The sequence below is a fragment of the Albidovulum sp. genome, assembly GCF_041919395.1.
In the GTDB taxonomy this organism is placed as follows: Bacteria; Pseudomonadota; Alphaproteobacteria; order Rhodobacterales; family Rhodobacteraceae; genus Albidovulum.
Map to the genome: position 1 here is coordinate 1 of NZ_JAYRTX010000008.1, position 54,890 is coordinate 54,890.

The window sequence follows — 54,890 nt, forward strand, 5'->3', positions numbered from 1 at the left end:
CCTTCCTCGCGATCCAGTGCCTCGAAAGCGCGCTCCCCTTCGGCGGCCGGATTCGCGTCAGCGCGGATGGCGGTCGCTGGCAGATCGGGGCGGAGGCGCCGCGGCTGAAGGTCGATCCGCCGCTCTGGGAGCGGCTCAGGGGTGCCGGAACGGCCGAGGTCACGGCCGCTCAGGTGCAGTTCGCGCTTCTGCCCATGGAGCTTGCACGGCAGCGCCGCAGCCTCGCGCTCCGGCTCGACGACACCGCCATCGCCCTGCATTACTGAGGGTCAGGCGCGGATAGTGCCGTCGCCGGTCACGAGATACTTGAAGCTCGTCAGCTGCTCGGCGCCCACCGGTCCGCGCGCGTGCAGCTTGCCGGTGGCGATGCCGATCTCGGCCCCCATGCCGAACTCGCCGCCGTCGGCGAACTGGGTCGATGCGTTGCGCATCAGGATCGCCGAATCGAGCCGCTGGAAGAAGCGTTCCGCCGTCGCGTCGTTCTCGGTGAGGATCGCCTCGGTGTGGTTCGACCCGTGGCGGCGGATGTGGGCGATGGCGGCATCGACATCATCGACGACCCTGGCCGCGATGATCATGTCGAGGAACTCGCGCCCGAAATCGCTCTCCGCGGCGGCCTTGGTCCCGACCAGTCCCTCGGCCCGCACCTCCACCCCCGCGGCCATGAGGTCGTCGACGAGCCGTTGTCCGAGCCCCGCCGCGATCTCGCGGTGGACAAGCAGGCATTCGGCCGCGCCACAGATGCCGGCGCGTCGGGTCTTGGCGTTCAGGACCACGCGCCGCGCCTTTTCGGGGTCCGCATCCTTGTCGACATAGACGTGACAGATGCCCTCGAGATGGGCGAAGACCGGCACCCGCGCCTCTGCCTGCACGAGGCCCACGAGGCCCTTGCCACCGCGCGGCACGATCACGTCGATATGCTCCACGGCGGCCAGCATCGCGCTGACGGCGGCACGGTCCCGGGTCGGCACCAGCTGGATGGCGGCCTCGGGCAGCCCGGCCGACTTCAGTCCGGCAACGAGGCAGGCGTGGATGGCGCGGGAGGAGTGGAAGCTTTCCGAGCCGCCGCGCAGGATCACCGCATTGCCGGACTTCAGGCACAGCGCCCCGGCGTCGGCCGTCACGTTCGGCCGGCTCTCGTAGATGACGCCGACGACGCCGAGGGGTGTGCGCACCCGCTCGATATGCAGCCCCGAGGGCATGTCCCAGGCGGCGATGACCTCGCCCACCGGGTCCTTCTGGGCGGCCACCGCCCTGAGCCCCGCCACGATGGCGCCGATACGCGCCTCGTCGAGAAGCAGCCGGTCCATCATTGCTGCCGACAGCCCCTTTTCGCGGCCATGGGCGAGGTCCTCGGCATTGGCCGCCATGACCTCCTCCCGCGCCGCACAGAGCGCGTCGGCGGCCGCCAGAAGGGCCGCCCGCTTGGCCTCGGCAGGTGCGAAGGCGAGCTCTGCCGCAGCCGCGCGCGCCGCCCGGCCGAGCCGGGCCATCATCGCAGGAACGTCACCCATTTCCTTCGTTTCCAAGACTTTCATCGTGGCGCAGCACCCCCTGCCAGAAGCATCCGCAGCGCGGGCCTAGCGCGCCATGTCATCGCGGTGCACCATCGGTCCGCGTCCCGCATAGCCCAGAACGCCCTCGATGTCACCCGACCGCCGGCCGGCTATGGCCCGAGCCTCGACGGCGGTGTAGCGCACCAGGCCCCTGGCCAGTGCCTCGCCGCCAGGGCCGAGGATGACCACCGGATCGCCGCGCCCGAACGCGCCCGAGACAGCCGTCACGCCTGCAGGCAGCAGCGACTTGCCCTGCGCCAGCGCGGTGACGGCGCCTGCATCGAGCCTGAGTTCCCCGCGCGGCTTCATCGCCGCGATCCAGCGCTTGCGGGCCACTTGCGGCGTACCCTCGGCGAGAAACCAGGTCGCGGCCGCCCCCACCGCGAGCGCCGCAAGCGGCCGCAGGACGGACCCTTCCATGATGACCATGGCGCAGCCTCCGGCGACCGCCGTCTTCGCCGCCATCAGCTTCGTCTTCATGCCGCCCTTCGAGAGACCGGAAACGGGATCGCCCGCCATTGCCTCGATCGCAGGCGTTATCCTGTCAATGACATCAAAGCGTTGCGCCGCGGGGTTCAGCTTCGGATTGTCCGAGTAGAACCCGTCCACGTCGCTCAGGAGCACGAGCTGGTCCGCCCCCACCGTGACCGCGATCTGCGCCGCAAGCCGGTCGTTGTCACCGAAGCGGATCTCGTCGGTCGCAACGGTGTCGTTCTCGTTGACGATCGGCACGACGCCGAGACCGAGGAGGGTCTCCATCGTCGCGCGGCTGTTGAGGTAACGGCGGCGGTCCTCGGTGTCCTCGAGCGTGACCAGCACCTGCCCGGCGGTCAGCCGGTGCGGCGCCAGCACCTCTTCGTAGGCGCGGGCGAGCCGGATCTGGCCCACGGCGGCGGCCGCCTGGCTCTGGTCGAGCGTGAGGGCGCCGGCGGGCAGACCCAGGACACGCCGGCCGAGCGCGATGGAACCGGAGGACACCAGGATCACGTCGGCGCCCCGGGCCTTGGCCTGCGCCACATCGGCGGCGAGCCCCTCGAGCCAGCCGCGCCGGAGACCGCCCGCCGGATCGACAAGGAGCGCGGAGCCGATCTTGACGACAAGCCGCCGCGCGGCCGCGATGTCCGGCGTCAGGGTCGCCATTCCCGCTCCTCGGGCGCGGCTTCGCGCCGGCCCTCGGCGATGATCGAGAGCAGCGCGCGCAGCACTTCCTGCACGCCTGCGCCGGAAACGCCGGAGATGAGGTGAACGGGGCCGCCGGCCACCTTTTCGAGACTGCGGCGCCGGTTCGCGAGGGTCTTCGCGTCGAGTGCGTCGACCTTGTTCAGCGCCGTGATCCGCGGCTTGGCCACGAGGTCCTCGGAATAGGCTTCGAGTTCCTGCAGGATCGTCCGGTAGTCCCTTGCGATCGTTGAGGAAGTTCCGTCAACGAGATGCAGGAGGACGGCGCAGCGTTCGACATGGCCCAGGAAGAGGTCGCCAAGGCCCCGCCCCTCCGACGCGCCCTCGATGAGGCCGGGGATGTCGGCCATGACGAATTCCTTGCCGTCGATCCCGACGACGCCGAGGTTCGGCACCAGCGTGGTGAAGGGATAGTCCGCGATCTTCGGCCGCGCATTCGAGACGGCGGCAAGCAAGGTGCTCTTCCCGGCATTCGGCAGCCCCACGAGCCCCGCATCGGCGATCAGCTTGAGCCTGAGCCAGATCGTGCGCTCCACCCCCGGCTGGCCGGGATTGGCGCGCGACGGAGCCCGGTTGGTCGAGGACTTGAAGCGCAGGTTGCCCCAGCCGCCGTTGCCGCCCTGCGCCAGAAGCACGCGCTGGCCGGACTCGGTGAGGTCGGCGATCAGCGTCTCCTCGTCCTCGTCGATGATCTCGGTGCCGACGGGCACCTTCAGCACGATGTCCTCGCCCGACTTGCCGGTCCGCTGGCTGCCCATGCCGGGCTGGCCGTTCTTGGCGAAGAAATGCTGCTGGTAGCGGAAGTCGATGAGCGTGTTCAGCCCCTCCACCGCCTCGGCCCAGACCGAGCCGCCATTGCCGCCGTCGCCGCCGTCCGGCCCGCCGAACTCGATGAACTTCTCCCGCCGGAAGCTTGAACAGCCCGCGCCGCCGCCGCCGGAACGGATATAGACCTTGGCGAGATCGAGAAACTTCATGGGCGGGCTTTCCTGCGGTCTGTCAGGCGATAGAGCCTGGCGCCGGATTCCGCAAGACCGGGGCGATTCTGCCCGCCGGGTGCCCGCGATGCGCGCCGAACGTGCAAATGCGGCGGCGAAGGGTCGCGCCGCGCCTTGGCGTCGAAACAAATCCCCGCGCCGGCCTCAATCTTGCCACAACCTGAAGTATAAATCGGTGTTGTTAACGTGCTGGAAAGAAATGCCCTCCAGTCTGGGCAGCGTCACCGGGCAGCCGACCGCCCTCAACCCATCCGAACCGGTCGGGGAGCCGGGCACTCACGGAGAACCTGAGATGAGCCTTTACGACATCGCCGGCGCCTACCAGAGCCAGTCGATCCAGCGCCCGTCCAGCCGCGGCTTGATCGCGTCGCTCTTCGCCGCCCTCCGCGGCTCGCACGATGCCGTCCCTTCCGTGATGGTCGAGGATCCGAACGAGGCGAAGCATCGCCGGCGCGAGCAGGGCTATCTCATGGACATCGGCATCTGAACCGACAGGCACCGGCGCAAGGCCGGTGCGACGCACCCGGTCCGCGGGCATCTCGGCCTCCGGACATGCAGGCTGGCGGCCCTTCGGGGCCGCTTTCGCTTTCCGGGGCCCGCGCGGTCCCTCCGCCTTTTCAATCGTCGTGCGGCGGACTACATCACGGGCGATGAGCGCAAGACTTCACATCGTCGGCGGCGGAATGGCCGGATCGGAGGCCGCCTGGCAGGCGGCCGCGATGGGTGTTCCCGTCACCCTTCACGAAATGCGGCCCCGTGTCGGCACCTTCGCCCACCGCACCGGCGACTTCGCCGAGATGGTCTGTTCCAACTCCTTCCGCTCGGACGACCACGAAAAGAACGCCGTGGGACTGCTCCACTGGGAGATGCGGGAGGCGGGCGGGCTCGTCATCGGAATGGCCGACCGCCACCGCCTGCCCGCGGGCGGGGCACTCGCCGTCGACCGTGACCCCTTCGCGGCGGCTGTAACGGCGGCACTGCGCGCTCATCCCCTGATCGAGGTCGCGGAGGGCGAGGTCACCGCACTTCCTGGCGACGGGCAGTGGATCATCGCCACCGGCCCCCTCACCTCCGGCGCGCTCGCCGCGGCGATCCGGGCCGAGACCGGCGCCGACAACCTCGCCTTTTTCGACGCCATCGCCCCCATCGTCCATGCCGGGACGGTCGACATGTCGGTTGCCTGGGCGCAGTCGCGCTATGACAAGGGCGAGACCGAGGCGGAGCGGCGCGCCTATCTCAACTGCCCGATGACCAAAGCGGAGTACGAGGCCTTCGTCGACGCGCTCCTCGCCGCCGACAAGACCGAGTTCCGCGAGGGCGAGACCGCCGGCTACTTCGACGGCTGCCTGCCGATCGAGGTCATGGCGAGCCGCGGCCGCGACACGCTGCGCTTCGGGCCGATGAAGCCCGTGGGACTGACCAACGCCCACCGGCCGGAGGTCAAGCCCTACGCCGTCGTCCAGCTCAGGCGCGACAACGCGATGGGTACGCTCTACAACATCGTCGGTTTCCAGACCAAGATGAAGTATGGCGCGCAGGTCGATGTTTTCAGGATGATTCCCGGCCTTCAGAACGCCGGTTTCGCGCGCCTTGGCGGCATCCACCGCAACACCTTCATCAACGCGCCGGCTCTGCTCGACGACCGGCTGCGGCTGAGATCGCGGCCCGGCATCCGCTTTGCCGGTCAGATCACCGGGGTCGAGGGCTATGTCGAAAGCGCCGCGATGGGGCTCCTCGCGGGCCGGATGGCGGCGGCCCAGATCCTCGGCCGAGACCTCGCGCCGCCGCCGCCCGAGACCGCCATGGGCGCGCTCGTCCACCACATCACCGGCGGCGCCGAGGTAAGGACCTTCCAGCCGATGAACGTCAACTTCGGCCTCTTCCCGCCGATCGACGCGAAGGGCGGCCGCAAGGGTCGGAAGGATCGCTACCGCGCCTATACCGACCGGGCAAAAACCGTTTTTGTGGAATGGCTTGCCGGGCAGGGTTGATGCGCACGCGCTTCGCACCCTCGCCGACCGGTCCGCTGCACCTCGGCCACGCCTTTTCCGCGATCCTCGCCCATGACATGGCGCGCGCGGCGGGCGGAGAATTCCTTCTCAGGATGGAGAACACCGATCTCGAGCGATCGCGACCTGAATGGGAGGCCCTGATCCTGGCAGACCTCGCCTGGCTCGGCCTCGACTGGGACGGCCCCGTGCACCGGCAGTCGGACCATCTCGCCGCGTACAATGCCCGGCTCGACTCCCTCGGCCCCCGTGGATTGATCTACCCCTGCTCCTGCAGCCGCGGCGACATCCGCGCCGTCCTCTCGGCCCCGCAGGAGGGCGTGGCCCATTCCCTCTATCCCGGCACGTGCCGCGGGCGGGAGATGGCGGGCCGCCAACCCGGCGATGCGCTGCGGCTCGACCTCGACCGCGCGCTCGCCGCGCTCGATCCCGAAACGCTCGTCTTCATCGAGACCGGCCCGGCCCACGCCGGCGTCCACCGGGTCGATCCCGAGGCCGCGCGCCGCACCTTCGGCGACGTGGTTCTCGGCCGGAAAGGGGACGGGATCGTCGCCTATTTCCTCGCCTCGGCCTTCGATGACGCCGACCAGGGCATCACGCATGTGATCCGCGGCGAGGATCTCTTCGCATTCACCCCGATCCAGGTGATTCTCCAGCGCCTTCTCGGCCTGCCGACCCCCGTCTACCACCACCACCGGCTGATCCGGGACGAGACTGGCAAGCGGCTCGCCAAGCGCGACGACGCGCGCGCGATCCGCAAGTACCGGGACGAGGGCGTTACGCCGGCCGAGATCCGCCGCCTGATCGGGCTCGCCTGACGCCGAATTCATTGTGGTCCAAATACTCCCGCCGGAGGCTCTCGCCGCCGCCGCTACGCCTCGGGGCGCAGGATCTCCACCTCGGCGCCGTCACGCACGGCGGTGTAGAAGCAGGACCGCCGGTTGGTGTGGCAGGCCGGCCCTTCCTGCTCGACCAGCACCAGGAGGCAGTCGCGGTCGCAGTCCACCCGCATCTCCGTCAGCCGCTGCACATGGCCCGAGGTCTCGCCCTTGACCCAGAAGGCCTGCCGCGACCGCGACCAGTAGGTGACGCGCCCGGTCCCAAGCGTCCGCGCCACCGCCCCGGCGTTCATCCAGGCCAGCATCAGGACCTCGCCCGAGGCATGATCCTGTGCGATCACCGGGATGAGGCCACGGGCATCGTAGACCAGTGTCGAAGGGTCGAAGGGCATCCGTCCGGCTTCCTTTCGCGCGGCTTTGCGCCTATCTAGACTCCAGACGCCGGCGGGGAAAGCCCCGGGGGGAGTGCCGATGAGCGACAGCGACCTCATTCACCTCTATTCCAAGCGCATCCTCGCGCTCGCAGCCGACATACCGCATCTTCGTCGGCTGGAGCATCCGACAGCGACGGTGCGCAAGCGCTCGCCGCTCTGCGGGTCCACCGTCACGGTCGATGTCGCGGTGACGGACGGCCGCATCGTCGAGTTCGGCCAGGACGTGAAGGCCTGCGCGCTCGGCCAGGCCTCGGCGGCGATCGCGGGGGCGCAGATGATCGGCCGGACGCGCGCCGAGGTCGAGCGCGCGCGCGACGAGCTTCGCGCCATGCTCAAGGAAGGCGGGCCCGTGCCGACGGCGCCCTTCGCCGGTTACGAGGTGCTGGAGCCCGCGCGCGACTACAAGAACCGGCACGCCTCGATCCTCCTTGTTCTCGAAGCGACGGCCGAGGCCATGGCCGCGGCCGAAGCGGCCGCCTGACACCCTTCCGGACAAGAAAAAACGCCGCCTTCCGGAGAAGGCGGCGAGGCAGGCGATTGCCGGGGGACCGGACGCGTGGCTCTGGCAGAGCCGGGGACTGGGGACAGGCGCGAAACCGGACGGCGAACCGCGAGGCAGAAGCGGACAGGTCAGAGAAACGACGGCAGGTGCAGTGCCACGAAAAGCATCGCGACGAGGGAGAGAACCCCGGCCGCATCCTGAACAAGCGTGCCGCGCGCGCGGATGAGGGCGGATTTCACTTCCCGTGCCATGAGCAACCTCCACAGATGTTATCTCTTTGTTCTCATGTTCGAAACGATTCGTAAAGAACTTTCAGAGAACATCCGCGAACGAAAACGGCTCATCCGATGGAAATGAGCCGGATCGCCCGATCCTGTTCCATCAGCCACAGCAGCACGCGCGCCGCCGCTCCGCGCGGCGTTGCAAGCCCGGGATCGTCGGCGAGAAGTTTGCGCGCGTCCCGTTGTGCCACCGCCATCAGTGCCGCCTGCCGCTCCAGATCGGCGATGCGGAACCTCGGCAGGCCAGACTGCGCGGTACCGATCAGGTCGCCCGCGCCGCGCATGGAGAGATCCTCCTCCGCGATGCGGAAGCCGTCGTCGGTTTCGCGCAGGATCTGCAGGCGCCGCTCGGCAGTCTCGCCCAGCGGCGGCTGGTACATCAGGAGGCAGGTCGATTCCGCCGCCCCGCGCCCCACCCGTCCGCGCAACTGGTGAAGCTGCGCGAGCCCGAATATCTCCGCCCGTTCGATCACCATGATCGAGGCGTCGGGGACGTTGACGCCGACCTCGATCACCGTCGTCGCCACCAGCACCTTGGTCCGCCCCGCAACGAAATCCGCCATCGCCGCGTCCTTCTCGGCCGGCGCCATCTGGCCGTGGACGAGGCCCACGACACCCTCGCCGAGCGCGGCCCTCAGCGCCCGGAACCGCTCTGCCGCCGCGGTCAGGTCCACCGCTTCCGATTCCTCGACAAGCGGACAGACCCAGTAGGCCTGCCGCCCCTCGGCGACGGCCTGCCGGAGGTGGCCCACCACCTCGTCATAGCGCCCGGCCGAGACGAGCGCGGTCCTGACCGGTTTCCGCCCCGGCGGCTTCTCGTCCAGCACCGAGACGTCCATGTCGCCATACTGGGCGAGGCTCAGGGATCGCGGGATCGGCGTCGCCGTCATCACCAGCATGTCGGCCGTCACGCCCTTGGCGGCCAGTTCCATCCGCTGCGCCACGCCGAACCGGTGCTGCTCGTCAACGATGGCAAGGCGGAGGTCGTGGAACTCCACGTCCTTCTGGAAGAGCGCGTGGGTGCCGACGAGCACCTGGATCGCGCCGCGGGCCAGCGCCGCGAGCTTGTCGGCCCGCTCGGCGCCCTTGTCGCGCCCCGTCAGGATGTCGAGGACGACGCCGGCCGCCTCGGCCAGGGGCCGAAGGCTGTCGAGGTGCTGGCGGGCGAGGATTTCCGTCGGCGCCATCATCGCCCCCTGCCCGCCCGCCTCGACCGCGACGAGAAGCGCCAGGAACGCCACCAGCGTCTTGCCCGCGCCGACGTCGCCCTGAAGGAGCCGGGTCATCCGGGTCTGCGAGGCCATGTCGGCAGCGATCTCGGCCAGCGCGCGGGTCTGCGCGCCGGTCATCCGGTAGGGCAGCGCCGCCAGCACCTTCGCCTGCAGCAGCCCGGTCCCGATGCTGGCCCGCCCCTTGCCGCGCCGGAGCGAGGCACGGGCGAGCGCCAGCGTCAGCTGATGCGCGAAAAGCTCGTCATAGGCGAGCCGCTGGCGCGCCGGCGCCTCGGCGGCGATGTCGCCGAGGTGAGCGGGCGCGTGGGCAGCCCTCAGCGCGTCGGCCCACCCCGGCCAGCCTTCGCGCGCCAGGAGGCCGGCGTCGATCCACTCCGCCAGCGCGGGCGCGCGACCGAGCGCCGCCGCGGCCGCCTTCTGCACGGTCTTCTGCCCGAGCCCGGCGGTCAGCGGATAGACCGGCTCGAACTCCGGCAGGTCGGCAGCCTCCTCGGGGCGGAGGATGTGGTCGGGATGGGCCATCTGCGCCAACCCGTCGAAAAGCTCGAGCCTGCCCGAGACGATCCGCCGCTGGCCGGTCGGGAGCTGACGCTGCAGCCAGTCGCCCTTCACGCTGAAGAAGACGAGTTGCCATTCCGTCTCGGCATCCCGGACGAAGACCCGCGCCGGCCCGCCCTTGCGGCGGGGCGGAACATGTGCGCCCACCGTGACCTCCACCGTCACCGTGCCGGGCAGCGCCGCGCCCCGGATCGTCGGACGGAGCCGGCGGTCGATCACCGCGTAGGGAAGTGTGAACACGAGGTCGCGCGGCCGCTCAACGCCCATCTGCGCGAAGAGCTTCGCCGTCTTCGGCCCGACGCCCTCCAGCGTCTCCAGCTCCGCAAAAAGCGGAAAGAGGATCGCCGGCCGGCTCATGCGCCGATGAGCCTCAGCCAGGCGTCCTCGTCTATCGTCTCGATGCCGAGGCGCTCGGCCTCCTTCGCCTTCGTGCCCGCGCCGGGGCCTGCGACGACGAGGTCGGTCTTCGCCGAGACCGAGCCCGCCACCTTCGCCCCGAGCGCCTCGGCCCGCGCCTTGGCCTCGGCCCGTGTCATCTTCTCGAGCGTCCCGGTGAAGACGAGCGTCTTGCCGGCGACGGGGCTGCCGGTCGTCACCGGCTGTGCGGCCGGCTCCACGTCGAGCATCGCCGCGAGCCGGTCGATGGAGGCGCGTTCGGCCGCCTGGTGGAAGGTGTTCACGACAGAGGCCGCGAGTACCCGGCCGACGCCGTCGATGGCCAGGAGCGCCTCCCACTCCGGCCCCTCGCCGACCGTCGCGGCGGTCATCGCCCGCTCGAACGCCTCCCAGGTGCCGTAGTGCCGGGCGAGAAGGTTCGCGGCACTTTCGCCGACATGACGGATCCCGAGCGCGAAGATCAGCCGATTGAGCGGGATTCTGCGTTTTTCCTCGATGGCCTGGAAGAGATTGCTCACCGACCTTTCGCCGAAGCCCTCGCGGTTCTTCAGCTTGGCGAGGTTCGCCGCATCCCGCGCGGACAGGGTGAAGATGTCGGCCGGTTCGCGGACGGGAAGCTGGTCGTCCTCGAAGAACATCTCGATCTGCCTTGGCCCCAGCCCCTCGATGTCGAAGGCGGCGCGCGAGACGAAGTGCTTCAGCTTCTCGACCGCCTGCGCCGGGCAGACGAGCCCGCCGGTGCAGCGACGCACGGCGTCGCCCTCCTCGCGCACGGCATCCGAGCCGCATTCGGGACATGTCGTCGGGAAGACGTAGGGCACCGCGTCCGCCGGCCGCCGCGACAGGTCCACGTCGGCCACCTTGGGGATGACGTCGCCCGCGCGGTAGACCTGCACCCAGTCGCCGGCGCGGATATCCTTGCCGCCGCGGATCGCCTCGCCCGAGGCGGAGCGGCCGGCGATGTAGTCCTCGTTGTGCAGCGTCGCGTTGGAAACGACGACGCCCCCCACGGTGACGGGCAGGAGGCGGGCGACGGGGGAAAGCGCGCCGGTGCGGCCGACCTGGATGTCGATCGCCTCCAGTCTTGTCCAGGCGAGCTCGGCCGGGAACTTGTGGGCGATGGCCCAGCGCGGCGTGGTGGAACGGTAGCCGAGCCGGTGCTGGAGAACGATGTCGTTCACCTTGTAGACCACGCCGTCGATGTCGTAGCCGAGCGTTGCACGCCGCGCCTCGATCTCGGCCCAGGCGGCGAGCAGCTCCTCCGGCCCGTCGCAGAGCCGCGTCAGCGGGTTGGTGGAAAACCCCAGCGCGGCGAGCCGCGCGATCGCGCCCATCTGGGTGTCGGCGAGCGGTTCGGAATGGGCGCCCCAGGCATAGGCGAAGAACCTGAGCGGCCGCGATGCGGTCACGCCCGCGTCAAGCTGGCGCAGCGACCCCGCCGCAGCGTTGCGGGGGTTCGCGAAGGTCTTTTCCCCCGCCTCGGCCGCGCGGGCGTTCAGGGCCGCGAAATCGTCGTGGCTCATGTAGACCTCGCCACGCACCTCGAGCACCTCGGGCGCCTCGGCGAGCCTCTCGGGGATGTCACGGACGGTGCGGGCGTTCGCCGTGACGTTTTCCCCCGTCTCGCCGTCGCCGCGCGTGGCCGCCTGCACGAGGCGCCCCCGCTCGTAGCGGAGCGACAGCGACAGACCGTCGATCTTGGGCTCGGCGGTGTAAAGAAGCGGCGCCCCGGCCGAGAGGTTCAGGTAGCGGCGGATGCGGTCGTCGAACTCGCCGATCTCGGATGGCTCGAAGGCGTTCTCGAGGCTGAGCATCCGCACGCCATGGCGCACCTTCGCGAAGGTCTCCGATGGCTCCGCCCCCACCGTCTGCGTCGGGCTTTCCGCGTGCCTGAGCACCGGAAAGCGCGCCTCGATCGCCATGAGCCGGCGTTTCAGCGCGTCGTAGTCGGCGTCCGAGATTTCGGGCTCATCGAGCGTATGGTAGGCGCGGTTCGCGCGCGCCATGGCGGCGGCGATCAGCCCCCACTCCCGCGCCGCTTCCTCCGCGGTGAGCGCATCGACCGTGCGACGCTCCAGCGCGGGCAAGGGATTGATGGCGGCAGGCCCGGCCTCCGACCCGCCTGCACGATCGCCGTCCTGCGCCCCGCCGTCGCCCGCCGTGTCGCCCGCCGCGCCGCCCTTGCCCCCGCCGGTCGTTCGTTTCGCCGCAGACATGGACGGACCTCCCCGATGCTGACCCGAAAGTGTTAGGGCGCGCATCGGTTGAGGTCCAGTCTCACCGTGGCCGGCTCAAGCGCCGGGCGGCGCCGCGCCCGGGCGGCGGTGGCGGCACCCCGCGACTGGCAGGTTCTCAGGCGCCGACGGCGATCTTGCGCGGCGCATCGGCCGAGGGCTCGCGCAGCACGTATCCGCGGCCCCAGACCGTCTCGATGTAGTTGTCACCGCCGGTCGCCTCGGAGAGCTTCTTTCTGAGCTTGCAGATGAAGACGTCGATGATCTTCAGTTCCGGCTCGTCCATGCCGCCGTAGAGATGGTTGAGGAACATCTCCTTGGTGAGGGTCGTGCCCTTCCTGAGGCTCAGAAGCTCCAGCATCTGGTACTCCTTGCCGGTCAGGTGCACCGGCGTGCCTTCCGCCTCCACCGTCTTGGCGTCGAGGTTGACGCTGATCTTGCCGGTGCGGATCACCGATTGCGAATGGCCCTTGGACCGGCGGATGATCGCATGGATGCGGGCGACGAGTTCCTCGCGGTGGAAGGGCTTCGTCATGTAGTCGTCGGCACCGAAGCCGAAGCTGCGGATCTTGTTTTCCGTATCGTCGGCGCCGGTGAGGATCAGGATCGGCGTATCGACCTTGGCGAGGCGAAGCTGGCGCAGCACGTCCTGCCCGTTCATGTCGGGCAGGTTGAGATCCAGAAGGATCAGGTCGTAATCGTAGAGCTTGGCGAGGTCGATCCCCTCCTCCCCGAGGTCGGTGCAGTAGACGTTCAGGTTGGCATGGGTGAGCATCAGCTCGATGCTGCGGGACGTGGTCGGGTCGTCCTCCACCAGCAGGATTCTCATCAGGCGTACTCCACGTTAATCCCTCGATCATCCCCACTCTGGCGCAGATTGGTTAACCACAAGTTACCGCTGTGATGCCGCCGCAAAGCTCAACTCATGGTTGACGGTATTTCTGGATCGCCGTGACTTTCAAGCCTTTTTCACCGTGCCGCGCCACCGCGTCGCGCCAAAGCCCGAACTCCTCCTCCGAGAGTTGGTACCGCTCCAGCGCCTCCTTGAGCGGCAAGAGCCCGTAGGCCACCGCCTTCACCACCCGCGCCTTGCGGCTGGCGACCCAGCGCCGGGTCTCGGCGGGCGGCAGGTCGGCGCGCGTCATGACGGTTCCGTCGGGCAAGGTAATCGCCCGCGGACCATCGATCTTTTTCAAGAACATGGTTCACCCCTTCGTCTTCTCCCGCCGGGAAGGCTGCATCGGCAGGTTTAAGGAGGGGTGAAACCCTGCCTTGTGACTGCGGAGGATTTTCATATATTCGTTCCGTTTCCCGGACCCGATGCGATGCTTGACGAAACCCGACTGAACTCCCTCGGCCTGCCGAAACCGCCGGCAGAAACCCGCGTCGTGGTGGCGATGTCGGGCGGCGTGGATTCGTCCGTCGTGGCCGCCATGCTGAAGGACGAGGGCTACGATGTCGTCGGCGTCACCCTGCAGCTTTACGACCACGGCGCGGCGCTGGCGAAAAAGGGCGCCTGCTGCGCCGGACAGGACATCCACGACGCCCGCCGCGTGGCCGAGGCGATGGGGTTCCCGCACTACGTCCTCGATTACGAGAACATGTTCCGCGAGGCCGTGATCGAGGAATTCGCCGACGCCTATCTGGCGGGCGCGACACCGGTCCCCTGCATCCGCTGCAACGAGAGGGTGAAGTTCAAGGACCTCCTGGCTACCGCGAAGGACCTCGACGCCGACTGCATGGCGACCGGGCACTACATCCGCCGCCTCGTCGGCCCGGCGGGGCCGGAACTGCATGCCGCCGCCGATCCGAACCGCGACCAGTCCTATTTCCTGTTCTCGACCACGCCGGAGCAGCTTACTTTCCTGCGCTTTCCGCTCGGCCATCTCGCCTCCAAGGCCGAAACCCGCGCGCTCGCGGCGAAATACGGCCTTTCCGTCGCCGACAAGCCCGACAGCCAGGACATCTGCTTCGTGCCGAATGGCGACTATGCGGCGGTGATCGAGAAGCTGCGCCCCGGCGCGGCCGATCCGGGCGAGATCGTGGACATGGCGGGCAATGTGCTCGGCGCGCACGGGGGCGTGATCCACTACACCATCGGCCAGCGCCGCGGGCTCGGCATCGGCGGGCTCGGCGGTCCGCTCTACGTCGTGAAGCTCGACCCCGAAACGCGCCGCGTCGTCGTCGGGCCGAAGGAGGCACTCGCCACCCGCACCGTCCCCCTGCGGGAGATCAACTGGCTGGGCGATGCGCCCTTCGACAGCCGGCCGGAATGGCATGTCTCGGTCCGCATCCGCTCCACCCGCCCGCCGCGGCCCGCCATCATCCGGCCGCTCTCCGCGACCACGGCCACGGTGGAGCTTCTTGACCCGGAAGCCGGCGTAAGCCCCGGGCAGGCTTGCGTGTTCTATGAGACCGGCGGTTCGCGCATCCTCGGCGGCGGCTGGATCTGGCGCGGCCACTGACTGCGGCCGCGACGCTTTGCCGGATTGCCGGCGGCACCTTCGCCGCCGACAAGGGCGCGGCCCCCGAAGGAGGTCCGCCATGCCCGCCATGCCCGCCAGGCCCCCGAACTCCCCGCCGCCCTGGGTGCTCGCCGCGCTCTACTTCCTTGCCGCGACCCTGCCCATCGCGCTCGCGCTGATGACGGTGGGGCGTGGCGCGGGGGCCTTCACGCGCGCCGGGATCGCCGCGGGCATCGCCGCCTTCGTCATGCTGCTTGCCCAGATGGTGACAAGCGGCCGGTTCGAGCGGCTCTCGGGCCGGCTCGGCATCGACGTGACGATGGGGTTCCACAAGTGGGCGGGTCCGGTGGCGCTGGCGTTTGCGCTGGCCCACCCCTTCCTTCTCGTCGGCCCGCCCGACCCCGACCGGCCGAACCGGCAGGCACGCCACCTCGCGGCCGTGCTCGAAGCGCCGGGGCTGGCCGATGCGCGCCTCGCGCTTCTCCTCCTCGCACTGCTGGTGGCGCTGGCGCTTCTGCGCGATCGGTTGCCGTTCCGGTATGAGGTCTGGCGGGCGAGCCACGGGCTCGCCGCGCTCGCCCTCGTGGCGGCGCTGCTCTGGCACGCCCTCAGCGACGGGAGGGCCGCCGGGAGCTGGGGGGCCGTCTTCTGGCCGGCCGCGGTCGCCCTCGCCACGGTGCCCGCGCTATGGGTCTACCTGCGCCGGCTCGCCGGGGCCGGAACCGGCTGGGTCGTGGAGGAGAACCGCCCCGTCGCCGAACGGCTCTGGCAGGTGACGCTGCGCCCGGCGGGGGCACGCCCGTTTGCCTTCCGCGCCGGCCAGTTCGCCTGGCTCGCCTTCGGGCGCTGCCGTGTGCCGCTCTGCGACCATCCCTTTTCCATCGCCTCGGCACCCGGTTCCGGCGACAGGCTGCGCTTCCTGGTCCAGGAGGCGGGGGATTTCACCGGCCGGATCGGCGCGATCCCTCCCGGCACATCCGTCGCGGTCGACGCCCCCCATGGGAGCTTCTCCCTCGACCGGGCCGACGCCGGCGGGCCGGTGCTGCTCGTCGCGGGCGGTGTCGGCATCGCACCGATTCTCGCGATCCTCGGCGCGCTGGCGGAGCGCGGCGAGAACCGCCCCGTGCGGCTCCTCTACGCCTGCCGCGACCCCGCCTTCATGGTGCCGGAGGCACTGTGGCGGGTGGATCTGGAGCGTCTTGGCGGGCGCGCGATCCTTCTCACCGACAGTGCCCCCGACGGACCGGGCGTCGAGCAGGGACCGATGACGCTGGATCATGTGCGCGCCGCGATGGCGGGGCTCGACCCGGCGCGGACGACCGCCTTTCTCTGCGGCCCCGGCGGCATGATGGCGCGCGCGGCCGACTGCCTCGAAGGTTGCGGCCTGCCCCCCCGGGCGATCCATTTCGAGCGCTTCCGCTACGATGCGCAGGGGCTGTCGCGCAAGGACTGGCGGCGCATGGGTGCCTGGGTCGCCCTCTTCGGCTCGGTTGCCGGGGCGATCACGCTCTTCGCCCTGGCATAGCGGGCAGAGGTTCGGGCGCGCAGTCCGCGCAAGGTCACCCTCCCGCCCCCCCCGGTGGGAAAGGGACGGGTGTGCAGAGGCCGTTCCCCGGGCGCCTCAGCGCGGGGCGGCCAGATAGGCGACGATGTCGGCCCGGCGCACCGGGTCGGGTGCGCGGTGGCGGGCGAGAAAGGCGTCGAGCGCGGCGGCCGGGTCGGCCGCCGCAGCGACAGTGGTCCGAAGCGCCGCCTCGTCGCGGTGGCAGCGCGCGCAATCGCGCGCATAGGCCACCGCGCCCGCAGCCGCGTCACCTGCCCGGGCGGGTGCGACGAGGACGCCCGCGATCAGGGCGGCGCAGACGAGGGCCATGGAACGATCACGGGGCATCGTCGCTTCACTCCTCCTTGCCGAGGCTCCGGAGCACCGAGCGCGCCGCGCGCAGGCCCGGCGCCTCGCCTCCGGCGCCGAGCCGCTCCATCGTCAGCGCCATCGCGTCGAGCTGGGCCGCGCGCGCATCCTCGTCGTCGATGAGCCGGACGAGCGCACGGGCGATCGGTTCGGGACGGCAGGCGGGGCCGAGGAATTCCGGCACGATGCGGCTTTCCGAGACGATGTTGACGAGCGTCACGGTGTCGATCAGGGCCGTGCGCTTCATCATCCACCAGGTGAGCCGGTTGAAGTCATGCGCGATGACCATGGGCACCCGGTTCGCGGCAAGCTCCAGACTGACCGTGCCCGAGGCCGCGAGCGCAAGATCGGCCGCGGCGAAGGCTGCGCGGCGGTCGCACTCCGCCTCCAGCACCTCGGGCACGACCGGCCAGCGGCCGGTGATCCCGCGCACGAGCCCGGCCACGCCGCGCACCGTCGGCACGACAACCCGCACTCCGGGCTCGCGGTCGCGGAACTCGGCGATCGCCTGCTCGAAGCGCGGGGCGAGGCGCGTCACCTCGCTCCGGCGCGACCCCGGCAGGCAGAGGAGGAGCGTGTCGTCCGGCCCGAGGCCGAGCCGATCGCGGAACGCGGATGCCTCGGCAGGCGTGGCGCGGGGCTGGGCCACGACCGGATGGCCGACGAAGTCGCAGGTCATGCCGGCGGCTTCCATGTAGGGCGGCTCGAACGGAAAGAGCGCAAGCACATGGTCGATGACCTCGGCCATCTTCGCCGCCCGCCCGGGCCGCCAGGCCCAGACGGTGGGGGCGACGTAGTGGATGGTCCCGAGGCCCGGTGCGACAGCACGGGCGGCGCGGGCGACGCGCAGGCAGAAATCGGGGCTGTCGATGGTGACGAGCGCATCGGGAGCGATCCGCACCGCCGCTGCCGCCGTCTCGGCGATCCGGCGCTTCAGATGGCGGTACTTCGGCAGTACCTCGACGAGGCCCATGACCGAAAGTTCCTCCATCGGGAAAAGGCTCGTCAGCCCCTCGGCCGTCATCAACGGCCCGCCGACGCCGTGGAACTCAACCCCCGGGGAGAGTAGCTTCAGCCCGGCCATCAGCGCCGCACCGAGGGCGTCGCCAGAGGCTTCGCCCGCGATGAGGAACAGCCTCATGGTTCCCGCGCCCAGAGAAAGAGGCCCGCGGCCGCGGCGGCCGCAACGACCGCCGCGCGGTCGAGCACGATCACGCCGCCCGCCTCCCAGGCGATGCCGCCGAGCCCGGCCGAGACCGCCCTCTCGACGGTCCGGAGCCCGAGTACGGGCAGATCGATGCGGCGGTCCTGACCGGGTTTCGGCGCCTTGAAGAGGACCCCTCGCGCGCCCTTCGGATCGGGGCGGAGCCGCGCCGCATGGGCCGCCACGAAGTCGAGCATCGCGTCGGTCCCGGGCAGCGTCTCCACCGCGAGGCAGAGGCCCTGCGCCACGACGGCGCCCTGCCCGATGTCGAGCCGGCCGATCTCGCCCACGATGGCGGCGGCCCGGGTGGCGTCGGCACGGTCGGCGTCGCTCGCGGTCCCGGTCAGGAACCCCGGCCCCGGCACCAACGCCGGGGCGAGCGCATCGGCGCCCACCACCTCGAACTCCCAGTCCTCGAAGATCGCGATGACCTCGCGCAGGAGCGCGTCGTCACCCGACCGGAAGGCCGCGGCCAGCCGCGGCACCAGCGTCGCGCTCCGCGCGTCGATCAGTTCGGGATCCAGCGCCGGGCGCCGGAGCCCGCCGGCGAAGGCGACACGGGCAACGCCGCGGTCGGCGAGCGCGTCGAGGAAGGGTACGAGCCGCTCCACCCGGAAGCGGATCGGGTCGGCATCCGGGATGGCGGAGGCGAAGCCCTCAAGCTCTGCCACGAGGAAGTCGGTAGCGCTCTCGCGCAGCGCGGCGGCCAGCGCCACCGGCAGTCCACCCTGCCCGGCGATGAGCGCCGTCCGCGTCATCGCGGCGTCAGGAACGAACGGTCGGAGGGACCGAGGATGAAGTCCAGCACCTCGCGCACCAGCGCGCTCTCTGGTCCCGCTTCGGACTGCACGCGGGCGCTCTCGCGGAACGAGCCGCGCGAAAGCGCGTCGATCAGGTCGCGCAGCGCCGCGATCTCGCCCCGCGCCGCGCCTCGCCGCTTCAGCCCGACGAGGTTCAGCCCGTCGAGCGTGCCGCGCGGCCCCTGGACGAGCCCGTGGGGGATCACGTCCGCCGTCACCATCGTGACCGCACCGATCATCGCGCCCCGGCCGATACGGACGAACTGGTGGACACCCGAAAGCCCGCCGACGATCACCTCGTCCTCGAGGATGCAGTGCCCGGCAAGGGCGGCGTTGTTCACGAGGATCACGCGGTTGCCGATCTGGCAGTCATGCGCGACATGCGAGCCGGCCATCAGCAGGCAGTCGTCGCCCACCCGCGTCACCCCGCCGCCGCCTTCTGTGCCGAGGTTGATGGTCACGTGTTCGCGGATGCGGTTTCGCGCGCCGATCACCAGCGCGCTCCTCTCGCCCCTGAACTTCAGGTCCTGCGGCACCTCGCCCACCGTGGCGAAGGGAAAGATCACCGTGCCCTCGCCCACCGCGGTGTCGCCGGTGACGACGGCATGGCTCTTGACCTCGACGCCCGGCCCGAGAGTGACCCCGGATCCGATCAGGCAGAAGGGGCCGATCCGGCAGCCCTCGCCCACCGCCGCCCCCGGCTCCACATGCGCGGACGGGTGGACCTCTGCGCTTGCAGCGATGGCCATCTCAGTCCCTGAGATCCATCATCGCGGCGATCTCGGCCTCGCAGCACATCTGTTCGCCGACCATGGCGCGGCCGTCGAACTTCCAGATCTTGCCGCCGCCGCGCTTCACGGTCATGTGCAGTTCCAGCCGGTCGCCCGGCACCACCATGCGGCGGAAGCGGCAGGCGTCGATGGAGAGGAAATAGGTCAGGAGGTCGCGCCCCACCACATCCATCGAGATGCCGACGAGCACCGCCGCAGCCTGCGCCATCGCCTCGACCACGAGCACGCCGGGCATGATCGGCTTGGCCGGGAAATGCCCGGTGAAGTGCGGCTCGTTGATGGTGACGTTCTTGATCCCGACGCAGCCCTTGTTCGGCACGATATCGACGACCTTGTCGATGAGAAGGAACGGGTAGCGGTGCGGAATGATCCGCTGGATCAGATCGAGATCGGCCTCGGTGATCGCCTCGGCAGCCATGCGCTCTCCTTCCCCCGGCTTGGGTCCTTGCCGCGTCTGCGTAACAAGTCGGCCAAGCCCTGACAAGAACCGAGGTCGTGCCCGGGTCCTTCAGTTGCCGGAACCCGGCAGGTCCGGGGCAGGCAGCGCCCGGGCTCCCGGCGCCGGTGCGGTCTCGCCGCCCTCCGCCTCCTCGGGCACCGCGACGTCGGCCCCCGGCCCCAGTTCCGCATCGATCCGGGCGATCATCTCGTCGGTCGCGTCGATGGCGTCGGCGGCAAGGAAGATCGCGCGGTTGTCGAGGACGGCGATCGCCCCGTGTCCCCGGAGCACCTCGGCCATGACCGGCAGGGCGGCCTGGAAGAACGCCTGCCGCTCGGCGTCGTGGATCCGCGCGATCGCGCGCGCCTTTCGGTCCTGGCTGTTCCGGAACTCGGTCACGCGGGCGTCGAAGCTGTCTGCGAGGCGGCGGAAGTCCTCGGGCGGAAGCGTCGGCCGCTTTTCGGTCAGGGCCTTTTCCTCGGCCGTAAGTTCCGCTTCGATCCGCCGGTTCTCCGCTGCGAGATCGGCCGAGGCGGCCTCGATCCTTGCCGCGACGCGCTTGCCCCAGAGGGTTCCGCCGAAGAGCTGGTCCTGGTCGATGGTCAGGATGGGCGTCTGAACGAGCCCGCCCTGCGCCGGTTCCGTCTCCTGCGCGAAGGCGGGAAATGCCACGCCGGCGGCGAAGGCCAGCGCCAGCACAAGCCTTTGCGGCGCACGCATCAGAACCGCGTCGAGACGGTCAGGTCGAAGTTCTGCTCGAGGTCGTAGGTTTCCTTGTTGATCGCCTTCGAGAAGTTGAACCGCAAGGGACCGAGCGCCGTGTTCCAGAAGATCGAGACGCCGACGGAGGAACGCAGGTTGAAGCTGTCGTCGATCGTGCCGCCGAGCGTGTTGTCGAGCCCCCAGACCGATCCGACATCGGCGAAGAGACCGCCGGTGATCCCGTATTCCTCGGGCAGGCCGAGCGGGAATTCCGCCTCGAGCCGCGCGACGGCAAAGTAGTTGCCGCCGACCGCATCCCGGTTGGCGACGGTAAGGTCGCGCGGGCCGATGCCGTTCGGCTCGAAGCCGCGGATCTTGCCGTTGCCGGTGAAGCGGTCGACCAGACGGCTGTCGCCGCCCGAGGTGACGAGGACGCCGCCCTCGATCTCGGCCCGGAGCGTCACCTCCTCGCGGAAGGCCTTGCGCTGGTAGGAGGCGAGCGCCGTGGAGTTGATCGAGGTGATGTCGCCGCCGACGCCTGCAAAGTCCTGACCGAACTTGAAGTAGACCGAACTGTTCGGATCACGGCCGCCGAGCCGCGTGTCGTAGCTGTAGGTGTAGCCGAGCGCCGAGGTGATCTCCGCCCCCCGCGCCGCTTCGTTCTTCAGAAGCTGCGAGGAATTCGTGTCTACCGCGTAAATCTCGTCCTGCGAGACCTTGTAGCGCAACTCGATGGCGCTGAACTCGCCCATCGGGAACTCGATGGACGGCGAGGCACCGATGCGCTTGGTCGAATAGTCGGAGTTCGAGTTCTCGCTGGTCGTGTAGTAGGCGCTGAACCGGAATTTCAGATCCCGGTCGAGGAAGGCCGGCTCGACGAAGGTGATCGAGCTGTTCTTGTCGTCGGTGCCGACCGCGATGTTCAGGCTGACGAACTGGCCGCGCCCGAGGAAGTTCGCCTCGCTGAGACCGACGTTGAAGCCGACGCCGTTGGCGACCGAATAGCTTGCCCCGAAGGTGAGCGAACCGGTCGGCTTTTCCTCCACGTTCACGTCGACGATCACCTGGTCCGCCGAGGTGCCCTGACGCGCGTTCACGTCCGCCGTCTCGAAGAAGCCGAGGGCGCGGATGCGCTCGGCCGCCTCGCGGATTTCGCGCGGATTGAAGGGATCGCCTTCGACCGACTTGAACTGCCGCCGCACGACGCGGTCGAGCGTTGTGGCGTTGCCCTCGATGTCGATCCGTTCCACGAAGACGCGCTGGCCCTTGGTCAGCGCGAAGACCACGTCCAGAGTCTGGCTTTCCGGATTGCGGGTGATGCGCGGCTCGATGTTGAGGAAGTTGACGCCCTGCTTCAGTGCGATCGCCTCCATCCGGCTGATCGTCGTGTCGATGGCGAGCGGCGAATAGAAGGCTCCCTCGCGGATGCGGATCGCCTCCTGGTAGGGCGCGACGTCGATGCCCTCGTACTCGCTGACGGCCGAGACTTTGGCGAACTTGTAGGCCAGGCCTTCGCGCACCGCGAAGGTCAGGAAGAAGCCGTCGCGTTCGCGCGAGAACTCGCGGCTGACGGAAAGCACCTGGAAGTCGATATAGCCGCGCGCCCGGTAGAAGTCGGTCAGCACCTGCTTGTCGAACTCGATCCGGTCGGGGATGAAGGTGTCGCGCTGGATGATGTTGCGCAGCAGACCGGCCTGCTTGGTGCCGAGCACCTGGCGCAGCCTGCGGTCGGAGTAGGCACGGTTGCCGGTGAAGCTGAGCCGCTCCACCTCCGTCACCCTGCCCTCGCGAATCTCGAAGGCGAGATCGACGCGGTTGTCGCCGCGGTCGATCACGCGCGGCTCGACCCGCGCCGCGAGACGATTCTGGGCGGCATAGGCCTCGGTGATCGCGGCGGCATCGGCCTCGGCCTGGGCGGCGGAATAGACGCGGCGCGACTGCGATTTCACGATCTTGGCGAGGTCCTCGTCCTTCAGCCGCTGGTTGCCCTCGAAGGTGACGACGTTGATCACCGGATTTTCCGTGACGCGGATCACCAGCGTCCCGCCCGAGGGTACGACATCGGCCGTGGCGAAGAGCCCGGAGGCGATGAGTCGCTGGACGGCGTCGTTCAGTTGCGCTTCAGAGACCGGCTGGCCCTGACCGATTCCGGCGATCTTGGCAATCGTCGCGGGTTCCACGAAGGTGTTGCCCTCGACCGAGATGCGCGAGAACGTGTAGCTCTGCGCCTCGGCCTGACTGAACAGAAGGCCGCAAACCACGGCCAGCATGACGAAAATCGCGGACCGGACGCGGCCCCCCGAACTGGCTCCGCCGATGGCTCTGCCACGTGTCCGCCCGAACATGCTCTGCCCCCGAAATTTCTTCGCAACTCACTTGGGAAAGTGACTACCGGGAATACGGCATGTTGTCAAAACGAACGGCGCGGCCCCTAGGGGTCGCGCCGTGCGGAAAGACCGGCCCGTGCCAGCGAGGTCAGTGCATCAACTGCTGCTCGGGCGCCTGCAGCCGCACAAGCTCGGTCCCGATGAGGGCGCCGCCGGCGAGGCCGAGAACGATTGCAAGCGGAATCAGGATGCGATCGACCCCGAGATCGAGCACCAGCGAGAAGCCGCGATAGCCGCTCTGAAGCATCTGCATGAAACCGACCCTCCGACCCTGAAATCGACCGGGTCGAGGCTAGGCGCCGAATATGGCAGCTTTGCGGCGGATGCGCGGCGAAACGGGGGTGCCCGGTCGCCAGGTCCGCACGGGGTTACCAGCCGGGATAGGAGACGGCGAGCCGATCGATGTCATCGCCGCCACCGCGCCGGGCGCGATGGAGATCACCGGCAATCCGGTCGATGAGGTCCGCGCATTCCACCTGCCGGCGCCAGTCGTGCGCCATGGCCTCGGCCGGGAAGAGCAGACCGAGGAGGTTACCCGCGATGGCGGCGGTGCTGTCGCTGTCGCCGGAATGCGTGGCCGCGATGCGCAGCCCGTCTTCGAAGCCAGAGGCCACGCGCCCCGCGTAGAGGGCGATGGCAAGCGCCTCCTCGGCCACCCAGCCGCCGCCCAGCCTTTCGATCGTTTCCGGGCGGCCGTCGGTCGGAGCGCGCAGCGCGGCCTCGATCATGCGCCGGGTCGCAGGCTCAAACGCCATTGCCAGCACCGCCTGAGCCGCCTCGGCCAGGTCCTGACCCGCAAGCACGCGCGCGAGCAGATGCGCCCAGGCGCGCGCCGCGTCGCGTCCGGTCGGATGGCCATGTGTGAGGTGCGAGCACTCGTCGGCAAGGCTGTCGATCTGCCCGGCCCCGCAGAGGCCGATGGGCGCCACACGCATGATCGTGCCACAGCCCTTGCTGTCGTTCCTCGCCATCTCGCCGAAATGACGGCTGGCGCGCAGGGCGGAGAGGCAGGTGTTGCCTGGCGCACGACGACGGTGCAGGCGCGGGTCGAGAATCAGTCCCGTGTCGCGGTCGATCGTCTCGACCCTCACGGTCTCGCCCTGCGTGGCGAGCCAGCGCAGAAGCGCATGATGTACCACTGACGCCGGATGGCAGACGCCCTTCTGGTGTCCGCGCACCGCAGCACGGATCAGCCCCTCGGCGGTGAACAGGGTCATCTGCGTGTCGTCGGTCACGGCCGCCGGCAGCCCGTCATGCGGCAGGATGCGGTCGAGGCCGCCCGGAAAACGGGCACGGATCTGCGCCAGCGACCAGAACTCGATCTCGGCGCCAAGCGCGTCGCCGATGGCGCCCCCGAAGAGGCTCGCGCGGATGAGTTGCCGTTCCCGGTCCCCCTCTGCCAGGACCTCCTCGAGCCAGCGGCGCTGATGCGGCAAGGGTCCGGCACCCCCCCGTGCGTGCGCGATAACGTGCAGTGCGTCGGCGAGGCTCTCGCCCCGCTCGCACTGCAAGAGCGCCGCGGCGACGGCGGTTCGTTCCAGCCCCGCCCTGCAGTGAATCATGACGCGGCCACCGGCCTCCAACCGCTGGTGGACGCGCCCCGAGGCCGACCGCCACTTGGCATGCCAGTCCGGCGCCGGCGCCGCGACGTCGCGGATCGGCAGATGCAGCCACTCGATTCCGGCCTCTCGCAGCGCCCCACCCAAGTCGCCGGCGCCGAGCCGCGCCATTTCCTCCGTCTCGGTCAGGGAGATGACGATATCGGCCTCCCAGCGCCGGATGGCTTCCACATCGGCGGCAAGATCGCGGTTCCAGTCTGCACCGGAGATCGAACTCCCCTTTCGCCCCGGACAGAGCGTCATACCGACGCGGCCTCGCGCGAGGTCGAAGCCGTCGATTTCCAGCGGATGAGTCGCTGACGTGCGCATCCCGGCCTCCCTTCCCTTCGACATGTCGCCGCCGGACCGCTTCGTGGCCGCGAGGGCGGCGCGGACCCTTCCCTACCGGCAGAACAGGTCGTTCGTCAGCCCGAACAGCATGAGTGCCAGCACCACGGTCAGACCGACTGCCATGGCGGCGTTCATGAAGCGGTCCGAGGGGGGCCGGCCGCGTGCCCATTCGTAGGCGTGAAACACCAGATGACCGCCGTCCAGAACCGGGATCGGGAAGAGGTTCAGAAGCCCGATCGCGGTCGAGAGCGCGGCCGTGAGCCAGATGAAAGAGGAGAGCCCCGCGCTTGCCGCGGCGCCGGTTGCCTGGGCCATGCCCACCGGGCCGCTGACGTTGCAGGTGGAGATGCTGCCGGCGATCATCGCGGAGATGCCGGTGAAGGTCGTCTCGATCACCCCCCAGGTCTGCGACACGCCCATGCCCAGGGCTTCCAGCGGCCCCGGCCGCCGCGTCGCCGGCTCGAACATGAAACTCCCCGAGATGCCGATCTGGTACCCGGTCTCCAGCCCGCCGTCCTCGGTGGTCACGGGGCGTTCGCGCGGCGCGAGCGTCGTCTCGAACGTGTCGCCATCCCGCCAGACGCTGAGCGTCAGCGGCTTGCCACCGCTCGCCTTCACGATGCCCTGCAGGTCGTCGAAGCGCGGCGTGGGCGTTCCGTTCATCGACAGGATCACGTCACCCTCCTGCAGGCCCGCATCCATCGCGGCACTTCTCGGCAGGACCGAAAGAACCAGCGCAGGCAGGAGCGTGGGGCCCGTGACGGTCACTTCGCGCCCGCCGCGCAGCACCCTGTAGTCCACGGTTTCGGTATCGGGCAGTGCGTCGGCTGCGGTGCCGAGCGCCTTGTAGTCCGGCGTGTCGATGCCGTTCACGGCGAGGATGCGGTCGCCGGGCTGCAGGTCATGGGCGACGGGAAGCGGCTTGAGGGCGCGGATCTCGGGTGCGTCGGTGGCCACGCCCGTTGCGAAGACCGTCACGGCGAAGACCGCGATCGAGAGCAGGAAGTTGAAGGCGGGTCCCGCGAAGACGGTGGCCGCGCGCGCCCAGAGCGGCGCGCCGTGCATCGTGTGCCGGCGCTCCTCGGCCGAGAGCCGGCGCATCGTCGCGTCGTCCGCCCCGGCCGAGGCCGCGTTGGCATCGCCGAGGAATTTTACATAGCCGCCGAAGGGCACCGCGGCGACCTGCCAGCGGGTACCGCGCCTGTCCACCCGACTCCAGAGCCGGGGACCGAAGCCGATGGAAAAGACCTCGGCATGGATGCCCGACCAGCGGCCGACGATGTAATGGCCGTATTCGTGTACCGCGACGATGATCGAGAGCGCCAGGACGAAGGCGCCGACGGTGTAGAGCGTGTCGCCGAGCGAGGTCAGGAAGGCAGGCAGGTCCAAGTCTCAGGTCCTCTCGGCTGCGGCGGGCAGGCGCATCGCCTCGCGGGCGAGACGGCGCGCGGTGCGGTCCATGTCGAGCACCATATCGAGGCTCTCGGCGGGTTTCTCAAGCCCGCCCAGGCCGGAAAGCCGGTCGAGCACGCCCTCGACCACGCCCGCCATGTCGGTGAACCGGATGGCGTCCGCGATGAAGGCGTCGAGCGCCACCTCCTTCGCCGCGTTGAAGGCCGCCCCGGCAAGTCCGCCGGTCTCCATCACTCCGCGCGCGAGCCTCAGGGCGGGGTAGCGCGCCGGATCGGGGGCCGCGAAGGTGAGCCGCCCGGCGGCGGCGAGGTTCAGCCGCGCGACCGGCAGGTGCGCACGCTCCGGCCAGTTCATCGCGTAGCCGATGGCATGGCGCATGTCCGGCGCGCCGAGGTGGGCGATCACGCCGCCGTCGCGGAAGGCCACGAGGGCATGGACGAGCGATTCGGGATGGACGAGAACCTCGATCCGTTCGGGCGCGATGCCGAAGAACTCATGCACCTCGATGACTTCGAGCGCCTTATTGAACATGGAGGCGGAATCGATCGTGATTCTCTGCCCCATCACCCAGTTGGGGTGGGTCGACGCCTCGGCCACGGTGGCCCGCGACAGCCGCTCCAGCGGCCAGTCGCGGAACGCGCCGCCCGAGGCGGTGATCGTGACCGTTTCGACCGTGGCGATATCCTCGCCGCCGAGCGCCTGGAAGAGCGCGGAATGCTCGCTGTCCACCGGCAGGATGGTGGCGCCGTGGCGCCGCGCCTCGGCCATCAGGAGCGGTCCCGCGGTGACGAGGCTTTCCTTGTTGGCGAGCGCGAGCGTGGTACCGTGGGAAAGGGCGCGGAAGCCCGGCACCAGCCCCGCCGCGCCGACGATGCCCGACATGATCCAGTCGGCCGGGCGTTCCGCCGCTTCTGCCACCGCCACAGCGCCGCCCGCCGTCTCGACCCCGCTGCCCGCCAGCGCCTCGCGGAGGTCCGGGAGCCGCGCCTCGTCGGCAATCACCGCCACCTCCGGCCGGAGCGTGCGCGCCTGTTCGGCGAGCCGGCCGACGTTCGAGCCCCCGGTGAGGGCGACGATGCGGAAGGCCTCCCGTCCGCCCTGCCGCGCGACGAGGTCGATGGTGCTTTCGCCGATGGACCCGGTCGCGCCGAAGATCGAGAGGCTGCGCATCGCTCAGAACCGGACGGACGGCACGTCCGTCAACTGCGCCACCAGAAGCATGAGGATCGCCGCGCCGAGAAGCCCGTCGAAGCGGTCCATGAGCCCGCCGTGGCCGGGGATAAGGTTCGAGCTGTCCTTCACGCCCGACCGCCGCTTGATCGCGCTTTCGGCGATGTCGCCCATCTGCGAGGCGAAGGCGAGAAGCGCCGAGATCCAGAGGAGGTCCACCCCGGCCGTGGAAAAGCGCAGGAACACAGCGCCGACGAGCGCCGCCGCGACCCAGCCGGCGACGGTGCCCGACCAGGTCTTCTTCGGGCTCACCGCCGGCCAGAACTTCGGGCCGCCGAGGATACGGCCGGCGAAGTAGCCCGCAATGTCGGTCACGACGACGACGAGGATGAGCCAGAGAAGCCAGAGCAGGCCATAGCCCTCGCGGAAGGCGACGAGGCCGTAGCAGGCCACCATGATAAGCGCCGCATAGACGGCGAAGACCGCCCGCATCGGCCGTTTGGGCCGGACGAGCCCATAGAGGGCCGGCAGGAGGACGAGCGGCACCAGGTAGGGGTCGCGCGTCCAGAAGACCACGCCCAGGATCATCGCCGCGGCCGCGCCGACCGTCACCGCCTCGTCGGGCCGCGAACGGTCGGTCATCGCCGCAAGCTCCCAGACCATCAGGCCCCCCGCCACCGTTGCCAGGGTCGCGAACCAGGGTCCGCCGAGCCAGATGAGGGCAAGCCCGCCCACCGCCATGGCGACGCCGGATATCAACCGGGGGAGGAGATCACCCCATTTTGCGGAGTCGCTCATGCCGTGAGGGCGCCGCCATAGCGGCGCTCGCGCCGGTTGTAACGCGAGAGGATCGTGGCCAGTTCGTCGGGCGTGAAATCGGGCCAGAGCGTGTCGGTGAATTCGTATTCGGCATAGGCCGACTGCCAGAGCAGATAGTTGGAGATCCGCATCTCGCCGCTCGTCCGGATGACGAGATCGGGGTCGGGCAGGTCGCCGGTATCGAGCCGCCGGCCAAAGGCGGCCTCGTCGATCTCATCCGGCCGGATCCGGCCTGCCGCCACGTCCTCGGCCAGCGCGCGCGCGGCGCGCGCAAGCTCGTCGCGGCCGCCGTAGTTGATGGCGACGGTCAGGTGCAGCCGGTCGTTGTCCTTCGTCCGCGCCTCGATCCCGGCCATCAGCTTCTGAAGCTTCTTGTCCAGCCGCTCGCGCCCGCCGATGAACCGCAGGCGCACGCCCTCGGCCGACAGCCTCTGCGCCTCGGACTGGATGTAGCGCGCGAAGATCGTCATGAGGCCGATGACCTCTTCGGTCGAACGCTTCCAGTTCTCCGTCGAGAAGGCGTAGAGCGTGAGGTAGCGAATGCCGAGCCCCGGCGCGGCTTCGACGATGGAGCGCACGCGCTCCGCCCCCCGGCGGTGGCCGACGAGCCGCGGCCAGCCGCGCGCGGTCGCCCAGCGCCCGTTGCCGTCCATGATTATGGCGACATGAGCCGGGCTTTCTCCCGTGATGTCCTTCGCGGCCATTGGCCCTCTGCCCTTTCCGCCCCCGGAAGCGCCGGTCTGCCCGGCGCGCGGCCCTCTCAGACCTGCATGATCTCTGCCTGCTTGCCTTCCAGTGCCTTGTCAACGGCGGCGATGTAGCGGTCGGTCAGTGCCTGGATCTCGTCGTGCCAGAACTTCTGATCATCCTCGCTCATGCCGTCGCCCTTCGCCTTCTTGATCTGGTCCATCCCGTCGCGGCGGACGTTGCGCACGGCCACGCGCGCATGTTCGGCGTACTGGGCCGCGACGCGGGTCAGTTCGCGCCGGCGCTCCTCGTTCAACTCCGGGATCGGCAGCATGATGATCGTGCCGTTGAGCTGCGGGTTGATGCCGAGCCCGCTGTCGCGGATCGCCTTTTCCACCTTCGAGACCAGCGCCTTGTCCCAGACGTTGATCGTCACCATGCGCGGCTCGGGCACGTTGATCGTGCCGACCTGGTTGACCGGCGTCAGCGCGCCGTAGGCATCGACCATGATCGGCTCCACCATGGTGGCCGAGGCACGGCCGGTGCGAAGCGTGCCGAATTCATGGCGAAGCGAGGTCATGGCCCCTTCCATCCGCCGCTCCAGATCGTCGATGTCGATGTCGATGTCGTCGGACATGGGTCTTTCCGTCATTTTCCCGGCGTTTTCCGGGGTCGCCACTTGCGCGTCTGGCCGTTCAGCCTTCGCCCGGCCCTTTAGCACGAAAGCCGTAAACGGCGATAGGATTTCAACCGCCGACGAGCGTGTAAGTTCCGTTTCCGGCGAGGATGCCCCGGAATCCGCCCGGCTCGTCGAGCGAGAAGACGATGATCGGCAGCCGGTTGTCGCGGGCGAGCGCGATGGCGGAGGCGTCCATGACGCCGAGGTGCTTCTGCAGCACCTCGTCGTAGCTCACGGTGTCGTATCGCCGGGCGTCGGGGAACTTCTTGGGGTCCTTGTCGTAGACACCATCGACCTTGGTGCCCTTGAAGATGGCCTCGCAGTTCATCTCGTTGGCGCGCAGCGTCGCGGCCGTGTCGGTGGTGAAATAGGGGTTGCCGGTGCCGGCCGCGAAGATGCAGACGCGCTTCTTCTCGAGGTGCCGGACGGCACGGCGCCGGATGTAGGGTTCGCAGACCTGATCCATCGGGATGGCCGAGATGACGCGGGTGAAGACGCCGAGCGCCTCGAGCGCCGCCTGCATGGCGAGTGCGTTCATCACCGTGGCGAGCATTCCCATGTAGTCGGCCGTCGTCCGCTCCATCCCCTGGGCGGAGCCTTGCAGCCCGCGGAAGATGTTGCCGCCGCCGATCACCATGCAGATCTCGACGCCGAGGTCGTGGACGGTCTTCACCTCGGCCGCGATGCGGGCGACCGTCGGGGGATGCAGGCCGTAGCCCTGGTCGCCCATCAGCGCCTCGCCGGAGATCTTCAGAAGGACGCGCTTGTACTTGACCTTGGGTTCTTCCGCCCCATCCATGCCGCTGCTCCGCTTGCCGCCTTCTCGATTGCGGCGCAAGATGGCGGAAATCGGCGGCGGGTTCAACCACGGTCGGCGGGATTCCCGCTGACCTTGGGTTGGGTGTACGCCGGCGCGCAGGAACGGACGGGACGCTGGACTTCATCGCCGATATCGACCCCGGCCGACCGGTGCTGATCGCCGGGCCGACCGCATCCGGAAAGTCGGCGCTGGCCCTCGCCATCGCCGAGGCGCAGGGCGGCGTCGTCGTCAACGCGGACGCGCTGCAGGTGTGGTCCTGCTGGCGCATCCTGTCCGCCCGCCCCTCGCCCGCCGAGGAGGCGCGCGCGCCCCATCGCCTCTACGGCCATGTCGCGCCGGACGCCGACTATTCCGTCGGTCACTGGCTGCGCGAGGTGGCGCCGCTCCTCGCGGGGCCGCAACGCCCGATCATCGCCGGCGGCACCGGCCTCTATCTCAGCGCCCTGACCGAGGGACTGGCCGATATCCCCGATGTGCCGCCCGAGGTTCGGGCCGAGGCCGACGCGACGATGGCCTTGCGCGGGCCCGAGGCGCTTCTGGCCGAACTCGACGAAGCGACGGCGGCGCGGATCGACCGGCGGAACCCCGCCCGCATCCAGCGGGCCTGGGAGGTGCTCAGGGCGACAGGGCGCGGCCTCGCGGACTGGCAGGCGGAGACCGGCCCGCCTCTCCTGCCGCGCGCAGCGGCGACGGCGCTGGTGCTCGATGCCGACCGCGACTGGCTGGCGATGCGCATCGACCGCCGGTTCGAGGCGATGCTGGCGGAGGGCGCCCTCGACGAGGTACGCGCCGTGCTCGACCGCTGGGATCCAGCAGCACTCTGGGCAAGGGCGATCGGCGCGCCGGAACTCGTCGCACACCTCAGGGGAGAGCTGTCGCTGACCGAAGCCACCCGGCGCGCCCAGGCGGCGAGCCGCCAGTACGCCAAGCGCCAGCGGACCTGGTTTCGCGCCCGGATGCGGGGCTGGAACTGGAGGCAGGTGCCGTGACGGATGCGCCACGCCCCGCCGATCCTCATGATTCCGCATATTTTTCCCTTGGGGTTTGCCGGCCGGCTCTCTAATATCCCGCTCGCCAATCCCCCTGCCCTGCGCCATCGCCCGGGCGAGACCCAAGGAACCGCCCGTGAAGCTTTTTTCCGGCACGCCCCTGTCGCAGTTCTCCGACCGACCGGCGGAACCCCAGGCGCCGGAGGCGGCTGGAGGCGCGAAACCCGAAGGCCGCAAGACGGCCGCCTCCAAGGGCGCGCCCAAGGCCGGTGCACCTGTGGCCCGTGCGCTTCCTGCCATTCCCGAGGCCCCGGCGACGACACCGGTGCGGGTCGTGCCGCTTGCCCGGCTCGCGGCCGGCGGGCGCTGGCGGATCGAGGCGATGCGCTCGATCTCCGAGCCGCTGCTCCTGTGGTTCACCCGCGGTCAGGGCCGGATCACCGTGGGCGGCGTGACCCGCGGCTACGGCGCCCACAACGCCGTATTCATTCCCGCCGGCACGATGTACGGCTACGAGGCCGGTCCGCAGTCCTATGGCAACGCTGTCTTCTTCGGTCGCGGCTGCACGCTCGACCTGCCGGCGGTGCCGCTCCACCTCAGGGTGCGCGAGGTCGGCCCTCAGGCGGAACTCTCCGGCCTGATCGACAACATCCAGCGCGAACTGGAAAGCGGAAGGCCGGGCGCCGAGCGCGCGGCGCGCCATCACCTCGGGCTTCTCGGCGTCTGGCTGGAACGAAATGGCGAGACCGCTCTGGACGGCAAGAAACCCGATGCCGCCCGCCGGCTCGCCGCGCGCTATACCGAGCTTCTGGAGGGCGAGTTCCGCTCGGGCAAGGGCGTGTCCGACTACGCCCGGGCGCTCGGCGTGACGCCCACGCATCTCACGCGCGTCTGCAACCAGACCTGCGGCCGCTCCGCCTCCGATCTTCTCCACGACCGGGTGATCTTCGAGGCGCGGATGATGCTCAGCGAGACCAGGCTGCCCATTGCCCGCATCGCGGAGGCGCTCGGCTTCACCTCGGCGGCCTATTTCACCCGCGCCTTCCAGCACCGCGCCGGAAAGACGCCCTCGGCCTTCCGCCGTGCGGGTTGATCCGCGGGCGGCACCCCGTTAAGAATGACGTAAACGTGCCGCGAATGCCGTTTTCAGGCATTGACGGGTGCGCCAAATCGGTGCGCATATGCCCGGGCAAGCAGGTGCATGCGCAAAGAGACGCCGGTCCACCGGCGCGACAACAAGATACGTCACTTCACAGGGAGACGAAGCGATGACCCAACACCACATGCCCGCACGGATTCACCCGGCGGCACTCAGCTATGCCGCCGAAGTCGCCGCCGGAACGATGAGCCGGCGCGAGTTCCTGACCCGGGCCTCGGCGCTTGGCGTCGCCAGCGCCACGGCCTACGGCCTCCTGGGTCTTGACGCGCCGGCCCGCGCGCAGGAAACGCCGGTTGCCGGCGGCACGCTCCGGATGCAGATGGAAACGCGCGCCCAGAAGGACCCGCGCACCTGGGACTGGTCGGAACTGGCGAACTTCGGCCGCGGCTGGCTCGACTACATGGTCGAGTACGAGATCGACGGCTCGATCAGGGGCATGTTGCTCGAAAGCTGGGAAATCAACGACAACGCCACGGAATACACGCTGAAGGTGCGCCAGGGCGTGAAGTGGAACAACGGTGACGACTTCACGGCCGCCGATGTCGTCCACAACATCATGCGCTGGTGCGATGCCGGCGTGGAAGGCAATTCCATGGCCGCGCGGATGGGCGGGCTCGTGGACGAGAACACGAAGAAGGCGCGCGACGGCGCCATCACCCAGGTCGACGACCACACGGTGAAACTGACGCTGCCGGCGCCCGACATCACCATCATCGTCGGGATGGCCGACTATCCGGCCGCGGTCGTCCACCAGTCCTATGACAACGGCGACCCCTCCGCGAACCCGATCGGCACCGGCGCCTACCTGCCGGAATCGAACGAGGTGGGGGTCAAGCAGGTCCTGGTCCGCAATCCCGACCATACCTGGTGGGGCACCGCAGTCTACGGCGGCCCGTATCTGGACCGGATCGAGTATATCGACCTCGGCACTGATCCCTCTGCCTTCCTTGCTGCGGCCGAAGCGGACGAGATCGACATCACCTACCGCACGGACGGCGACTTCGTCGAGGTCTTCGACGGGCTCGGCTGGCCGAAGTCCGAGGCGATCACCGCGGCGACGCTCGCCGTCCGGTTCAACCAGGATGCCGAACTCTACAAGGACGTGAACGTCCGCAAGGCGCTGCAGACGGCCGTGGACAACGCGGTGGTGCTGGAACTCGGCTACGCCAACCTCGGCTCGGTCGCGGAAAATCACCACGTCTGCCCGATCCACCCGGAATACGCCAAGCTGGACCCGCTTGTCGTCGATCCGGCGAAGGCCAAGGAGATGATCGACGCGGCCGGCCATGCCGAAACCGAGTTCGAGCTCATCTCGCTCGACGACGGCTGGCAGGCGGCTTCCTGCGACGCGGTGGCGGCGCAGATCCGCGATGCCGGCATCAAGATCAAGCGGACCATCCTGCCCGGCTCGACCTTCTGGAACGACTGGACGAAGTATCCGTTCTCTTCGACCGAATGGAACATGCGCCCGCTCGGCGTCCAGATCCTCGCGCTGGCCTACAAGTCCGGCGTGGCCTGGAACGAGACGGCCTTTGCGAACGCCGAGTTCGACACACTCCTGTCGGAAGCCATGTCCATCGCGGATGCCGACAAGCGGCGCGAGGTCATGGCCAAGCTCGAGAAGATCATGCAGGACGAAGGCGTTCTCATCCAGCCCTACTGGCGGTCGATCTATCGCCACTACAAGGAGAACGTGAAGGGCGCGGACATGCACCCGACCTTCGAGCATCACCACTACAAGTGGTGGCTCGCCGCCTGATCCGGCCGAAACCGGGGCGCGCCGACTGCGCGCCCCTCGCGGCTTCACCCGGCTCCCCCGCGTACCTGCCCCCGACCCGGGCGGACGGACGGACGAGGTAGACCATGGCCCTGTTTCTGATGCGGCGCGTCCTGACGATGGTGCTGACTGCACTCTGTCTGACGTTCGTCGTCTTCTTCCTCACCAACCTGCCGCCGAACCTCGAAAAGCTCGCCAAGTCCGAGGCCGGCAGCCGCATCTCGGACGCCGAGGTCGCGAGCTGGCTCGAAAAGAACGGCCATGGCCGACCGCTCCTCGTCCGCTACGGCGAATGGCTGGGCGTCGTGCCCGGCTGGACCCGGGAGGAGGACGGCAAGGCGACCGGCCGCTGTCTCACCCCCGGCGTCGATCCGGCCGAAGCGCCGCGCTTCTGCGGCGTCCTGCAGGGCAACTGGGGCTACTCCAGCTTCTTCAAGGCGCCGGTCGGAGAGAAGCTCCGCTATCACCTCAGTCTAACCGGTGTGCTGATGTTCTGGGTCATCGTGCTGATGGTGCCCGCCTCGCTCCTCATCGGCGTCCTCGCGGGGATGCGCGAGGGATCGAAGCTCGACCGCTCGCTCTCCACCTTCTCGATCGCCTCCACGGCCACGCCGGAGTACGTTTCGGGCGTCATCCTCATCTTCGTCTTCGCGTCGTCGGCGGTCGGGCTGAAGTGGTTCAAGGGCACCGCCACCGCCGCGATGGACGGCGTGACCTTCGACAATTTCTTCCTGCCGGTCCTGACCATCGCACTCTACGGCGTCGGCTACATCGCCCGGATGACCCGCGCCTCGATGACCGAGGTGATGACGGCCCAGTACATCCGCACCGCGCGGCTCAAGGGCGTGTCGTTCGGGGGCGTCGTGATGAAGCACGCGCTCAGGAACGCGCTCATCGCGCCCTTCACGGTGATCATGCTGCAGTTTCCGTGGCTCCTGAACGGCGTCGTCATCGTCGAGACGCTGTTCAACTACAAGGGCTTCGGCTGGACACTGGTGCAGGCGGCGGGCAACAACGACATCCAGCTCCTCCTCGGCTGCTCGGTCGTGGCCGTGGCCGTCGTTCTCGTTACGCAGCTCATCTCCGACGTGGGCTACGTCTTCCTCAACCCCCGCATCAGGATCAGCTGACATGGACGCCATTGGCTGGGGCACGATCCTGCTCACCCTCCTCCTGCGGTTCTGGCCGGTCTGGCTGGCGCTGGTGCTGACCTTCGCCGTCTCGGCCCGCTACCGGCGCCGGCTCGGCCTCTACGGACGGCTCTTCGACTCCACCATCGGCATGGTCGGCTTCGGCCTCGTCATGTTCTGGGTCTTCACCGCCCTCTTCTCCGACCTCATCGTCACCCACGACGTGCTGAGCCAGATCAGCCAGATGAAGAACAAGCCGCCGGGCAGCGCCGTCCCGGACGGCACGGCCTGGTATCTCCTCGGCGGCGACCACCTCGGCCGCGACGTCTTCAGCCGCATGGTCGCCGGGAGCCGCATCGTCATCGCCATCGCCCCCCTCGCCACGCTCTTCGCCTTCATGGCGGGGATCACGCTCGGCCTGCCTGCGGGCTACTACGGCGGGCGGCTCGACACCGTGCTCTCCTTCCTCGCCAACCTGATCCTCGCGTTCCCGGTGATCCTGCTCTTCTACCTCCTCGTCACGCCGGAAATCGCGGCGACAGGCCTGCCGCAGTATCTCGCCATCGTGCTCTTCCTCTTCCCGCTCGTCTTCCTCGCGGTCCTCGTGAACTCGCGCTACTACGTGACGCCGGCCTTCCGCACGAAGGTCCTTGCGGTCATCCTCGTCCTCGGCGGCTACATCTACCTCGCGCTCGTCGGCGAGGCAGGGACGAAGGTCGCGCTTCTGCCCGAAGCTGCAGACATCATCCACGTGCCGGGCAATATCCTCATCGTCTTCGTCTCGGTCGTCTTCGTGAACGCGCCCACCGTCTTCCGCATCGTCCGGGGCATCACGCTCGACATCAAGACGCGCGACTATGTGGCGGCGGCCCAGACCCGGGGCGAACGGCCCTGGTACATCATGCTCTGGGAGATTCTGCCGAACGCCCGCGGTCCGCTCATCGTCGATTTCTGCCTCAGGATCGGCTACACGACGATCCTGCTCGGCACGCTCGGCTTCTTCGGCCTCGGGCTTTCCCCCGAAAGCCCGGACTGGGGCTCGACGATCAACGCCGGGCGCAAGCTCCTCACCATCGCGCCGCACCCCGCGATCGTGCCCGCGATCGCGCTGATGAGCATGGTGCTCGGCCTCAACCTCCTCGCCGACGGTCTGCGCGAGGAAAGCCTGAAGGACTGACAAGATGCGGCACCCCTGCTTTCATCTTGCCGCAAATGCCGCGGGTGTCCGGGGGCAGATCCCCCCGCCCGACCCAAAGGGAGACAGGCCATGACCAAGTGGGACTATGACGGCCCGATCCTCGAGATCGAGAACCTCTCGATCAGCTTCTTCACGCGGCTGAGGGAAATCCCGGCGGTCATGGACTTCTCCTGCACGGTCCAGCCCGGCGAGGCGATGGGGCTGGTGGGCGAATCGGGCTGCGGCAAGTCGACGGTGGCGCTCGCCGTCATGCGCGACCTCGGCAAGAACGGCCGCATCACCGGCGGCACGATCCGCTTCAAGGGCCGCGACCTGACGACGATGACCGAGGAGGAACTCCGCGGCATCCGCGGCTCCGAGATCGCGATGATCTACCAGGAGCCGATGGCCTCGCTGAACCCGGCGATGAAGATCGGCCAGCAGCTCATGGAAGTGCCGATGATCCACGAGGGTATCGGCAAGGACGAGGCCTGGAAGCGCGCGCTCGAAGTCGTCGCCGACGTCCGCCTGCCGGACCCCGAGCGCATCCTGCGCTCCTACCCGCACCAGCTTTCGGGGGGCCAGCAGCAGCGCATCGTCATCGCCATGGCGTTGATGTCGAAGCCCGCGCTCCTCATCCTCGACGAGCCGACGACCGCCCTCGACGTGACGGTCGAGGCAGCGGTCGTCGATCTCGTCAAGGACCTCGGCAAGAAGTACGGCACCTCGATGCTTTTCATCTCGCACAACCTCGGCCTCGTGCTCGACACCTGCAACCGGCTTTGCGTGATGTATTCCGGCGAGGCGGTGGAGACCGGTTCGATCACCGATGTCTTCGACAAGATGCAGCACCCCTACACCCAGGCGCTCTTCCGCTCGATCCCGCTGCCGGGCGCGGACAAGACGACCCGGCCCCTCATCGCCATTCCCGGCAACTTCCCCCTGCCCCACGAACGCCCGCCGGGCTGCAACTTCGGCCCGCGCTGCGACTATTTCGTTGCCGGTCGCTGCGACGCCGGCGATATCCCGATGGCCGCGGTGCCGGGCCACGACCGGCACGAGACGCGCTGCCTGCGCGTGTCGGAAATCGACTGGGCCGCGCCCCCCAAGGCCGCGAAGACTGCGGAGAAGACGCCCATCGGCAAGGTGGTCCTCAAGATGGAGGACCTGAAGAAGTATTACGAGGTCTCGCCAAACGCGCTTTTCGGCGGCGGCGAGACCCGCGTCGTGAGGGCCAACGAGACGCTGAGTTTCGAGGCGCACGAGGGCGAGACGCTCGCCATCGTGGGCGAGTCGGGCTGCGGCAAGTCGACCTTCGCGAAGGTGCTCATGGGGCTCGAGACCGCGACCTCGGGCCAGATCCTGCTTTACGACAACGAAATCCAGTCAACCCCGATCCAGAGCCGCAACACCGAGACCGTCTCGGGCGTGCAGATGGTGTTCCAGAACCCGTTCGACACGCTCAACCCCTCGATGACGGTTGGCCGGCAGATCATCCGCGCGCTGGAAATCTTCGGCGAAGGCGCGACGGATGCCGACCGGCACAAGCGGATGCTGGAACTCCTCGACCTCGTGAAACTGCCCCGCGCCTTCGCCGACCGCATGCCGCGCCAGCTCTCGGGCGGCCAGAAACAGCGCGTCGGCATCGCGCGGGCCTTCGCCGGCGGTGCCAAGATCGTCGTCGCCGACGAGCCCGTCTCGGCTCTCGACGTGTCGGTCCAGGCGGCCGTCACCGACCTTCTGATGGAGATCCAGCGCAAGAACCGCACGACGCTCCTCTTCATCTCGCACGACCTCTCCATCGTCCGCTATCTCTCCGACCGGGTGATGGTGATGTATCTCGGCCATGTGGTCGAACTCGGAACCACCGATCAGGTCTTCTCGCCGCCCTACCACCCCTATACCGAGGCGCTCCTCTCGGCCGTGCCCATCGCCGATACCCATGTGCAGAAGAAGCGCATCGTGCTGGAAGGCGACATCCCCTCGGCGATGAATCCGCCGCCCGGCTGCCCCTTCCAGACCCGCTGCCGTTGGAAATCGAAGGTTCCCGGCGGTCTTTGCGAGCGCGAGGTGCCGCCCGTGCGGATGCTCGCGGGCGGGCACCAGATCAAGTGCCACCTTTCCGATGCGGAGTTCGCCGCGATGGAGCCGGTGATCAAGATCGCCGCCGAATAGGCCCCTTGCGGCCGGCATCGGACCGCGCCACCCTGACCGCGAAGAGGGAGGCGCGGCATGACCGGACACGGATACGAAAGCGGGCGGCTCAATCTGCCCTTCGTCGGCATCTCGACCTTCGGCAAGCGGCCCTACGTCGAGGACTGGTCGAGCATCGACGCCCATGCCGCGATCCTCGGCGCGCCCTTCGACTTCGGCACCCAGTTCCGCCCCGGCGCCCGGTTCGGACCCCGCGCGGTGCGCGAAGCCTCCACGCTCTTCTCCTTCGGCCACGCGGGCGCCTATGACCACGAGGACGACCGCACCTATCTCGGCCCGTCCGTCCGCATCGTCGACATCGGCGACGCCGACATCGTGCACACCGACACCGAAAGGAGCCACGCCAACATCGAGACGGGGGTGCGCGCGATCCTGAAGGCGGGCGCGCTTCCCGTGGTGATCGGTGGCGACCATTCGGTGAACATTCCCTGCATCCGCGCCTTCGATGGTGAGGGTCCGATCCACATCCTGCAGATCGACGCCCATCTCGATTTCGTCGACGAGCGCCACGGCGTCCGGCATGGCCACGGCAACCCGATGCGCCGCGCGGCGGAAAGGCCCCATGTCACGGGGCTGACGCAACTCGGAATCCGGAACGTCTCGTCGACCGCGAGGGAGGGTTACGACGCGGCCCGCGCGATGGGGGCCGACATCCTCTCCGTCCGGCAGGTGCGCAAGCTCGGGGTGGCGGGGGTTCTGGCGCGCATCCCCAGGGACGCGCGGCTCTATGTCACCATCGACATCGACGGCTTCTGCCCCTCCATAGCGCCGGGGACCGGCACGCCCTCGCACGGCGGCTTTCTCTACTACGAGGTGCTGGAGATCCTGCAAGGCGTGGCGCGGGCGCACGACATCGTCGGGATCGACCTTGTCGAGGTGGCGCCCGACTACGACCCGACCGGCTCGACCGCCATCCTTGCGGCGCAGGTTCTCCTGAACCTCCTCGGCTTCGTCTTCGACGCGCGCGGACTCTAGCCGCGGCTACAGGAACGGCAGCAGCACCGTTGCGCCGAGCGGCGCCACCCGCGCCCCGGTGCCGATCTTGAACCGCGCGAGGCCCGGCGCATCCTCCGTGTTCACGTCGCCGAGGTCGAGTGTGGAGAACCCCAAATCGCGCAGATGCAGCATCGACCGCCACAAGAGAAGCGCGTGCGCATGAACCTGCCGACCCGCCGCGCCCGCCCACCCGATGTGGTAGGTTGCCCAGGGCGCGTGGAGCAGGAACAGCATCGCCGCCACCCGCACCGCCCCGAGACGCGCCTCGGCCAGGAGGGCCGAACGGGGATCGCGGGCAATCCACGCCTCGGTGAAGCGCGCCGGCAACGCCCGGTAGCCCCGCGCCTTCTGCTGGATTGCATCCCCGGCCAGAAGCCGGGCGACCGTCGGAGCGTCCGGCCAGGAGAGGCGCAGATCAAGGCCGGCGCCCTCGGCCCGGACGAGCCGGTTGCGCCATTTCGGCGCCAGCCGCGACCGCAGCAGGCCCGGCTCCGCCGCCAGGTCGAGCAGCGCGCGGTGGCCGGGCGTGACGAGCGGCAGCCCCGGCCCGGCAATCTCGGGCGTGGCGACGAGCGGGCGGAACCGCCGACCGAGAGCGCGGAGCGCCAGCCCCGCCTCCGTCTCCAGATCCGCCGCCGACGGCGCCGCGACCCAGACCGGGCCGCGCGACAGCAGACGAAGCCCGAGGGGACCGACGCGGCGCGCGATCACCTGCGCCCGCCCGCGCGCGCCCGAAGGCGCGACGATCCCCACCCGTTCCACGGTCGCACCGAAGCGCGCCAGCACGGCACCATAGGCAAGGCTCTGCTGCAGGGGCATGGGGCCCGCCCGCCAGAGGTCGCTTGCCGCATCGGCCGAAACGATTATCATGAACGCATTAAGCTTGGGGAAACCTAACGCCGGCCTAATGGCACCATGAAAGCGACTCGCCTTCCCGCCGCCGTCCGCGGGCTTCACGCCCCCGTCGCGCGTCTCACGTGGCAGGCCGCCACGCTGCTGGCCGTGGGCCTCTCCTCGGCCTTCCTCCTCGTCATCGCCGGCTTCACCGTCGCCATGACGCTGATCTGGCCGGGCTGACCGGCAGCGCCGCGGTCGCCGCGCTTGAAGCCCACCCCGAAAGCGTCCTATCACCGGGTAGCGGCCCCCTGGGCCAACCCGGCAGGATGACGCGAATGGCCCAGCCCCTTTCCCTCGTCGCGGACGTCGGCGGCACCAATACCCGCGTGGCGCTCGCGCAGGGCGGCGCGGTCGATCCCGCGTCGATCCGCCGCTTCGCCAACGCCGGCAATGCCGGACTCGTCCCGATCCTCAGGACCTATCTCGCAGAGGCAGGCAGCCCCGAGATCGCGGGCGCCTGTGCCGCTGTCGCCGGGCCGGTGGACGATGGCGTCGCACGGCTCACCAACCTGGACTGGACCATCGACCGCAACGCACTCGCCACCGCCACGGGGGCCGAGCACGTCGCGGTGATCAACGATCTTCAGGCGCAGGGCCACGCACTCGGCCATATCGCGGCCGACTGCCTCCGGCCGCTCGTCGGCACGGCGGAACCCCTGCGGGCCGCCTCGCCACAGCTCGTCATCGGCGTCGGGACCGGCTTCAATGCGGCGGTGGTTCATGACGGCCCGGCCGGGCGCCTCGTCACCGCATCGGAATGCGGCCATGCGACACTTCCCGTCCGCAGCGCGGCCGACCTCAGCCTGATGCGCTTCGTCGAGACCGCGCACGGTTTCGCCGGGGTGGAGGACGTGCTTTCGGGGCGCGGGCTGGAGCGGCTCCATGCCTGGGCCGCGCGCGAAGCCGGGCGGGACGACGGCCTCGATGCCTCTGCGATCATGGCGGCCATCGGCCGGTGCGACGATCCGGTGGCCGAGGCGACCGGGGCCGCCTTCGTCCGGCTTCTCGGCACGGTTGCGGGCGACCTGGCGCTCATCCACCTGCCCTTCGGCGGCATCCACCTGATCGGCGGCGTGGCGCGCGCCTTCACCGCGCACTACGAGCGCTTCGGATTTGCCGCAGCCTTCCGCGAAAAGGGGCGGTTCTCCTCCCTTGCGGCGGCATTTCCCGTCTCGATCATCGAGGACGACTACGCCGCGCTTGCCGGCTGCGCCCGGCGCCTGGCCGAGGGCTGAGCGCCGTCAGCGCAGGTACTCGACCAGCATCGCGGTAGAGCCGTCCTTGCCCTCCGCCGTTTCGCGGCCCGACAGGATCGGCTCCAGCGCCAGAGCAAGCTCCTTGCCTAGTTCCACGCCCCACTGGTCGAAGGAGTTGATGCCCAGGATCACACCCTCGACGAAGACCCGGTGTTCATAAAGGGCGACGATCTGACCAAGGACGAAGGGCGTCAGCCTGTCGTAGGCCAGCGTCGTGGAGGGCCGGTTGCCGGGAAAGACGCGGTGGCGCGCCTGCCGGTCGAGGTCCGCGTCAGACAGACCCCTCTTCGCCATCATCGCCCGCGCCTCGTCGAGCGAGCGGCCCCGCAGGAGCGCCTCGGACTGGGCGAGGCAATTGGCCACCAAGAGGCGGTGCTGGTGGGTCAGGTCGGGCTCGTGGCCCTCGCGGCCTACAAGGAACTCGCAGGGGATCACCCGCGTTCCCTGGTGGATCAACTGGTAGAAGGCGTGCTGACCGTTGGTTCCGGGCTCGCCCCAGACCACCGGGCCGGAGTGGATGGCAAGGTCGCTGCTGTCCATCGCCACGCGCTTGCCGTTCGATTCCATCTCCAGTTGCTGGAGGTAGGCCGGCAGCCGGGCCAGGCGCTGTTCGTAGGGCAGGACGGCCCGGGTGGCGTGACCGCAGACCTGGTTGTGCCAGATGCCGACGAGCGCCAGCATCACGGGCAGGTTGTCGGCGAAGGGTGCGTCGCGGAACTGCGCGTCCATCGCCGCCCCGCCGGCAAGGAAGGCGCGGAAGTGATCCGGCCCGATGGCGATCATCAGCGAAAGTCCGATCGGGCCCCACATCGAATAGCGGCCGCCAACCCAGTCCTCGAAGCCGAAGACGCGTGAAGGGTCGATCCCGAAGGCGGCGGTCCGGTCGAGCGCGGTCGAGACGGCGGCGAACTGCGCGGCCGGGCTGGTGACCTTGGCTGCCATCCATTTTCGCGCGGTTTCCGCGTTGGTCATCGTCTCGATGGTCGTGAAGGTCTTGGAGGCGACGATCACAAGCGTCGTCTCGGGGTTCAGGGGGGCCAGCACGTCATGGACATGCGCGCCGTCCACGTTCGAGACGAAATGCGCGCGCGGGCCATCGGCATAGGGCGAAAGTGCTGTCGCCGCCATCGCCGGGCCGAGGTCGGACCCGCCGATGCCGATATTGACCACATCGGTGATGCGCCCGCCCTGCCCGGTGAACCGCCCGTCGCGCAAATCGCGGGCGAAGGCCTCGCAGCGGGCGCGGGTTGCCCGGACCTCCGGCATCACGTCGCGGCCGTCCACGGTCACTCGCCCTTCGGGACTGCGCAGCGCCGTATGGAGGACGGCACGGCCCTCCGTCTCGTTGATCTTCGCGCCCGAGAACATCGCCTCGCGCCGCTGGGCCACGCCCGCGCCTTCGGCGAGCCGGATCAGCAGGTCGCGGGCGTGGGCGTCGATCCCGGTCTTGGAGTAGTCGAAGAGAAGACCGTCGGCACGGATCGAGAAATGCCGCGCCCGGTCGGCCCCCTCGAAGAGCGAAAGGATCGGCCGGTCGGCATGGGCGGCATGATGATATCCGAGGTCGTCCCAGAGGCTCATTCCGAGGTGTCTCCTGTCCGGTTCATTCCGCCCAGTGGACGGTTGCGTTCGTCAGCACGGCATTTACCGGCGCATCTTCGGCCGGAAGTCCCCGCGCGCGGTCGAGGGCCGCACGCTTTTCCGCCCCGGTGATGAGGATGTGGCAGGCCATCGCATCGGCCAGGACACGCGCCGTCAGCGTCACCCGAGGCTCGCCCGCGCCCGGGGCCCTGAGCGCCATCAGGACCGGCGCGTCGGGTGCCAAAGCCTCGGCCAGCCGGTCGGCGCCGGGGAAAAGCGAAGCAGTGTGCAGGTCGGCCCCCATGCCGAGCAGCAGTACATCGATTGGCAGGTGGGGCGAAAGCGCCTCGGTCAGCGCGTCAAGCGCCTGTTCCGGCTCGGGCGTATCGGCATAAAGCGGCACGAAGGCCGCCGCGGCGGCGCGTCCGGTCAGAAGCCGTTGCCGCACCAGCCGTGCGTTCGACCGTTCATGACTTTCCGGCACCCAGCGTTCGTCGTTCAGGAACACCGTGACGCGGTCCCAGTCGATGCTGATGCCCGAAAGCGTGTCGAAGACCGGCCCCGGAGTGGTACCGCCCGGGACGCAGAAGCTCACGCTGCCCTTGCCCCGGACCGCCGTCGCAAGCTCGCTTGCCAGCCGGTCGGCCAGAGCGATCATCATCAGTTCGCGGTCGGGATACTCGACGATTTCCATGGGTCATCTCTCCCCTTCGGTGCGGGGCGCCGGGCCGACGCTCATTCCCGGATCTCGCGCCAGCGCCGGCCATCACGGTGCAGGAGCATCAGCGCATCCTCGGGCCCGGAGGAGCCGGGATCGTAGCCCTTCGGCCGGTCGCCCCGCGCCTCCCATCCGGCGATGATTGGATCGCTCCAGGCCCAGGCCGCCTCCACCTCGTCGCCGCGCATGAAGAGGGTCTGGTTGCCGCGGATCACGTCCATGATCAGCCGTTCGTAGGCGTCGGGAATGTCGGCGCCCTCCTCGCCGAGCGCCTCGGCGAAGGACATGTCCAGGGGCACCTCGGTCAGCCGCATCCCCCCCGGCCCCGGTTCCTTGATCATCACCGACAAGGTCATCCCCTCGTTCGGCTGGAGCCGGATGGAGAGCACGTTCTCGCGCCATCCCTCCTCCTCGCCGAAGATCGAATGCGGCACTTCCTTGAAGACCACTGCGATTTCCGAGGCGCGGGCGCGCAGCTTCTTGCCGGTGCGCAGGTAGAAGGGCGTGCCCTTCCAGCGCCAGTTGGCGATCTCCGCCTTCATCGCGATGTAGCTTTCGGTCCGCGACGCGGGGTTTTCGGCGTCCTCGACATAGGATGGCTCGCCCCCCGGTCCCTTCTTCGCGCTGCCGCGGTACTGGCCGCGGACGATGTCCTCGACAGGAACCGGTTGCAGCGCATGGATGACCTTCAGCTTCTCGTCGCGCACGGCGTCGGGATCGAAGCGGTAGGGCGGCTCCATGGCGATGAGGCAGAGAAGCTGCATCAGGTGGTTCTGCACCATGTCCCGCATGGCGCCGGACCTGTCGTAGTAGGCTCCGCGCCCGCCGACGCCCACGGTCTCGGCCACGGTGATCTGGACGTGATCGACATGGCGGGCGTTCCACAAGGGCTCGAACAGGATATTGGCGAAACGCACCGCCATCAGGTTCTGGACCGTCTCCTTCCCGAGGTAGTGGTCGATCCGGTAGATCTGGCCCTCGTCGAAATGCTCGGCGAGCGTCGCGTTCAGCGCGCGCGCGCTCTCCAGATCGCGGCCGAAGGGTTTTTCGACCACGATCCGCGCGTGCGGCGCCGCGATGCCGAAGCGGTGGAGCCGCTCGGCAAGATCGCCGAAGAGCGCCGGGGCAACAGAGAAGTAGAAGGCCTGCACGACGTCGCGGCGGACGAGGCGCGCGAGGTCGGCCCAACCGCCCTCGCCCCTCGCATCCACCGGGACGTAGTGGAGATGGCCGAGGAACTTGCCCACGGTCTCGCCATCGCGCTTCGCCTCGGGCAGGAATTCGCCCAGGGCGTCCGCGACGAAGGCGCGGAAACCTGCGTCATCCATCTCGCCGCGCGCGGCGCCGACGATCCGCGACGTTTCGGGAATCTGGCCGGCCAGGTAGCGACGGTAGAGGCCGGGCAGGATCTTGCGCCGGGCAAGGTCGCCGGTGCCGCCGAACACCACGAGGTCGAAGGGATCGACCGGAATGACCCTGGAGACCATGCGCGCTGCTCCTTCATGTTAGCGCTAACGCGCTGCGCTCATAGCGCCTTGCCGGAGCAAAGTCTAGCATCGCTTTCCGCGCCGATCCATCGCGCGCGCCGCATCCCCGGTGCCGCTCAGGCCCGCACGTCAACGACGATGCGGCCGCGGACCTTGCCTTTCAGGATTTCGGCCCCGAGCCGCGGCAGGTCGGCAAGTGTCGCGGGCACCACCATCGCCTCCAGCTTCTCCATCGGCAGGTCACGGACGATCCGCTGCCAGGCGCGGAGCCGGTTGGCGTAGGGCTGCATCACGCTGTCGATGCCGAGGAGGTTGACCCCGCGCAGGATGAAGGGCGTGACCATCGCGCCCTCGATCATCGCCCCGCCCGCAAGCCCCACCGCCGCGACCGAGGTGCCGTATTTCATCTGTTTCAGAACGCGGCCGAGCATTGCCCCGGCGACGGCATCGACGCACCCTGCCCAGCTTTCGCTTTCGAGCGGCTTGCGCGTCACCTCCGACAGATCCTCACGCGGTACGATCTGCGTCGCGCCGAGATCCCGCAGGTACTCCGCCTGCTCCGGCCGCCCGGTCACCGCCGCGACCTCGTGGCCGAGCCCCGCGAGGATCGCGGTCGCGACGGAGCCCACGCCGCCCGCCGCCCCGGTCACGAGCACCGGTCCGTGCCCGGGCTTCAGCCCGTGATCCTCCAGCGCCATCACCGCGAGCATCGCGGTCAGTCCGGCCGTCCCCACCGCCATCGCCGCGCGGGTGGTCAGCCCCGGAGGAAGCGGCACCAGCCAGTCGGCACGGACGGATGCCTTCTCGGCATAGCCTCCCCAATGCGCCTCGCCGACGCGCCATCCGGTCAGGACGACCTTGTCGCCGGCCTCGTAGCGCGGGTCCGAGGAATGTTCGACGGTGCCGGCGAAGTCGATGCCGGGAATGTGGGGGTAGCTGCGCACGAGCCCGCCGCCGGGTCCGATGCAGAGCCCGTCCTTGTAGTTCACCGTCGAGTATTCGACGGCGACGCGCACCTCGCTTTCGGGCAGGCGGCTTTCCGCGATCTCCCGCACGGCGGCGCGAGTGCCGCCGTCCTCGCCCTTCTCGACGATCAGTGCCCTCATGGCGACGCCCTCCCCGAAGTCGATGCCTGCCCCGACATTCGCGCATTCGGAACGCCGAGGCTACCCCGGATCGGCGTTGCTCAGCCCTGCCCGGCGCGCCTCGCGGCCCTGTCGGCCAGAAGCCGCGTGAGCCAGTCGGGGTCCATCTCCGGCACCGAGGAAAGGAGAAGTTCGGTATAGGGGTCGTGCGGAGGCTGGAACATCTCTTCCTTCGGCCCCTGCTCAACCACCCGGCCGTTCTGCATCACCACCACCTCGTCGGCGATGGCCTTCACGGTGGCGAGGTCGTGGGTGATGAACATGTAGGCGAGGTTGAACTCGGACTGGAGCCGGTCGAGGAGCTTCAGGATGCCTTCCGCGACGAGCTGGTCGAGCGCCGACGTGACCTCGTCGCAGATGATGAACTTCGGCTCGGCCGCCAGCGCGCGGGCAATCCCGATGCGCTGCTTCTGCCCGCCCGACAGTTCGGACGGCAGCCGGTCGATGTACTTTTCCGGCTCCAGTTCGATCAACGCCAGAAGGTCCCGGATGCGCTCGGTGAGCGCCTTGCCCTTCAGGCCGAGATACATCTCCGCCGGCCGCCCGATCAGCTCGCGCAGGCGCAATTTCGGGTTCAGCGCAGTGTCGGCCATCTGGTAGATCATCTGCGCCTGGCGAAGCTGGTCCCGGCTCCGCTGCCGGTAGTCCGGCGGCAAGGGCTGGCCATCGAAGAGGATCCGGCCCTGGCGCGGCGGCAGGAGACCCGTGATCACCCGCGCCGTCGTGGACTTGCCCGACCCGCTCTCGCCGACCACCGCGACCGTGCGGCGGGCGTGGATGTCGAAGCCGATGTTCTTCAGCACGTCCGCCGCCCCGTAGCCCGCCGTCACGTTCTGGACCGAGACGACGGGCACGCCCGTGGTGACCGGCGGCTGCACCGGCCGCGCGTAGGACCGCACCGCCCAGAGCGATTTGGTGTAATCCTCCTTCGGCGCCGCGAGCATCGACCTTGTATCGGATTCCTCCACCTCGTCGCCGCGCAGGAGCACCTTGATCCGGTCGGCCATCTGCGCCACGACCGCGAGGTCGTGGGTGATGTAGATCGCTGCCGTGTCGAACTGCGCGACGATGTCGCGGATCGCCGACAGGACCTCGATCTGGGTCGTCACGTCGAGCGCCGTCGTCGGCTCGTCGAAGATGATCAGGTCGGGCCGGCACGACATCGCCATCGCCGTCATCGCCCGCTGCAACTGCCCGCCCGAGACCTGGTGCGGGTAGCGGAAGCCGATCTCCTCGGGGTTCGGCAGCCGCATCCGGCGGTAAAGCTCCACCGCGTCCGCCTCGGCCTTCTCGCGCGGCATGACGCCGTGTTGCACCGGCCCCTCGCAGTACTGGTCGATAAGCTTGTGGGCGGGGTTGAAGCTGGCCGCCGCCGATTGCGCGACGTAGGCAATCCGCTTGCCGCGGAGCGCGCGCCGCTCGCGCTCCGGGATGGCGAGGAGGTCGATCCCATCGAAATCGATCATGCCGCCCGAGATGCGGCAACCGTCGCGGGTGAAGCCCATCGCGGCCAGGCCGAGCGTGGACTTGCCCGCGCCCGATTCGCCGATGAGGCCGATCACCTCGCCACGGTGCAGCGTCAGGTCCACTCCCTTGATGATCGGCGACCAGGTGTCGCCGGAGCGGCCGTCGATATGGATGTCCTGCATGGTCAGGAGGACGGGCTTTGCGGATGACTCGCTCATCGCCTCACTCCTTCAGACCGCTGGCGCGGTGCAATTGCCAGTCCACCACGAAGTTGACGGCAACCGTCAGGAGCGCGATGGCCCCGGCGGGCAGAAGCGGCGTGACATCGCCGAAGGTGATCAGCGTCGCGTTTTCCCGCACCATCGAGCCCCAGTCGGCGGTTGGGGGCTGGATGCCCACGCCGAGGAACGAGAGGGCCGATATGGCGAGGAATACGAAGCAGAACCTGAGGCCGAACTCGGCGACCAGAGGCGCCAGAGCGTTGGGCAGGATCTCTCGGAAGATCAGCCGGATCAGCCCCTCGCCCCGGAGACGCGCCGCCTCGATGTAGTCCATGACCACGATGTTCTGCGCGACCGACCGCGCCAGCCGGAATACCCGCGTCGCGTCGATTGTCGCGATCACCAGGACAAGCGTGACGATCGAGGTGCCGAAGATCGTGAGCAGCAGGAGAGAGAAGATCAGCGCCGGGATCGCCATCAGGATATCGACGAGTCGCGACAGAACCTGATCGAGCCAGCCGCCCACGGCCGCCGCCAGAAGTCCGAGGAACGAGCCCGCGAAAAAGGCGAGCGCTGTGGTGGCGAAGGCGATGCCCACGGTGTTGCGCGCGCCGTAGACAAGACGGCTCAGCATGTCGCGGCCGAGGTTGTCGGTGCCGAGTGGATGCGTCGCATCCCAGGGCAGGAACTGTGCCCCCACCACCTCGCGTTCGGCGTAGGGCGCGATCAGCGGAGCGAAAAGCGCGACGACAACATAGATCAGGATCACCAGCATTCCGAAGCTCGCCGCCAACGGAGCCGTCTTCAGCGCCCTGCGTGCTTCGCCGCGGCTCGCGGCGACGGCGGCCCAGCGAAACAGCCATCCCAGCGCCATGGCGGCGACCACTGCGACGGCGATCCAGAAGATCGTGAACAGGACGGACATGCGGGCCCCCTCACTTGCGATGAATGAGCCGCGGGTTCGACAGCGTCGAAAGCACGTCCGCGGTGAGGTTGAGAAGCACGTAGGCCGCAGCGAAGATGAGCGCGACCGCCTGCACGACCGGGAAATCACGCTTGGCGACGCTGTCGACCATCAACTGGCCGAGGCCCGGGTAGACGAAGACCACCTCGACCACGACCACGCCGGTGATGAGGTAGGCGAGGTTCAGCGCGACAACGGTGACGATCGGCGCCAGCGCGTTCGGCAACGCGTGTTTCAGGATCACGCGGGCGGGCGACATGCCCTTGAGCCGTGCCATCTCGATATAGGGGCTGGCCAGCAGGTTGATGATCGCCGCCCGCGTCATCCGCATCATGTGCGCGGTCACGACCAGCGTCAGCGTCAGCGCCGGCAGGAAGGTGCGGTAGAGCGCCTCGGAGAAGGTCGTCGTGGGGTCCATCCGCGCCATCGAGGGGAAAAGCCCGGACTGGGCGAGCACGAAGATCAGGATGTAGGCCACGAAGAACTCGGGAAACGAGATCGAGGTCAGCGCGAGCGCGTTCGCCGCTCGGTCGAAGATCGAATTGCGCCAGAGCGCGGCAAGGATACCAAGCATCAGCGACAATGGCACGGAGAGCGCCGCGGCATAGACGGCGAGGAAAAGCGTGTTGGACAGCCGGGTGGCGATGAGATCGGCGATGGGCCGCTTGTTGGCCAGCGACGTGCCGAAATCGCCCTGGAGCGCGCCCAGAAGCCAGTTGACGTAGCGGGTGTGGGCCGGCAGGTCGAGCCCGAGTTCCCGGCGGAAGGCCGCGACGGTCTCGGGCGTGGCCGACTGGCCGAGGATGTTCTGCGCGAGGTCGCCCGGCAAGAGTTCCGTCGCGCCGAAGATGATGAGCGATATGACGAAGAGCGTGAGCAGGCCAAGCAGGAGCCGCCTGGCGATCATGGACCATATGTCGGACAACTGCGCCCCCCTTTCTCAGTCTTGCCGGCAATTCCCTGCGGCTTGGCCCCGTCAGGGGCGAAAGGCCCCGGCGCAGGACGCCGGGGCCGGGACCGTCAGACGAACCACCAGCGTTCGAGTGCGCGGAACCCGTCGAGCGTCCAGTTGCCCGCGACCCTGTCCTCGTGTCCGATCTTGTCCGACATACCCATGACGTAGCTCGCGAACATCGGGATGATGGTCCCGCCGTCGTTTGCGCAGATCGACTGCATCTCGTGATACATCTCGCGCCGCTTGTCCTCGTCGAGTTCGGACCGCGCTGCCAGAAGCAGCTCGTCGAACCGCGCGTTTGACCAGAACGTGTCGTTCCACGGCACGCCGGTCGCGTAGGTCATCGAGAACATCCAATCCTCGGTCGGACGGCCGCCCCAGTAGACGGCGCAGAACGGCTTCTTCAACCAGACGTTGTCCCAGTAGCCGTCGTTCGGTTCGCGCACGACCTCGAGGGTTATCCCCGCCGCCGCCGCCTTTTCCGAGAACAGCACCGCCGCATCAACGGCGCCGGTGAAGGCGGCGTCGGCCGCGGAAAGCTGGATGCTCAGCGAGTCGAGCCCGGCTTCCTTCAGGTAGAACTTCGCCTTGTCCGGGTCGTAGCTGTGTTGTTCCAGGTCGGCATAGAAGTAGCGCTGGTTGGGACCGATCGGATGGTCGTTGCCGATCGTGCCGTAGCCCTGAAGGATCTTGTCTACCAGTTCCTGCCGATCGAGAGCGTATTTCAGCGCCATGCGGACATTGTTATCCTTGTAGGGGTCGGCGCGCGTGTCCATCGCGAAGGTGTAGTGCTGGGTTCCGGCCACGCTGAGTATCTTGATCCCCGGCGCGCGTTCCAGAAGCGCGACGGTGGTAAGATCCACCGGATCGATCACGTCGACCTCTCCCGTCAACAGCGCGTTCTGCCGTGCCGCGGAATCCAGCACCACGTTCATCTCGATCCCGTCGAACCACGCCCGGCCCGGCTTCCAGTAGTTCGGGTTCCGCGTCAGCTTCGCACCGACGCCCGGCTCCCACGAATCGATCATGTAGCCGCCGCATCCGTCCTTGGTCGTGGCGTCGATCTTGCCGTCCGCCGAGGGCAGGATCGGCAGGTGGTAGTCCGACATGATGAACGGGAAGTCGGCGTTGCCCGCGCTCAGCGTGAAGGTCACGGTGTTGCCGTCGGCCTTGATGTCGGTAATCGGCTCGACAATCGGCTTGGCGGCCGACTTGCTGTCGGGGCCGCGGTGATGGTTGATCGAGGCAACCACGTCATCGCCCGACACGGACTTTCCGCTGTGATAGGTGATCCCCTCACGCAGCTTGAAGGTCCATGTGGCCGCATCGGCGGACGCCTCCCAGCTTTCGGCGACCTCGCCAACCAGCGAGCCATCGGCCGCAATCTCGGTCAGATAGCCGCAGCGCGCCGTATGCAGGACCTGCACGAACTGTGAATCCCAGGTCGCGGGATCGTAGCCGTCGGTCGTGTTGCCTGCCGCCTGAGCGATTCTCAGGATGCCGCCACGCTTCGGCTCGGCCGCAGCCCGCCGCACGCCGGCCGGAAGGATCAGGCCGGCGGCGCCAAGCGCGGTCGCGCCCTTGATCAGGCTCCGGCGGCTCAGTCCGCCGCGTGTCAGATGGTCTCTCATGTCTTCCTCCCTGTTGTCGGTTCTTGCTTTTCGCTCATGTCCGCACCGCATCGCGGGCCGCTCAGGTCGCCACTTCGCTCGCCTTGTATGTTGCCCGGTCAAGCCAGTCCGGGCTGATCTCCACGCCCCAACCGGGTCCCTCGGGGATCCGCACCTCGCCGTCCTCGACGGCGAAGGGGTCACCCCGGAAGAGCCCCTTCTGCCACGGGTAATAGTCGTCGCCTTCGATCGAGAATTCCAGATATTTTCCGGCGTTCGGGATCGCGCCCAGAAGATGCATCGTGCAGATCGTGACGAGCGAGAGGTTGGCGCTGTGCGGGGTGCACGGCAGGCCCGCCTCCGCCGCCATCCCGGCCACCAGGAGCGTGCGGGCGATGCCGCCCATGTACATCACGTCGGGCTGCACCACGTCGACGGCGCGCGTCCCGATCATCTGGCGCCACACGATCATGTCCCAGTCCTGCTCGCCCCCGGTCACGTCGATGGCAAGCGCGTCGGCGACTTCCTTCGTCTGGTCGAGTTCCCAGTAGGGGCACGGCTCCTCGAAATGACCGATGCCCTCGGCCTCGAGCATCCGGCCGACCTCGATCGCACGGCCGGGCGAGAAGCCGGAGTTGCCGTCGACGAGTTTGGCCGCCCCGTCGCCGAGCGCGCGGGCGACGGTCGGGATGATCTCCTCCGTCCGGCCCGGCCATTCGTCGATGTCGTGGCCGCACTCGGCGCCGACGCGCCACTTGAAGGCGTCGAAGCCCTTCTCGTCGCGCAAGCGGCAGAGCCGCGCCGCCTCGTCCGCAGGCGAGATGTCGCGCTTCATCGACGAGGCATAGGCCCTGAGCCGGCCGGGCCGGCCACCCAGAAGCTCCACCACCGGCTTGCCCTCGCGCCGCCCGGCCATGTCCCAGAGCGCGGTGTCGAGCCCGGCCAGCGCCCGGCAGCGGTAGGAGCCGGGGAACTTGTGCTCCTTCTCCTCCACTCGGCGGACGAGGCCGAGGATATCCCCGGTTTCCTGCCCGAGGACATGCGGCGCGACCTGGCGGTGCAGAACCTGGGCGGTGATGTCGGCATTGTAGGTGGAGGTCTGGCCCCAGCCGAAGGAACCGTCCTCGGAGATGACGCGGGTGAAGCACACGAATTCATCCGAGAAGGTCTCGATCTTCGAGATCTTCGTCATTGCCTCCCCCTCCCTGCGCGGGCGCCGCCGCCCCGGTCCGACTTTCGGCGCTGCAGCGTCCGCGTTCGCCGGCGAAGGCGATTCCCGATCGCGACCGACCACTCCCCCTGGGCGACATCCTGCCTGCTTTTTGTTGATTGTCTAGTCAATTTACATCCCGCAGGCGATGTCACCGCGCGCCGTAGAACAGACCGACCACATGCTCGGCCTCGGCGAAGAAGAGCCAGCGGGCGGCGAACGCCCCGGCAAGGTGAACCGCAAAGGCGAGGACATGTGCCGGCAACGAGGACGGCAGGGCCACCACGAGAATCGCGGGAATGACGGCACCGAGGAGAAGTGCGAGGGTCCGCAGCTTCGCGGCATGGCGGCGGCCGACGACGTGGATCATCTCGCGCATCAGGTAGTTGTGGCCCGTGTGCGGCGGCGCGAAGGACCGGACAACACCGCGTGACCCGAGTCCGGTGGCCGTCGCGAGTGTGTGGCCGCGCGCCGCGAAGCGTCTGTCCCCGCTGCGCCAGGCGAAAAGCTGCAGGACCGCGAGCGCGGCGCAGAGAAGCGCGGCGGCATAGGGCAACCCGGCGAGGATGGTGCCCCCCGCAAGCGCCCAGGCGAAGAAGAGCGCGGGCGTGGTCCAGTGGTTCCAGCGCGGCACCGTGCGGAGCTGGGCGTAGATCATGCCGGTTGACAGCAGGGCGAGAAGGCAGGCCAGGGCCCCGGTGAGCCCGAAGGCCGGCGGCAGCCCGCCGCCAGACACCGCCGCCAGCGCCACGGGCGCGAGCATGAGGAGTGCCCCCGCCGCGGCCCAGGCCTCGCGGCTGAGCCAGCTCGTCCGCCACTGGCTGAAGGCGCGCATTGCCCGTTCCGGACGTCCGAGGTGAAAGGTGGAGGCGAGAAGTCCTGCGGTTGCCAGCAGGTAGCCAAGGCCCCAAAGGAGGAACGCCTCGAGCCCGAAGACCGCGACGGCGCCGGTGGCAAGCACGAAGAGCAGGCCGAAGCCCGCGCCCGAGAGCGTCGTGAAGAGGATGACCGAGGGCGCGGGATGCATTCAGAGCCTTTCCAGCAGCCGGTCGAGCCAGCCGGCGAGGCCCGTCGCCCTGACGTCGAGGAGAGGCGCGAGCGGCCGGGCCTCGGCCGCGCCCTTCGGCCGGGGCTGCAGGTACTTGTTCACCGGCGCCGTGCCGAGTTCCGGCATCAGGTCGTAGCCATCGCGCTCCGCGACGAGCCGGCTGACCGCGCTTTCCGGATCCGCGAGATCGCCGAAATGCCGTGCGCCGGTCGGGCAGGTGCGCACGCAGGCCGGCACACGGTCCTCCTCGGGCAGGGTGTCGTTGTAGATGCGGTCGACGCAGAGCGTGCATTTCTTCATCACGCCCGCCTGCGCGTCGAGTTCGCGCGCACCGTAGGGGCAGGCCCAGGCGCAGAGCCCGCAGCCGATGCAGGCGTCCTCGTTGACAAGGACGATCCCGTCCTCGGCCCGCTTGTAGCTGGCGCCGGTCGGGC

The 54,890-nt window shown here is 68.9% G+C and carries 52 protein-coding genes; 16 read left to right on the forward strand and 36 right to left on the reverse strand.

Annotated elements, in window-relative coordinates; all coding sequences use genetic code 11:
* Positions 1–266 (forward strand): histidine phosphotransferase family protein (locus ACMUOO_RS02710; RefSeq protein ID WP_413854851.1); only part of this gene is annotated, 266 nt, incomplete at its 5' end.
* A 3-nt stretch (positions 267–269) separates the two neighbouring features.
* Here ACMUOO_RS02710 and ACMUOO_RS02715 read toward each other — a convergent pair.
* From ACMUOO_RS02715 to obgE, 3 genes are all read right to left on the reverse strand, one after another.
* Positions 270–1,514, reverse strand: a complete 1,245-nt coding sequence (locus ACMUOO_RS02715; RefSeq protein WP_301919953.1) for a glutamate-5-semialdehyde dehydrogenase — start codon at positions 1,512–1,514, stop codon at positions 270–272.
* A 66-nt stretch (positions 1,515–1,580) separates the two neighbouring features.
* Positions 1,581–2,696: a glutamate 5-kinase gene (gene proB / locus ACMUOO_RS02720; protein WP_301919952.1), complete on the reverse strand. Its 1,116-nt coding sequence runs from the start codon at positions 2,694–2,696 to the stop codon at positions 1,581–1,583.
* Positions 2,684–3,712 carry a GTPase ObgE gene (gene obgE, locus ACMUOO_RS02725; protein WP_301919951.1) on the reverse strand — a complete coding sequence of 343 codons (1,029 nt, stop codon included), beginning with the start codon at positions 3,710–3,712 and terminating at the stop codon, positions 2,684–2,686. The genes proB and obgE overlap by 13 nt, the downstream gene beginning before the upstream one ends.
* Before the next feature lie 313 nt (positions 3,713–4,025).
* On the opposite strand from obgE, the gene ACMUOO_RS02730 reads away from it, so the two are divergent.
* The 3 genes from ACMUOO_RS02730 (at position 4,026) to gluQRS (ending at position 6,560) form a co-directional block, all read left to right on the forward strand.
* Positions 4,026–4,220, forward strand: a complete 195-nt coding sequence (locus ACMUOO_RS02730) for a hypothetical protein (protein ID WP_301919950.1) — start codon at positions 4,026–4,028, stop codon at positions 4,218–4,220.
* A gap of 163 nt (positions 4,221–4,383) precedes the next feature.
* Entirely contained in the window at positions 4,384–5,724 is a 1,341-nt protein-coding gene (trmFO, locus tag ACMUOO_RS02735; protein WP_301919949.1) for a methylenetetrahydrofolate--tRNA-(uracil(54)-C(5))-methyltransferase (FADH(2)-oxidizing) TrmFO, read from the forward strand.
* Complete coding sequence (gluQRS, locus tag ACMUOO_RS02740) at positions 5,724–6,560, forward strand: tRNA glutamyl-Q(34) synthetase GluQRS (RefSeq protein ID WP_301919948.1); 837 nt, start codon at positions 5,724–5,726, stop codon at positions 6,558–6,560. The genes trmFO and gluQRS overlap by 1 nt, the downstream gene beginning before the upstream one ends.
* 53 nt (positions 6,561–6,613) lie before the next feature.
* Here gluQRS and hisI read toward each other — a convergent pair whose 3' ends face one another.
* The gene (hisI, locus tag ACMUOO_RS02745) at positions 6,614–6,973 is read right to left on the reverse strand and encodes a phosphoribosyl-AMP cyclohydrolase (protein WP_301919947.1); all 360 of its coding nucleotides are present in this window, start codon (positions 6,971–6,973) and stop codon (positions 6,614–6,616) included.
* Positions 6,974–7,052: 79 nt separating this feature from the next.
* Here hisI and ACMUOO_RS02750 point away from each other — a divergent pair, with 79 nt between their 5' ends.
* Entirely contained in the window at positions 7,053–7,496 is a 444-nt protein-coding gene (locus tag ACMUOO_RS02750) for an iron-sulfur cluster assembly scaffold protein (protein ID WP_301919946.1), read from the forward strand.
* Between the two features lie 149 nt (positions 7,497–7,645).
* Here ACMUOO_RS02750 and ACMUOO_RS02755 read toward each other — a convergent pair whose 3' ends face one another.
* From ACMUOO_RS02755 to ACMUOO_RS02775, 5 genes are all read right to left on the reverse strand, one after another.
* Entirely contained in the window at positions 7,646–7,768 is a 123-nt protein-coding gene (locus tag ACMUOO_RS02755; RefSeq protein ID WP_301919945.1) for a hypothetical protein, read from the reverse strand.
* Positions 7,769–7,857: 89 nt separating this feature from the next.
* Positions 7,858–9,945 (reverse strand): ATP-dependent DNA helicase RecG, encoded by a 2,088-nt coding sequence (gene recG, locus ACMUOO_RS02760; RefSeq protein WP_301919944.1) that lies wholly within the window; start codon positions 9,943–9,945, stop codon positions 7,858–7,860.
* Positions 9,942–11,990, reverse strand: a complete 2,049-nt coding sequence (gene ligA, locus ACMUOO_RS02765; RefSeq protein ID WP_413854856.1) for an NAD-dependent DNA ligase LigA — start codon at positions 11,988–11,990, stop codon at positions 9,942–9,944. The genes recG and ligA overlap by 4 nt, the downstream gene beginning before the upstream one ends.
* Positions 11,991–12,336: 346 nt before the next feature.
* Positions 12,337–13,047, reverse strand: coding sequence for a response regulator transcription factor CtrA (ctrA, locus tag ACMUOO_RS02770; protein ID WP_291338595.1), 711 nt, complete (start codon positions 13,045–13,047; stop codon positions 12,337–12,339).
* 94 nt (positions 13,048–13,141) lie between these two features.
* Complete coding sequence (locus ACMUOO_RS02775; RefSeq protein WP_301919942.1) at positions 13,142–13,420, reverse strand: DUF1153 domain-containing protein; 279 nt, start codon at positions 13,418–13,420, stop codon at positions 13,142–13,144.
* A gap of 123 nt (positions 13,421–13,543) precedes the next feature.
* Between ACMUOO_RS02775 and mnmA the strand changes: the two genes are divergently transcribed.
* Together mnmA and ACMUOO_RS02785 are read left to right on the forward strand one after the other, a co-directional pair.
* Positions 13,544–14,683, forward strand: coding sequence for a tRNA 2-thiouridine(34) synthase MnmA (mnmA, locus tag ACMUOO_RS02780; RefSeq protein ID WP_301919941.1), 1,140 nt, complete (start codon positions 13,544–13,546; stop codon positions 14,681–14,683).
* A gap of 79 nt (positions 14,684–14,762) precedes the next feature.
* Entirely contained in the window at positions 14,763–16,208 is a 1,446-nt protein-coding gene (locus tag ACMUOO_RS02785) for a ferric reductase-like transmembrane domain-containing protein (protein ID WP_301919940.1), read from the forward strand.
* Between the two features lie 96 nt (positions 16,209–16,304).
* Here ACMUOO_RS02785 and ACMUOO_RS02790 read toward each other — a convergent pair whose 3' ends face one another.
* The 15 genes from ACMUOO_RS02790 to pyrH all read right to left on the reverse strand — a co-directional run bounded on the left by ACMUOO_RS02790 (position 16,305) and on the right by pyrH (position 30,434).
* Positions 16,305–16,574 carry a hypothetical protein gene (locus tag ACMUOO_RS02790; protein ID WP_301919939.1) on the reverse strand — a complete coding sequence of 90 codons (270 nt, stop codon included), beginning with the start codon at positions 16,572–16,574 and terminating at the stop codon, positions 16,305–16,307.
* 7 nt (positions 16,575–16,581) lie between these two features.
* Positions 16,582–17,736, reverse strand: coding sequence for a lipid-A-disaccharide synthase (gene lpxB / locus ACMUOO_RS02795; protein WP_301919938.1), 1,155 nt, complete (start codon positions 17,734–17,736; stop codon positions 16,582–16,584).
* A complete protein-coding gene (locus ACMUOO_RS02800; protein WP_413854852.1) occupies positions 17,733–18,557 on the reverse strand; it encodes an LpxI family protein in 825 nt (274 codons plus the stop codon). Before ACMUOO_RS02800 ends, lpxB begins: the two co-directional genes overlap by 4 nt.
* Positions 18,554–19,348, reverse strand: coding sequence for an acyl-ACP--UDP-N-acetylglucosamine O-acyltransferase (lpxA, locus tag ACMUOO_RS02805; protein WP_301919936.1), 795 nt, complete (start codon positions 19,346–19,348; stop codon positions 18,554–18,556). Before lpxA ends, ACMUOO_RS02800 begins: the two co-directional genes overlap by 4 nt.
* A 1-nt stretch (position 19,349) precedes the next feature.
* Positions 19,350–19,808 carry a 3-hydroxyacyl-ACP dehydratase FabZ gene (gene fabZ / locus ACMUOO_RS02810; RefSeq protein ID WP_301919935.1) on the reverse strand — a complete coding sequence of 153 codons (459 nt, stop codon included), beginning with the start codon at positions 19,806–19,808 and terminating at the stop codon, positions 19,350–19,352.
* A gap of 90 nt (positions 19,809–19,898) precedes the next feature.
* Positions 19,899–20,549: an OmpH family outer membrane protein gene (locus tag ACMUOO_RS02815; protein ID WP_301919934.1), complete on the reverse strand. Its 651-nt coding sequence runs from the start codon at positions 20,547–20,549 to the stop codon at positions 19,899–19,901.
* Positions 20,549–22,801 carry an outer membrane protein assembly factor BamA gene (gene bamA, locus ACMUOO_RS02820; RefSeq protein ID WP_301919933.1) on the reverse strand — a complete coding sequence of 751 codons (2,253 nt, stop codon included), beginning with the start codon at positions 22,799–22,801 and terminating at the stop codon, positions 20,549–20,551. Before bamA ends, ACMUOO_RS02815 begins: the two co-directional genes overlap by 1 nt.
* 205 nt (positions 22,802–23,006) lie before the next feature.
* Positions 23,007–23,171: a hypothetical protein gene (locus ACMUOO_RS02825; RefSeq protein ID WP_301919932.1), complete on the reverse strand. Its 165-nt coding sequence runs from the start codon at positions 23,169–23,171 to the stop codon at positions 23,007–23,009.
* Between the two features lie 115 nt (positions 23,172–23,286).
* Positions 23,287–24,846 (reverse strand): ADP-ribosylglycohydrolase family protein, encoded by a 1,560-nt coding sequence (locus ACMUOO_RS02830; protein ID WP_301919931.1) that lies wholly within the window; start codon positions 24,844–24,846, stop codon positions 23,287–23,289.
* A gap of 72 nt (positions 24,847–24,918) precedes the next feature.
* The gene (rseP, locus tag ACMUOO_RS02835; RefSeq protein ID WP_301919930.1) at positions 24,919–26,256 is read right to left on the reverse strand and encodes an RIP metalloprotease RseP; all 1,338 of its coding nucleotides are present in this window, start codon (positions 26,254–26,256) and stop codon (positions 24,919–24,921) included.
* 3 nt (positions 26,257–26,259) lie between these two features.
* Positions 26,260–27,450: a 1-deoxy-D-xylulose-5-phosphate reductoisomerase gene (gene dxr / locus ACMUOO_RS02840; RefSeq protein WP_301919929.1), complete on the reverse strand. Its 1,191-nt coding sequence runs from the start codon at positions 27,448–27,450 to the stop codon at positions 26,260–26,262.
* A 3-nt stretch (positions 27,451–27,453) separates the two neighbouring features.
* A complete protein-coding gene (locus ACMUOO_RS02845; protein ID WP_301919928.1) occupies positions 27,454–28,248 on the reverse strand; it encodes a phosphatidate cytidylyltransferase in 795 nt (264 codons plus the stop codon).
* The gene (gene uppS / locus ACMUOO_RS02850; RefSeq protein WP_301919927.1) at positions 28,245–28,973 is read right to left on the reverse strand and encodes a polyprenyl diphosphate synthase; all 729 of its coding nucleotides are present in this window, start codon (positions 28,971–28,973) and stop codon (positions 28,245–28,247) included. Before uppS ends, ACMUOO_RS02845 begins: the two co-directional genes overlap by 4 nt.
* Before the next feature lie 56 nt (positions 28,974–29,029).
* A complete protein-coding gene (frr, locus tag ACMUOO_RS02855; protein ID WP_301919926.1) occupies positions 29,030–29,593 on the reverse strand; it encodes a ribosome recycling factor in 564 nt (187 codons plus the stop codon).
* A 109-nt stretch (positions 29,594–29,702) separates the two neighbouring features.
* The gene (gene pyrH / locus ACMUOO_RS02860; protein ID WP_301919925.1) at positions 29,703–30,434 is read right to left on the reverse strand and encodes a UMP kinase; all 732 of its coding nucleotides are present in this window, start codon (positions 30,432–30,434) and stop codon (positions 29,703–29,705) included.
* A 98-nt stretch (positions 30,435–30,532) separates the two neighbouring features.
* On the opposite strand from pyrH, the gene miaA reads away from it, so the two are divergent.
* The 7 genes from miaA to speB all read left to right on the forward strand — a co-directional run bounded on the left by miaA (position 30,533) and on the right by speB (position 39,876).
* Positions 30,533–31,444 (forward strand): tRNA (adenosine(37)-N6)-dimethylallyltransferase MiaA, encoded by a 912-nt coding sequence (miaA, locus tag ACMUOO_RS02865; protein ID WP_301919924.1) that lies wholly within the window; start codon positions 30,533–30,535, stop codon positions 31,442–31,444.
* Positions 31,445–31,580: 136 nt separating this feature from the next.
* The gene (locus ACMUOO_RS02870) at positions 31,581–32,537 is read left to right on the forward strand and encodes an AraC family transcriptional regulator (RefSeq protein ID WP_301919923.1); all 957 of its coding nucleotides are present in this window, start codon (positions 31,581–31,583) and stop codon (positions 32,535–32,537) included.
* Positions 32,538–32,712: 175 nt separating this feature from the next.
* The gene (locus tag ACMUOO_RS02875; protein WP_301919922.1) at positions 32,713–34,362 is read left to right on the forward strand and encodes an ABC transporter substrate-binding protein; all 1,650 of its coding nucleotides are present in this window, start codon (positions 32,713–32,715) and stop codon (positions 34,360–34,362) included.
* A 104-nt stretch (positions 34,363–34,466) separates the two neighbouring features.
* Entirely contained in the window at positions 34,467–35,510 is a 1,044-nt protein-coding gene (locus ACMUOO_RS02880; RefSeq protein ID WP_301919921.1) for an ABC transporter permease, read from the forward strand.
* Position 35,511: 1 nt separating this feature from the next.
* Positions 35,512–36,687 (forward strand): ABC transporter permease, encoded by a 1,176-nt coding sequence (locus ACMUOO_RS02885; RefSeq protein ID WP_301919920.1) that lies wholly within the window; start codon positions 35,512–35,514, stop codon positions 36,685–36,687.
* 90 nt (positions 36,688–36,777) lie between these two features.
* Positions 36,778–38,862: an ABC transporter ATP-binding protein gene (locus ACMUOO_RS02890; protein ID WP_301919919.1), complete on the forward strand. Its 2,085-nt coding sequence runs from the start codon at positions 36,778–36,780 to the stop codon at positions 38,860–38,862.
* Positions 38,863–38,919: 57 nt separating this feature from the next.
* Positions 38,920–39,876 (forward strand): agmatinase, encoded by a 957-nt coding sequence (gene speB / locus ACMUOO_RS02895; RefSeq protein WP_301919918.1) that lies wholly within the window; start codon positions 38,920–38,922, stop codon positions 39,874–39,876.
* Positions 39,877–39,882: 6 nt separating this feature from the next.
* Here speB and ACMUOO_RS02900 read toward each other — a convergent pair whose 3' ends face one another.
* Positions 39,883–40,767: a GNAT family N-acetyltransferase gene (locus ACMUOO_RS02900; RefSeq protein ID WP_301919917.1), complete on the reverse strand. Its 885-nt coding sequence runs from the start codon at positions 40,765–40,767 to the stop codon at positions 39,883–39,885.
* Positions 40,768–40,812: 45 nt separating this feature from the next.
* On the opposite strand from ACMUOO_RS02900, the gene ACMUOO_RS02905 reads away from it, so the two are divergent.
* Together ACMUOO_RS02905 and ACMUOO_RS02910 are read left to right on the forward strand one after the other, a co-directional pair.
* Positions 40,813–40,974 carry a hypothetical protein gene (locus ACMUOO_RS02905; RefSeq protein WP_301919916.1) on the forward strand — a complete coding sequence of 54 codons (162 nt, stop codon included), beginning with the start codon at positions 40,813–40,815 and terminating at the stop codon, positions 40,972–40,974.
* A gap of 86 nt (positions 40,975–41,060) precedes the next feature.
* A complete protein-coding gene (locus tag ACMUOO_RS02910; RefSeq protein ID WP_413854853.1) occupies positions 41,061–42,029 on the forward strand; it encodes a glucokinase in 969 nt (322 codons plus the stop codon).
* 6 nt (positions 42,030–42,035) lie between these two features.
* On the opposite strand, the gene pgi is transcribed toward ACMUOO_RS02910, so the two are convergent.
* The 11 genes from pgi to ACMUOO_RS02965 all read right to left on the reverse strand — a co-directional run.
* Entirely contained in the window at positions 42,036–43,631 is a 1,596-nt protein-coding gene (gene pgi, locus ACMUOO_RS02915) for a glucose-6-phosphate isomerase (RefSeq protein WP_301919914.1), read from the reverse strand.
* A 22-nt stretch (positions 43,632–43,653) separates the two neighbouring features.
* Positions 43,654–44,325, reverse strand: coding sequence for a 6-phosphogluconolactonase (gene pgl, locus ACMUOO_RS02920; RefSeq protein WP_301919913.1), 672 nt, complete (start codon positions 44,323–44,325; stop codon positions 43,654–43,656).
* 41 nt (positions 44,326–44,366) lie between these two features.
* The gene (gene zwf / locus ACMUOO_RS02925) at positions 44,367–45,836 is read right to left on the reverse strand and encodes a glucose-6-phosphate dehydrogenase (protein WP_301919912.1); all 1,470 of its coding nucleotides are present in this window, start codon (positions 45,834–45,836) and stop codon (positions 44,367–44,369) included.
* 116 nt (positions 45,837–45,952) lie between these two features.
* The gene (locus ACMUOO_RS02930; protein ID WP_301919911.1) at positions 45,953–46,942 is read right to left on the reverse strand and encodes an MDR family oxidoreductase; all 990 of its coding nucleotides are present in this window, start codon (positions 46,940–46,942) and stop codon (positions 45,953–45,955) included.
* A gap of 80 nt (positions 46,943–47,022) precedes the next feature.
* The gene (locus ACMUOO_RS02935) at positions 47,023–48,666 is read right to left on the reverse strand and encodes an ABC transporter ATP-binding protein (protein ID WP_301919910.1); all 1,644 of its coding nucleotides are present in this window, start codon (positions 48,664–48,666) and stop codon (positions 47,023–47,025) included.
* 4 nt (positions 48,667–48,670) lie between these two features.
* A complete protein-coding gene (locus ACMUOO_RS02940) occupies positions 48,671–49,594 on the reverse strand; it encodes an ABC transporter permease (RefSeq protein ID WP_413854854.1) in 924 nt (307 codons plus the stop codon).
* Positions 49,595–49,604: 10 nt separating this feature from the next.
* A complete protein-coding gene (locus ACMUOO_RS02945; RefSeq protein WP_301919909.1) occupies positions 49,605–50,558 on the reverse strand; it encodes an ABC transporter permease in 954 nt (317 codons plus the stop codon).
* A gap of 95 nt (positions 50,559–50,653) precedes the next feature.
* Positions 50,654–52,219, reverse strand: a complete 1,566-nt coding sequence (locus ACMUOO_RS02950) for an ABC transporter substrate-binding protein (protein WP_301919908.1) — start codon at positions 52,217–52,219, stop codon at positions 50,654–50,656.
* Between the two features lie 61 nt (positions 52,220–52,280).
* Positions 52,281–53,390 (reverse strand): mandelate racemase/muconate lactonizing enzyme family protein, encoded by a 1,110-nt coding sequence (locus tag ACMUOO_RS02955; protein ID WP_301919907.1) that lies wholly within the window; start codon positions 53,388–53,390, stop codon positions 52,281–52,283.
* Positions 53,391–53,559: 169 nt separating this feature from the next.
* A complete protein-coding gene (locus ACMUOO_RS02960; RefSeq protein ID WP_301919906.1) occupies positions 53,560–54,435 on the reverse strand; it encodes a dimethyl sulfoxide reductase anchor subunit family protein in 876 nt (291 codons plus the stop codon).
* Positions 54,436–54,890: 4Fe-4S dicluster domain-containing protein (locus ACMUOO_RS02965; protein WP_413854855.1), on the reverse strand; the 455-nt coding region annotated here is incomplete at its 5' end.

Excerpts from the sequence above, each read along its gene's own strand:
- ACMUOO_RS02790 (WP_301919939.1), bottom strand. The coding sequence starts at position 16,574 with ATGCCCCGTGATCGTTCCATGGCCCTCGTCTGCGCCGCCCTGATCGCG.
- ACMUOO_RS02910 (WP_413854853.1), top strand. The coding sequence starts at position 41,061 with ATGACGCGAATGGCCCAGCCCCTTTCCCTCGTCGCGGACGTCGGCGGC.
- lpxB (WP_301919938.1), bottom strand. The coding sequence starts at position 17,736 with ATGAGGCTGTTCCTCATCGCGGGCGAAGCCTCTGGCGACGCCCTCGGT.
- mnmA (WP_301919941.1), top strand. The coding sequence starts at position 13,544 with ATGCTTGACGAAACCCGACTGAACTCCCTCGGCCTGCCGAAACCGCCG.
- ctrA (WP_291338595.1), bottom strand. The coding sequence starts at position 13,047 with ATGAGAATCCTGCTGGTGGAGGACGACCCGACCACGTCCCGCAGCATC.
- proB (WP_301919952.1), bottom strand. The coding sequence starts at position 2,696 with ATGGCGACCCTGACGCCGGACATCGCGGCCGCGCGGCGGCTTGTCGTC.
- ACMUOO_RS02935 (WP_301919910.1), bottom strand. The coding sequence starts at position 48,666 with ATGAGCGAGTCATCCGCAAAGCCCGTCCTCCTGACCATGCAGGACATC.
- pyrH (WP_301919925.1), bottom strand. The coding sequence starts at position 30,434 with ATGGATGGGGCGGAAGAACCCAAGGTCAAGTACAAGCGCGTCCTTCTG.
- ACMUOO_RS02715 (WP_301919953.1), bottom strand. The coding sequence starts at position 1,514 with ATGGGTGACGTTCCTGCGATGATGGCCCGGCTCGGCCGGGCGGCGCGC.
- zwf (WP_301919912.1), bottom strand. The coding sequence starts at position 45,836 with ATGGTCTCCAGGGTCATTCCGGTCGATCCCTTCGACCTCGTGGTGTTC.
- ACMUOO_RS02900 (WP_301919917.1), bottom strand. The coding sequence starts at position 40,767 with ATGATAATCGTTTCGGCCGATGCGGCAAGCGACCTCTGGCGGGCGGGC.
- uppS (WP_301919927.1), bottom strand. The coding sequence starts at position 28,973 with ATGGCCGCGAAGGACATCACGGGAGAAAGCCCGGCTCATGTCGCCATA.
- lpxA (WP_301919936.1), bottom strand. The coding sequence starts at position 19,348 with ATGGCCATCGCTGCAAGCGCAGAGGTCCACCCGTCCGCGCATGTGGAG.
- ACMUOO_RS02905 (WP_301919916.1), top strand. The coding sequence starts at position 40,813 with ATGAAAGCGACTCGCCTTCCCGCCGCCGTCCGCGGGCTTCACGCCCCC.
- dxr (WP_301919929.1), bottom strand. The coding sequence starts at position 27,450 with ATGCGCAGCCTCTCGATCTTCGGCGCGACCGGGTCCATCGGCGAAAGC.
- ligA (WP_413854856.1), bottom strand. The coding sequence starts at position 11,990 with ATGGCGCGCGCGAACCGCGCCTACCATACGCTCGATGAGCCCGAAATC.
- ACMUOO_RS02800 (WP_413854852.1), bottom strand. The coding sequence starts at position 18,557 with ATGACGCGGACGGCGCTCATCGCCGGGCAGGGTGGACTGCCGGTGGCG.
- ACMUOO_RS02960 (WP_301919906.1), bottom strand. The coding sequence starts at position 54,435 with ATGCATCCCGCGCCCTCGGTCATCCTCTTCACGACGCTCTCGGGCGCG.
- ACMUOO_RS02885 (WP_301919920.1), top strand. The coding sequence starts at position 35,512 with ATGGACGCCATTGGCTGGGGCACGATCCTGCTCACCCTCCTCCTGCGG.
- pgi (WP_301919914.1), bottom strand. The coding sequence starts at position 43,631 with ATGAGCCTCTGGGACGACCTCGGATATCATCATGCCGCCCATGCCGAC.
- ACMUOO_RS02785 (WP_301919940.1), top strand. The coding sequence starts at position 14,763 with ATGCCCGCCATGCCCGCCAGGCCCCCGAACTCCCCGCCGCCCTGGGTG.
- ACMUOO_RS02750 (WP_301919946.1), top strand. The coding sequence starts at position 7,053 with ATGAGCGACAGCGACCTCATTCACCTCTATTCCAAGCGCATCCTCGCG.
- ACMUOO_RS02730 (WP_301919950.1), top strand. The coding sequence starts at position 4,026 with ATGAGCCTTTACGACATCGCCGGCGCCTACCAGAGCCAGTCGATCCAG.
- bamA (WP_301919933.1), bottom strand. The coding sequence starts at position 22,801 with ATGCTGGCCGTGGTTTGCGGCCTTCTGTTCAGTCAGGCCGAGGCGCAG.
- ACMUOO_RS02955 (WP_301919907.1), bottom strand. The coding sequence starts at position 53,390 with ATGACGAAGATCTCGAAGATCGAGACCTTCTCGGATGAATTCGTGTGC.
- ACMUOO_RS02825 (WP_301919932.1), bottom strand. The coding sequence starts at position 23,171 with ATGCAGATGCTTCAGAGCGGCTATCGCGGCTTCTCGCTGGTGCTCGAT.
- recG (WP_301919944.1), bottom strand. The coding sequence starts at position 9,945 with ATGAGCCGGCCGGCGATCCTCTTTCCGCTTTTTGCGGAGCTGGAGACG.
- ACMUOO_RS02930 (WP_301919911.1), bottom strand. The coding sequence starts at position 46,942 with ATGAGGGCACTGATCGTCGAGAAGGGCGAGGACGGCGGCACTCGCGCC.
- ACMUOO_RS02880 (WP_301919921.1), top strand. The coding sequence starts at position 34,467 with ATGGCCCTGTTTCTGATGCGGCGCGTCCTGACGATGGTGCTGACTGCA.
- ACMUOO_RS02815 (WP_301919934.1), bottom strand. The coding sequence starts at position 20,549 with ATGCGTGCGCCGCAAAGGCTTGTGCTGGCGCTGGCCTTCGCCGCCGGC.
- ACMUOO_RS02950 (WP_301919908.1), bottom strand. The coding sequence starts at position 52,219 with ATGAGAGACCATCTGACACGCGGCGGACTGAGCCGCCGGAGCCTGATC.
- ACMUOO_RS02875 (WP_301919922.1), top strand. The coding sequence starts at position 32,713 with ATGACCCAACACCACATGCCCGCACGGATTCACCCGGCGGCACTCAGC.
- ACMUOO_RS02755 (WP_301919945.1), bottom strand. The coding sequence starts at position 7,768 with ATGGCACGGGAAGTGAAATCCGCCCTCATCCGCGCGCGCGGCACGCTT.
- ACMUOO_RS02775 (WP_301919942.1), bottom strand. The coding sequence starts at position 13,420 with ATGTTCTTGAAAAAGATCGATGGTCCGCGGGCGATTACCTTGCCCGAC.
- gluQRS (WP_301919948.1), top strand. The coding sequence starts at position 5,724 with ATGCGCACGCGCTTCGCACCCTCGCCGACCGGTCCGCTGCACCTCGGC.
- ACMUOO_RS02845 (WP_301919928.1), bottom strand. The coding sequence starts at position 28,248 with ATGAGCGACTCCGCAAAATGGGGTGATCTCCTCCCCCGGTTGATATCC.
- fabZ (WP_301919935.1), bottom strand. The coding sequence starts at position 19,808 with ATGGCTGCCGAGGCGATCACCGAGGCCGATCTCGATCTGATCCAGCGG.
- speB (WP_301919918.1), top strand. The coding sequence starts at position 38,920 with ATGACCGGACACGGATACGAAAGCGGGCGGCTCAATCTGCCCTTCGTC.
- frr (WP_301919926.1), bottom strand. The coding sequence starts at position 29,593 with ATGTCCGACGACATCGACATCGACATCGACGATCTGGAGCGGCGGATG.
- trmFO (WP_301919949.1), top strand. The coding sequence starts at position 4,384 with ATGAGCGCAAGACTTCACATCGTCGGCGGCGGAATGGCCGGATCGGAG.
- pgl (WP_301919913.1), bottom strand. The coding sequence starts at position 44,325 with ATGGAAATCGTCGAGTATCCCGACCGCGAACTGATGATGATCGCTCTG.
- ACMUOO_RS02830 (WP_301919931.1), bottom strand. The coding sequence starts at position 24,846 with ATGCGCACGTCAGCGACTCATCCGCTGGAAATCGACGGCTTCGACCTC.
- ACMUOO_RS02940 (WP_413854854.1), bottom strand. The coding sequence starts at position 49,594 with ATGTCCGTCCTGTTCACGATCTTCTGGATCGCCGTCGCAGTGGTCGCC.
- obgE (WP_301919951.1), bottom strand. The coding sequence starts at position 3,712 with ATGAAGTTTCTCGATCTCGCCAAGGTCTATATCCGTTCCGGCGGCGGC.
- ACMUOO_RS02890 (WP_301919919.1), top strand. The coding sequence starts at position 36,778 with ATGACCAAGTGGGACTATGACGGCCCGATCCTCGAGATCGAGAACCTC.
- hisI (WP_301919947.1), bottom strand. The coding sequence starts at position 6,973 with ATGCCCTTCGACCCTTCGACACTGGTCTACGATGCCCGTGGCCTCATC.